Annotated in this window: 60 protein-coding genes and 1 tRNA gene (2 of these 61 cut by a window edge); 30 read left to right on the forward strand and 31 right to left on the reverse strand. The window is 59.6% G+C overall.

Annotation, left to right across the window (positions count from 1 at the left end; translation table 11 throughout):
- The 4 genes from fixL to AC1RNA_RS00290 form a co-directional block, all read left to right on the forward strand.
- Positions 1–880, forward strand: partial view of a sensor protein FixL gene (gene fixL, locus AC1RNA_RS00275; protein WP_492949836.1) — the 3' portion only. The gene continues 644 nt to the left of window position 1, outside the view; only the last 880 of its 1524 coding nucleotides appear in the window; the start codon falls outside the window, past its left edge; the stop codon is at positions 878–880.
- Positions 870–1487: a response regulator FixJ gene (gene fixJ, locus AC1RNA_RS00280; RefSeq protein WP_009340016.1), complete on the forward strand. Its 618-nt coding sequence runs from the start codon at positions 870–872 to the stop codon at positions 1485–1487. The genes fixL and fixJ overlap by 11 nt, the downstream gene beginning before the upstream one ends.
- A 72-nt stretch (positions 1488–1559) precedes the next feature.
- Entirely contained in the window at positions 1560–1955 is a 396-nt protein-coding gene (locus AC1RNA_RS00285; RefSeq protein ID WP_492949837.1) for a response regulator transcription factor, read from the forward strand.
- 106 nt (positions 1956–2061) lie between these two features.
- A complete protein-coding gene (locus AC1RNA_RS00290; protein WP_492949838.1) occupies positions 2062–2760 on the forward strand; it encodes a helix-turn-helix domain-containing protein in 699 nt (232 codons plus the stop codon).
- Here AC1RNA_RS00290 and AC1RNA_RS00295 read toward each other — a convergent pair.
- Both AC1RNA_RS00295 and AC1RNA_RS00300 read right to left on the reverse strand, forming a co-directional pair.
- Entirely contained in the window at positions 2733–3953 is a 1221-nt protein-coding gene (locus tag AC1RNA_RS00295) for an NnrS family protein (RefSeq protein ID WP_492949839.1), read from the reverse strand. The genes AC1RNA_RS00290 and AC1RNA_RS00295 overlap by 28 nt on opposite strands.
- A gap of 18 nt (positions 3954–3971) precedes the next feature.
- Complete coding sequence (locus tag AC1RNA_RS00300) at positions 3972–4373, reverse strand: hypothetical protein (protein WP_492949840.1); 402 nt, start codon at positions 4371–4373, stop codon at positions 3972–3974.
- A 151-nt stretch (positions 4374–4524) separates the two neighbouring features.
- On the opposite strand from AC1RNA_RS00300, the gene ccoN reads away from it, so the two are divergent.
- The 9 genes from ccoN (at position 4525) to AC1RNA_RS00345 (ending at position 12624) form a co-directional block, all read left to right on the forward strand.
- Positions 4525–6177 (forward strand): cytochrome-c oxidase, cbb3-type subunit I, encoded by a 1653-nt coding sequence (gene ccoN / locus AC1RNA_RS00305; RefSeq protein ID WP_492951150.1) that lies wholly within the window; start codon positions 4525–4527, stop codon positions 6175–6177.
- A 10-nt stretch (positions 6178–6187) separates the two neighbouring features.
- Positions 6188–6925 carry a cytochrome-c oxidase, cbb3-type subunit II gene (ccoO, locus tag AC1RNA_RS00310; protein ID WP_492951151.1) on the forward strand — a complete coding sequence of 246 codons (738 nt, stop codon included), beginning with the start codon at positions 6188–6190 and terminating at the stop codon, positions 6923–6925.
- Positions 6922–7110, forward strand: a complete 189-nt coding sequence (locus tag AC1RNA_RS00315; RefSeq protein ID WP_009340010.1) for a cbb3-type cytochrome c oxidase subunit 3 — start codon at positions 6922–6924, stop codon at positions 7108–7110. Before ccoO ends, AC1RNA_RS00315 begins: the two co-directional genes overlap by 4 nt.
- A gap of 6 nt (positions 7111–7116) precedes the next feature.
- Positions 7117–7998: a cytochrome-c oxidase, cbb3-type subunit III gene (gene ccoP / locus AC1RNA_RS00320; RefSeq protein WP_009340009.1), complete on the forward strand. Its 882-nt coding sequence runs from the start codon at positions 7117–7119 to the stop codon at positions 7996–7998.
- 74 nt (positions 7999–8072) lie between these two features.
- Positions 8073–8243: a hypothetical protein gene (locus tag AC1RNA_RS00325; RefSeq protein ID WP_245258176.1), complete on the forward strand. Its 171-nt coding sequence runs from the start codon at positions 8073–8075 to the stop codon at positions 8241–8243.
- A gap of 12 nt (positions 8244–8255) precedes the next feature.
- Positions 8256–9065: a DUF2189 domain-containing protein gene (locus AC1RNA_RS00330; RefSeq protein ID WP_009340007.1), complete on the forward strand. Its 810-nt coding sequence runs from the start codon at positions 8256–8258 to the stop codon at positions 9063–9065.
- 83 nt (positions 9066–9148) lie between these two features.
- Complete coding sequence (locus tag AC1RNA_RS00335) at positions 9149–11401, forward strand: heavy metal translocating P-type ATPase (protein ID WP_492949841.1); 2253 nt, start codon at positions 9149–9151, stop codon at positions 11399–11401.
- A complete protein-coding gene (ccoS, locus tag AC1RNA_RS00340; protein WP_009340005.1) occupies positions 11401–11553 on the forward strand; it encodes a cbb3-type cytochrome oxidase assembly protein CcoS in 153 nt (50 codons plus the stop codon). The genes AC1RNA_RS00335 and ccoS overlap by 1 nt, the downstream gene beginning before the upstream one ends.
- A 219-nt stretch (positions 11554–11772) precedes the next feature.
- Positions 11773–12624, forward strand: a complete 852-nt coding sequence (locus AC1RNA_RS00345) for a DUF3800 domain-containing protein (protein WP_492949842.1) — start codon at positions 11773–11775, stop codon at positions 12622–12624.
- A gap of 39 nt (positions 12625–12663) precedes the next feature.
- On the opposite strand, the gene AC1RNA_RS00350 is transcribed toward AC1RNA_RS00345, so the two are convergent.
- Genes AC1RNA_RS00350 through AC1RNA_RS00360 form a run of 3 tightly spaced genes read right to left on the reverse strand, consistent with a single transcriptional unit; the run spans position 12664 to position 15943 of the window.
- Positions 12664–13461: a hypothetical protein gene (locus AC1RNA_RS00350; RefSeq protein ID WP_492949843.1), complete on the reverse strand. Its 798-nt coding sequence runs from the start codon at positions 13459–13461 to the stop codon at positions 12664–12666.
- A 29-nt stretch (positions 13462–13490) separates the two neighbouring features.
- A complete protein-coding gene (locus AC1RNA_RS00355; RefSeq protein WP_492949844.1) occupies positions 13491–14537 on the reverse strand; it encodes an O-methyltransferase in 1047 nt (348 codons plus the stop codon).
- Positions 14534–15943: an ATP-binding protein gene (locus tag AC1RNA_RS00360; RefSeq protein ID WP_492949845.1), complete on the reverse strand. Its 1410-nt coding sequence runs from the start codon at positions 15941–15943 to the stop codon at positions 14534–14536. The genes AC1RNA_RS00355 and AC1RNA_RS00360 overlap by 4 nt, the downstream gene beginning before the upstream one ends.
- Before the next feature lie 158 nt (positions 15944–16101).
- Here AC1RNA_RS00360 and AC1RNA_RS00365 point away from each other — a divergent pair, with 158 nt between their 5' ends.
- A complete protein-coding gene (locus AC1RNA_RS00365) occupies positions 16102–17019 on the forward strand; it encodes a hypothetical protein (RefSeq protein WP_492949846.1) in 918 nt (305 codons plus the stop codon).
- On the opposite strand, the gene AC1RNA_RS00370 is transcribed toward AC1RNA_RS00365, so the two are convergent.
- Both AC1RNA_RS00370 and AC1RNA_RS00375 read right to left on the reverse strand, forming a co-directional pair.
- Entirely contained in the window at positions 16995–18323 is a 1329-nt protein-coding gene (locus tag AC1RNA_RS00370; protein ID WP_492949847.1) for a DNA cytosine methyltransferase, read from the reverse strand. The two genes, AC1RNA_RS00365 and AC1RNA_RS00370, sit on opposite strands and share 25 nt — an antisense overlap.
- A 63-nt stretch (positions 18324–18386) precedes the next feature.
- Entirely contained in the window at positions 18387–18890 is a 504-nt protein-coding gene (locus AC1RNA_RS00375; protein WP_492949848.1) for a very short patch repair endonuclease, read from the reverse strand.
- 383 nt (positions 18891–19273) lie between these two features.
- Between AC1RNA_RS00375 and AC1RNA_RS00380 the strand changes: the two genes are divergently transcribed.
- The 4 genes from AC1RNA_RS00380 (at position 19274) to AC1RNA_RS00395 (ending at position 22733) form a co-directional block, all read left to right on the forward strand.
- A complete protein-coding gene (locus tag AC1RNA_RS00380; RefSeq protein WP_492949849.1) occupies positions 19274–19918 on the forward strand; it encodes a recombinase family protein in 645 nt (214 codons plus the stop codon).
- Between the two features lie 153 nt (positions 19919–20071).
- Positions 20072–20593, forward strand: coding sequence for a hypothetical protein (locus AC1RNA_RS00385; RefSeq protein ID WP_492949850.1), 522 nt, complete (start codon positions 20072–20074; stop codon positions 20591–20593).
- The gene (locus AC1RNA_RS00390) at positions 20583–21347 is read left to right on the forward strand and encodes a hypothetical protein (RefSeq protein ID WP_492949851.1); all 765 of its coding nucleotides are present in this window, start codon (positions 20583–20585) and stop codon (positions 21345–21347) included. Before AC1RNA_RS00385 ends, AC1RNA_RS00390 begins: the two co-directional genes overlap by 11 nt.
- A gap of 102 nt (positions 21348–21449) precedes the next feature.
- Positions 21450–22733: a hypothetical protein gene (locus tag AC1RNA_RS00395; protein ID WP_492949852.1), complete on the forward strand. Its 1284-nt coding sequence runs from the start codon at positions 21450–21452 to the stop codon at positions 22731–22733.
- Between the two features lie 478 nt (positions 22734–23211).
- Here AC1RNA_RS00395 and AC1RNA_RS00400 read toward each other — a convergent pair whose 3' ends face one another.
- Entirely contained in the window at positions 23212–23439 is a 228-nt protein-coding gene (locus AC1RNA_RS00400; protein ID WP_492949853.1) for a helix-turn-helix domain-containing protein, read from the reverse strand.
- An 87-nt stretch (positions 23440–23526) separates the two neighbouring features.
- On the opposite strand from AC1RNA_RS00400, the gene AC1RNA_RS00405 reads away from it, so the two are divergent.
- The gene (locus tag AC1RNA_RS00405) at positions 23527–24384 is read left to right on the forward strand and encodes a hypothetical protein (RefSeq protein WP_492949854.1); all 858 of its coding nucleotides are present in this window, start codon (positions 23527–23529) and stop codon (positions 24382–24384) included.
- Between the two features lie 16 nt (positions 24385–24400).
- Here the strand turns inward: AC1RNA_RS00405 and AC1RNA_RS00410 are convergent, their stop codons facing one another.
- The 3 genes from AC1RNA_RS00410 to AC1RNA_RS00420 all read right to left on the reverse strand — a co-directional run bounded on the left by AC1RNA_RS00410 (position 24401) and on the right by AC1RNA_RS00420 (position 26792).
- Positions 24401–26221, reverse strand: a complete 1821-nt coding sequence (locus tag AC1RNA_RS00410; protein ID WP_492949855.1) for a DUF6538 domain-containing protein — start codon at positions 26219–26221, stop codon at positions 24401–24403.
- 98 nt (positions 26222–26319) lie between these two features.
- Positions 26320–26394, reverse strand: a tRNA-Glu gene (locus AC1RNA_RS00415).
- Positions 26395–26456: 62 nt separating this feature from the next.
- On the reverse strand, positions 26457–26792 hold the full coding sequence (locus tag AC1RNA_RS00420; RefSeq protein ID WP_492949856.1) for a hypothetical protein: 336 nt from the start codon (positions 26790–26792) through the stop codon (positions 26457–26459).
- On the opposite strand from AC1RNA_RS00420, the gene AC1RNA_RS00425 reads away from it, so the two are divergent.
- Positions 26791–27834, forward strand: a complete 1044-nt coding sequence (locus AC1RNA_RS00425) for an RluA family pseudouridine synthase (protein ID WP_492949857.1) — start codon at positions 26791–26793, stop codon at positions 27832–27834. The two genes, AC1RNA_RS00420 and AC1RNA_RS00425, sit on opposite strands and share 2 nt — an antisense overlap.
- A 221-nt stretch (positions 27835–28055) precedes the next feature.
- On the forward strand, positions 28056–28955 hold the full coding sequence (gene rpoH, locus AC1RNA_RS00430) for an RNA polymerase sigma factor RpoH (protein ID WP_009339983.1): 900 nt from the start codon (positions 28056–28058) through the stop codon (positions 28953–28955).
- Between the two features lie 57 nt (positions 28956–29012).
- Here rpoH and AC1RNA_RS00435 read toward each other — a convergent pair whose 3' ends face one another.
- A complete protein-coding gene (locus AC1RNA_RS00435) occupies positions 29013–29468 on the reverse strand; it encodes a hypothetical protein (protein ID WP_492949858.1) in 456 nt (151 codons plus the stop codon).
- Here AC1RNA_RS00435 and AC1RNA_RS00440 point away from each other — a divergent pair.
- Together AC1RNA_RS00440 and AC1RNA_RS00445 are read left to right on the forward strand one after the other, a co-directional pair.
- Positions 29467–29691 (forward strand): hypothetical protein, encoded by a 225-nt coding sequence (locus AC1RNA_RS00440; protein WP_492949859.1) that lies wholly within the window; start codon positions 29467–29469, stop codon positions 29689–29691. The two genes, AC1RNA_RS00435 and AC1RNA_RS00440, sit on opposite strands and share 2 nt — an antisense overlap.
- Before the next feature lie 114 nt (positions 29692–29805).
- Positions 29806–30024 carry a hypothetical protein gene (locus tag AC1RNA_RS00445; protein WP_009339981.1) on the forward strand — a complete coding sequence of 73 codons (219 nt, stop codon included), beginning with the start codon at positions 29806–29808 and terminating at the stop codon, positions 30022–30024.
- A gap of 64 nt (positions 30025–30088) precedes the next feature.
- Here AC1RNA_RS00445 and AC1RNA_RS00450 read toward each other — a convergent pair whose 3' ends face one another.
- The 3 genes from AC1RNA_RS00450 to AC1RNA_RS00460 form a co-directional block, all read right to left on the reverse strand.
- Entirely contained in the window at positions 30089–30691 is a 603-nt protein-coding gene (locus AC1RNA_RS00450) for a formyltransferase family protein (protein WP_492951152.1), read from the reverse strand.
- 2 nt (positions 30692–30693) lie between these two features.
- Positions 30694–32235, reverse strand: a complete 1542-nt coding sequence (locus AC1RNA_RS00455) for a hypothetical protein (RefSeq protein ID WP_009339979.1) — start codon at positions 32233–32235, stop codon at positions 30694–30696.
- A gap of 62 nt (positions 32236–32297) precedes the next feature.
- Positions 32298–33590 carry an adenylosuccinate synthase gene (locus tag AC1RNA_RS00460; protein ID WP_009339978.1) on the reverse strand — a complete coding sequence of 431 codons (1293 nt, stop codon included), beginning with the start codon at positions 33588–33590 and terminating at the stop codon, positions 32298–32300.
- A 235-nt stretch (positions 33591–33825) separates the two neighbouring features.
- Between AC1RNA_RS00460 and AC1RNA_RS00465 the strand changes: the two genes are divergently transcribed.
- Complete coding sequence (locus AC1RNA_RS00465) at positions 33826–34746, forward strand: DMT family transporter (protein WP_009339977.1); 921 nt, start codon at positions 33826–33828, stop codon at positions 34744–34746.
- Positions 34747–34851: 105 nt separating this feature from the next.
- Here the strand turns inward: AC1RNA_RS00465 and AC1RNA_RS00470 are convergent, their stop codons facing one another.
- The 3 genes from AC1RNA_RS00470 to AC1RNA_RS00480 all read right to left on the reverse strand — a co-directional run bounded on the left by AC1RNA_RS00470 (position 34852) and on the right by AC1RNA_RS00480 (position 38788).
- Positions 34852–35733, reverse strand: coding sequence for a hypothetical protein (locus AC1RNA_RS00470; protein ID WP_492949860.1), 882 nt, complete (start codon positions 35731–35733; stop codon positions 34852–34854).
- A gap of 157 nt (positions 35734–35890) precedes the next feature.
- On the reverse strand, positions 35891–37480 hold the full coding sequence (gene serA / locus AC1RNA_RS00475; protein WP_492949861.1) for a phosphoglycerate dehydrogenase: 1590 nt from the start codon (positions 37478–37480) through the stop codon (positions 35891–35893).
- Between the two features lie 135 nt (positions 37481–37615).
- The gene (locus AC1RNA_RS00480) at positions 37616–38788 is read right to left on the reverse strand and encodes a phosphoserine transaminase (RefSeq protein WP_492949862.1); all 1173 of its coding nucleotides are present in this window, start codon (positions 38786–38788) and stop codon (positions 37616–37618) included.
- Positions 38789–38970: 182 nt separating this feature from the next.
- On the opposite strand from AC1RNA_RS00480, the gene AC1RNA_RS00485 reads away from it, so the two are divergent.
- The gene (locus AC1RNA_RS00485; protein WP_492949863.1) at positions 38971–39801 is read left to right on the forward strand and encodes an EamA family transporter; all 831 of its coding nucleotides are present in this window, start codon (positions 38971–38973) and stop codon (positions 39799–39801) included.
- A gap of 12 nt (positions 39802–39813) precedes the next feature.
- Here AC1RNA_RS00485 and AC1RNA_RS00490 read toward each other — a convergent pair whose 3' ends face one another.
- From AC1RNA_RS00490 to AC1RNA_RS00540, 11 genes are all read right to left on the reverse strand, one after another.
- A complete protein-coding gene (locus AC1RNA_RS00490) occupies positions 39814–40641 on the reverse strand; it encodes an outer membrane protein (protein WP_492949864.1) in 828 nt (275 codons plus the stop codon).
- Positions 40642–40782: 141 nt separating this feature from the next.
- Positions 40783–41595 (reverse strand): outer membrane protein, encoded by an 813-nt coding sequence (locus AC1RNA_RS00495; RefSeq protein ID WP_009339971.1) that lies wholly within the window; start codon positions 41593–41595, stop codon positions 40783–40785.
- Positions 41596–41946: 351 nt separating this feature from the next.
- On the reverse strand, positions 41947–43191 hold the full coding sequence (locus tag AC1RNA_RS00500; protein WP_492949865.1) for an MFS transporter: 1245 nt from the start codon (positions 43189–43191) through the stop codon (positions 41947–41949).
- 125 nt (positions 43192–43316) lie between these two features.
- Complete coding sequence (glmM, locus tag AC1RNA_RS00505) at positions 43317–44663, reverse strand: phosphoglucosamine mutase (protein ID WP_009339969.1); 1347 nt, start codon at positions 44661–44663, stop codon at positions 43317–43319.
- 204 nt (positions 44664–44867) lie between these two features.
- A complete protein-coding gene (locus tag AC1RNA_RS00510; RefSeq protein ID WP_492949866.1) occupies positions 44868–45059 on the reverse strand; it encodes a hypothetical protein in 192 nt (63 codons plus the stop codon).
- Between the two features lie 154 nt (positions 45060–45213).
- A complete protein-coding gene (locus tag AC1RNA_RS00515; RefSeq protein ID WP_492949867.1) occupies positions 45214–45726 on the reverse strand; it encodes a hypothetical protein in 513 nt (170 codons plus the stop codon).
- A 166-nt stretch (positions 45727–45892) separates the two neighbouring features.
- Complete coding sequence (locus tag AC1RNA_RS00520) at positions 45893–46756, reverse strand: shikimate dehydrogenase (RefSeq protein WP_492949868.1); 864 nt, start codon at positions 46754–46756, stop codon at positions 45893–45895.
- Between the two features lie 57 nt (positions 46757–46813).
- Positions 46814–48577 (reverse strand): SulP family inorganic anion transporter, encoded by a 1764-nt coding sequence (locus tag AC1RNA_RS00525; RefSeq protein WP_492949869.1) that lies wholly within the window; start codon positions 48575–48577, stop codon positions 46814–46816.
- Entirely contained in the window at positions 48574–49062 is a 489-nt protein-coding gene (locus AC1RNA_RS00530; protein ID WP_009339964.1) for a DUF992 domain-containing protein, read from the reverse strand. Before AC1RNA_RS00530 ends, AC1RNA_RS00525 begins: the two co-directional genes overlap by 4 nt.
- 164 nt (positions 49063–49226) lie before the next feature.
- A complete protein-coding gene (locus AC1RNA_RS00535; RefSeq protein WP_048757325.1) occupies positions 49227–49745 on the reverse strand; it encodes a DUF992 domain-containing protein in 519 nt (172 codons plus the stop codon).
- Positions 49746–49870: 125 nt separating this feature from the next.
- Complete coding sequence (locus AC1RNA_RS00540; RefSeq protein WP_009339959.1) at positions 49871–51073, reverse strand: pyridoxal phosphate-dependent aminotransferase; 1203 nt, start codon at positions 51071–51073, stop codon at positions 49871–49873.
- Between the two features lie 282 nt (positions 51074–51355).
- On the opposite strand from AC1RNA_RS00540, the gene AC1RNA_RS00545 reads away from it, so the two are divergent.
- From AC1RNA_RS00545 to AC1RNA_RS00560, 4 genes are all read left to right on the forward strand, one after another.
- Positions 51356–52420 (forward strand): phosphatase PAP2 family protein, encoded by a 1065-nt coding sequence (locus AC1RNA_RS00545; protein WP_492949870.1) that lies wholly within the window; start codon positions 51356–51358, stop codon positions 52418–52420.
- A gap of 152 nt (positions 52421–52572) precedes the next feature.
- Positions 52573–53211, forward strand: coding sequence for a glutathione S-transferase family protein (locus AC1RNA_RS00550; protein ID WP_492949871.1), 639 nt, complete (start codon positions 52573–52575; stop codon positions 53209–53211).
- A 143-nt stretch (positions 53212–53354) separates the two neighbouring features.
- Complete coding sequence (locus AC1RNA_RS00555; RefSeq protein ID WP_009339953.1) at positions 53355–53516, forward strand: hypothetical protein; 162 nt, start codon at positions 53355–53357, stop codon at positions 53514–53516.
- 32 nt (positions 53517–53548) lie between these two features.
- The gene (locus tag AC1RNA_RS00560) at positions 53549–53755 is read left to right on the forward strand and encodes a hypothetical protein (RefSeq protein WP_009339951.1); all 207 of its coding nucleotides are present in this window, start codon (positions 53549–53551) and stop codon (positions 53753–53755) included.
- Here the strand turns inward: AC1RNA_RS00560 and AC1RNA_RS00565 are convergent.
- Positions 53695–54045, reverse strand: coding sequence for a DMT family protein (locus tag AC1RNA_RS00565; protein ID WP_009339950.1), 351 nt, complete (start codon positions 54043–54045; stop codon positions 53695–53697). The genes AC1RNA_RS00560 and AC1RNA_RS00565 overlap by 61 nt on opposite strands.
- Before the next feature lie 274 nt (positions 54046–54319).
- Here AC1RNA_RS00565 and olsA point away from each other — a divergent pair, with 274 nt between their 5' ends.
- Positions 54320–55099: a lyso-ornithine lipid O-acyltransferase gene (olsA, locus tag AC1RNA_RS00570; protein WP_492949872.1), complete on the forward strand. Its 780-nt coding sequence runs from the start codon at positions 54320–54322 to the stop codon at positions 55097–55099.
- A gap of 3 nt (positions 55100–55102) precedes the next feature.
- Here the strand turns inward: olsA and AC1RNA_RS00575 are convergent, their stop codons facing one another.
- Positions 55103–55213, reverse strand: partial view of a DUF1501 domain-containing protein gene (locus AC1RNA_RS00575; RefSeq protein WP_492949873.1) — the final stretch only. Its footprint extends 1125 nt past the window's final position; the window shows 111 of its 1236 coding nt (coding positions 1126–1236); its start codon lies beyond the right edge, outside the window; the stop codon is at positions 55103–55105.

Below are 55213 nucleotides of genomic sequence, written 5' to 3' on the forward strand. Positions count from 1 at the left end.
CCGCATCGTGTCCGGCAAGCGCAAGGATGGCACGATTTTTCCGATGCATCTGTCGATCGGCGAGATGCAGACCGAGGGCGAACCCTATTTCACCGGCTTCGTGCGTGACCTCACCGAGTATCAACAGACGCAAGCTCGGATGCAGGAACTGCAATCCGAACTCGTGCATGTCTCGCGCCTTACCGCAATGGGCGAAATGGCGTCGGCGCTGGCGCACGAACTGAACCAGCCGCTCGCCGCCATCAGCAATTACATGAAAGGCTCGCGGCGCCTGCTGGCCTCCGACACCGAGGACAACCGGCAAAAGATCGAATCCGCGCTGGATCGCGCCGCCGAACAGGCCATTCGTGCCGGTCAGATCATTCGCCGCCTGCGTGATTTCGTCTCGCGCGGGGAATCCGAAAAACGCGTGGAAAAGGCCTCGAAACTGATCGAGGAAGCCGGCGCGCTCGGCCTCACGGGTGCGCGCGAACAGGGCGTGTCGCTCCATTTCAATCTCGAGCCGGATCACGACTTCGTTCTGGTGGATCGGGTCCAGATCCAGCAGGTTCTCGTCAACCTGTTCCGCAATGCGCTCGACGCCATGACCGAATCCACGCAGCGCACGATGATCGTCACCAGTTCCCGCGTCGCCAACGACATGATCGAGATAACTGTGTCCGACACCGGCCATGGCATCGCGAAGGAACATCAGGCAAGAATGTTCCAGACCTTCTTCACCACCAAGATAACCGGCATGGGGGTCGGCCTTTCCATCAGCCGGACGATCATCGAGGCTCACGGCGGGCGGATGTGGACCGAAGACAATCCGGCAGGCGGCGCGACTTTCCGCTTCACCCTGCCGGCCGCACCAAGCGAAGGATTGACCGATGCCGGTTGAAGGACTTGTGTATGTCATCGACGACGATCCGGCGATGCGGGATTCGCTCGATTTCCTGCTCGGCGCCGCCGGTCTGAAAGCGCGCCTGTTCGAATCCGCGGTGAGCTTTCTCGAAGCTTTGCCCACGCTGGAGCACGGCTGCATAGTCTCCGATGTGCGGATGCCGAATCTCGACGGCCTCGAATTGCTGAGGCGCCTACGCGAAAGCAACAAATCGTTGCCCATCATCATCATGACCGGCCATGGCGACATTCCGCTCGCGGTCGAAGCGATGAAACTCGGCGCCATCGATTTCATCGAAAAGCCGTTCGAAGATGACCGGCTGATCGGAACCATCACGACAGCCCTCAGCGGCGCCGCGCAACGTCACAAGGGCGACGCGGTAGCCGCCGATATCGCATCCCGAATCGCAAGCCTGAGCCCGCGCGAGCGGCAGGTGCTGGAGGGCCTCATCGCGGGATTGTCGAACAAGCTGATCGCACGAGATTATGACATCAGCCCCCGCACCATCGAAGTCTATCGTGCCAACGTCATGACCAAGATGCAGGCTTCCAGCGTCTCCGAACTGGTGCGCTTCGCCATCCGCGGCGGCCTCCTGAAGGATTGAGACAAATCAATGCGGTGAGGGCTCCCAGCAGCCAGTCTTGAAAGACGCGCTACTGCGTCGACCGGTTGAAGCATGTCCTCCCTGCGCAAAAGCACCGTCTATGTCATCGACGACGACCCGGATGTTCTGGGCTCGCTGCGCTTTCTGCTGGAAGCCGAAGGATTTGAAACCCTGACGTTCCGCACGGCTTCCGCGGCACTGGCGACAGACGTGCCGCGCCATGCCGACTGCTTCATCATCGACTACAAGATGCCCGGCATGAACGGCCTCGATCTCGTCTCCCGCCTCCACAGCCAGAACGTGCGGGTACCGATGATCCTTATTACCGGCGACCCTGACGAGGCCATCTCCGCGAAGGCGCTGGCGGCCGGAGTCCATTATGTGCTGCGCAAGCCCCATCTGGAGGAAAGCCTGATCGCCCATATCCGGCAGGCGATGCAGGACAGCGCCCCGGCCCGCCCTTCCTGAAGGAAAATCCGCCTGTCACCTCCGGTGAATCCCTTAAGGGACCGAGCGAAATACCGCTGCATCCGCGTTTCGGAGACAAAAGGCCATCGCCTCACAGGAGATGACCATGCTCGCCGAGATGCCCGCCACCCCTACTGCTTGTACCTTCAGGCGAATCTCCGCCACCACCGTGGCGCCACGCCTCGACCGCTTCGACACGATTCTCGGCAGCGCCGGTGTCGTGGGAGCCTCCCTCTCCTACCACAAGGACGAGGAAATCTACGGCGAAGGCGAGCCTGCCGACCACATCTACAAGGTGATTTCCGGCGCAGTCCGCACCTACAAGCTCCTGCCCGACGGCCGTCGCCAGATCGATGCCTTTCACCTCGCCGGCGACGTATTCGGCCTGGATTCTGGTGATGAGTACCGGCTGACCGCCGAAGCCATCGTCGACAGCCAGGTCCGCGCGGTCAATCGCCATCACCTCGAGGTCGCAGCCGAGATCGAAGTTCAGGTCGCACACGGCCTCTGGACGCTCACGGTCGACCACCTGCGTCATGCCGAAGATCACATGCTGCTGCTCGGCCGCAAGACCGCGACCGAGCGCGTGGCGACCTTTCTTCTGGAAATGGACCGTCGCCTTGCGGTCACCGGCCTGATGGCGCTGCCGATGTCCCGTCGCGACATCGCCGACTATCTCGGGCTGACGCTTGAAACCGTCTCACGCACCTTCTCGCAATTGCAAAGCCAGGGCGTGCTAGGCCTGTCCGGCGCGCGGCGGGTGGCGTTGCGTGATCGTCAGTGCCTGCTCGGCATGGACGCCTGAGGCGGCCCCCGTTCATCGAGACGGATGGCGAGAAACGCCGGCGCATAGCTCAGGCCGAATCCGAGAAACGACAGGATCCAGCAGGCAGCGGCCGCATAAATCAGGCCGCTGCTCCATGCCGGGACAAGGGCCGCCGCGATCCGCGCGAACGCGGCCGCAATCACGAGGGCATAGACCACCTGCGTTGCCGTGGACGCCACCAGCGGGCGGCCGGTATGACCGAGGCTCGCCCGCGACATCACCGCGAGCGTCATGATGCCCGCACCGCCCACCATCCACGCATGGATGGCGGCGCTCACGCTGACAAACCCCCATGCCGATATCGCGGCCAACAGAAAACCAAGCGGCACGAAGGCGTAGCCGATATGCAGGATGACCAGAATCCTGTTGGCCCAGGTGCGATAGCCCGCCCAGCGCACAAGCCGTGCGACATGAAAAAGTCCCGCGATCAGGCAGAGGCCGCCGGTCGGCATCCCTTCGGGACGGATCACCCAGGCGACCAGGGCAAGCGCGCCCAGCAGCACGGCGATGCCGTCAAATCGGGAAAACGGCACCGGCATCGCGCCCTGTGGCCGCCGCATCAGCCATATCCGCGTGAAGGCCGGGACAATGCGGCCGGCGATCACCGAAACCAGAAGGACGATAGCCGCAACACCGGCGCGCACGCTGTAGCCGGCGGCGCCCTGAACATGCGCCTCGACATGAAAGGCGACATTGCAGGCGAACAGCAGCAAAACCAGCGCCACGACCCGCATGTTGCGGAAATTGCGGGCTGCCAGCACCTCGCGGGCCGCGACCGCTCCGGCAAGAAGAAGGAACGACACATCGACCAGCATCGCCGCACGCCAGCCGACCTCTCCGGAGCATGCCACCGCGACGCGCCCGAGGACCCATACGACAACCATGAGCAGAAGCAGGTTGCCACGCACCGGCGGACGGCCGGTCCAGTTCGGTATCGCGGTCAGCAGGAATCCGGCAATCACCGCCGGCAGAAAACCGAACAGCATTTCATGAATGTGCCAGTCGAGCGGGGCGAAAGCCGTATGGAGCGTCACTTCGCCGAAATAAACCGGTATCCAGATCGCAACCGCCAACCCTGAATAAATCGCCCCGGCGAGAAAGAACGGCCTGAAGCCGTAGGACAGAAACGCAAAACCCTGCGCGTTCCGCAGCAATGACATCTCGATTTTCATAGCTTGTTCCCGGCCGGACTAAGACATCTCGCAGGGATGCAGTCCGGTCCCGCGGTAAGCCGCGATTCTGCAAAAGTCAAAAACTTCTCCGCCGCGGCTTCTGAACCGCAGCACCCAGCCTTCGCGCCTCCCGCAGATCGTCCACTGCGCGAACGGCAACCAGCAAAGCCAGAACCAGAAATACGATATAGATCGACATGATTCACCACCACGGATGGTGGAAACCTGCCGCTTTTCCGCACCGCCGCATTGAGAAAAATCAAATATCATTTGAAAGACGTTTTGTTGTCCACAAACCGGATGCGAAACAAATAACGCAACGGGCACAGATAGCTCTATGCAAATGAAATGTGACGGGATTTCCTGATATTTTGCGTTACCGCAAAGTCCTTTTCGCAACGCCAGATAGATTGTCGTCACATTCCTTCATCATTCCGAATGACGGCATGATGAAACGCTCTAGAATATGTTGCGCAGGTCGCTCACGATTCCTCCTGGAAACGTCGCGACCCTTGAATCCTGTGCCTGCTGCAAGCAGGCATTCGCCGATGCGGGGCAGATAACGATGCGAATGATCGAACAACTCACCAAGGACGAGCGCGAGTCGGGCCTCGTCATTCTGCTCATCATGTTCGTCGTCGGCGCGGTGATGACCGTTGCGGGCCGGGCCGACCTGTTCAGCGTCCATGGCGCGCTGGTGATGGTCGCAGCCCTTGCCGGCATCTTCTGGGTCGGCTCCGGATACTACTCACCCGAGCCGTCTCCCGATCGCCTCAACCAGTATTACGACGACCCGAGCAAGGTCGGCATCATTCTGTCGATGGGCTGGGCCGTGATCGCGATGTTCGTCGGCGACTGGGTGGCGTGGCTTCTGGTCAATCCCAACCTGACTTTCGACGCGGGATGGGCGAGCTTCGGCCGCCTGCGCCCCGTGCACACCAGCGGCGTGATCTTCGGCTTCGGCGGCAACGCGCTGATCGCGACATCCTTCTATGTGATGCAGCGCACCTGCCGCGCACGCCTTCCCGGCCAGCTCAGCCCCTGGTTCGTGCTGCTCGGCTACAACCTGTTCTGCGTCATCGCTGCCACCGGCTACCTGATGGGCATCACCCAATCGAAGGAATATGCCGAGCCGGAATGGTATGCCGATATCTGGCTCGTCGTGGTGTGGGTGGTCTACTTCATCCTCTACATGCGCACGCTGGCGCGTCGCAAGGAGCCGCACATCTACGTCGCCAACTGGTATTACCTCGCCTTCATCCTGGTGGTGGCGATGCTGCATATCGTCAACAACCTGGCGGTGCCGGTGTCATGGGCGGGCGTGAAAAGCTACTCGCTGTTCTCCGGCGTGCAGGATGCGATGACGGAGTGGTGGTATGGCCATAACGCCGTCGCCTTCTTCCTCACCTCCGGCTTCCTCGGCATGCTGTATTACTACATGCCCAAGCGCGCGGAGCGGCCGATCTACTCCTACCGGATGTCGATCATCAGCTTCTGGGGCATCACCTTCTTCTACATGTGGGCGGGCTCGCACCACCTGCACTACACCGCCCTGCCGCAATGGGTGCAGTCGCTCGGCATGACTTTCTCGGTGATGCTGCTGATCCCATCATGGGTGTCCGCCGGCAACGCGCTGATGACGCTCAACGGCGCCTGGCACAAGGTTCGCGACGACGCCGTACTGCGCTTCATGATGGTCGCCGCCGTCTTCTACGGACTGACCACGTTTGAAGGCTCGTTCATGGCGATCCGCCCGGTCAACGCGCTGTCGCATTACACCGACTGGACCGTCGGCCACGTTCATGCCGGCGCGCTCGGCTGGGTCGCGATGATCACCTTCGGCGCGATCTACGCGTCCGTGCCGTGGCTGTGGAAGCGCCCGGCGATGTATTCGGCCCGCCTTGTCGAAGCTCACTTCTGGCTCGCGCTGGCAGGCACCGTCGTTTACGTGTTCGCGATGTGGAACTCCGGCATCATCCAGGGCCTGATGTGGCGGACCTATAACGAGAACGGCACGCTCGCCTACTCCTTCGTCGACTCGCTCGTCGCGATGCACCCCTATTACATCGCCCGCGCGATCGGCGGCCTCCTGTTCCTGATTGGCACCATCATTGGTTGCTACAACATCTGGATGACCATCCGCGCCGTGCCGCATGTCGCGGCCGAGCCCGCCACCGACCGTCCCGAACTCGCAGGCGCGCCTGCGTTGCAGGCGGGGGAGTAAACCGATGTCGATGTTTGGATTTCACTATCGTCTCGAACGCAAGTCGGTCGGCCTCGTGCTGATGATCGTCGGTGTCGCCTCGATCGGCGGCCTGTTCGAAATCGCGCCGCTGTTCACCATCCACCAGACGGTGGAGGATGCACCGAACATGCGCGTCTACACGCCGCTCGAACTCGCGGGCCGCAACATCTACATCCGCGAGGGCTGCTATGCCTGCCACTCGCAGATGATCCGTACCCTGCGGGACGAGGTCGAGCGCTACGGTCATTATTCGCTCGCGGTCGAATCCAAGTACGACCACCCGATGCTGTGGGGATCGAAGCGCACCGGCCCGGACCTTGCACGCATCGGCGGCAAGTATTCCGACGAATGGCAGGTCGCCCATCTCAACAACCCGCGCGACGTGGTGCCGGAATCCGTGATGCCGGCCTACGCCTGGCTGTCGCGCACCGAACTGCGGACCGATGATCTCAGCGCCCATTTGAAAGCGCAGCGCACCGTCGGCGTTCCCTATACCGACGACATGATCGCCAATGCCGCGGCCGACGCCTATGGGCAGGCCTCGCCGGATTCGAACGACGCCGAGGGCGTGACCAAGCGCTACGGCAAGGACACCAACGTCCGGGCTTTCGACGGCAAACCCAATCAACTGACCGAGATGGATGCGCTCGTTGCCTATCTGCAGATTCTCGGCCGCCTGACCGACGTCACCGAGAAGCCGGTCGCTGACGCGGGAGGAAGGCCATGAACCTCGATCACAGCTCCCTTGTCTGGTTCTCGAAATCCTACGGGCTGTTCTATCTGCTGGCGCTGTCGGCAGCCGTCCTCGTCTACGCTTACTGGCCATCGAACAAGAAAAAGTTCGAGCACGCGGGCCGCGCCATCCTCGAGGATGACGACGACCGCCCCGCCAAGACTTCGGAGAAGGGTTAAACGATCATGGGCGACCATTTCATCCGCGACCCTCATACCGGGCATCTCTCCACCGGCCATGAATGGAACGGCATCACCGAGCTGAACACGCCGGTGCCGCGCATCATCTATTTCTTCCTGATCGCGACCGCGCTTTTCTCTCTCGGCTACTGGGTGCTGATGCCGACCTGGCCGGTCGGCACCACCTACACCAAGGGATTGCTCGGCGACGATGTCCGCGCCGATGTCGTCCAGTCGGTGAAGCAGGCCGCGCTCGATCGCTCCCATTGGACCAAGCAAATCGAGAGCAAGAGCTTTGCCGAAATCCAGAAGGATCCGCGCTTGATGGAAGTGGTGCGCGAATCCGGCCGGGCCCTGTTCGGCGACAATTGCGCCGCCTGTCACGGACGCGAAGCCAAGGGCAACAAAGGTTATCCCAACCTCACCACGCAATCCTGGCTGTGGGGCGGAAGCCCCGAGGAGATCGCCCAGACCATCCGCGTCGGCATCAATTCCGCTCATCCGGACAGCCGCAGTTCGCAGATGCCCGCGTTCGGGCGTGACGGCATCCTGAAACGCGCCGACATCGACAATGTCGTTGCGTTCGTCCGTAGCCTGTCCCATCCCGGCGACAAAACCATTCCCGCTGACAAGATCGCAGCCGGGAAGGAAGTTTTCGCCGCAAATTGTGTCGCCTGCCACGGCGAGAACGCCAAGGGCAGCCATGAGGCCGGCGCGCCCGACCTGACCGACGCGTTCTGGATTTACGGCGGCGACGCGCAAACGATTACCGATACCGTCTGGGCCGGCCGGCAGGGCCACATGCCGACATGGGAAGGCCGGCTCTCGGATGTCGACCGCAAGATTCTCGCGCTTTACATCACCGACCTGCGGAGTCCGAACCCATGAGCACCGGCATGTCACTTGGACAATCTCCTGGACGGTCTCCTGGACGGTCTCTTGGCCGCCGCGGCCGTCTGACGATGTGGGTCATCGCAGCCGCGATCATTCTCGTCTTCGCCGTCGCGAACTGGCATTTTGTGTATGTCGCCGTGACATCGCAACCGGATTGCGTATCCCATCTGAGACTTGGCAACGGTAACGCCGCGCAAGGTAACTTCAGCGCCGCGCAATCGTCCTGCACGCCGAAATAAACGAGGGCTGATATGGTCGTCATTCCGGTCGTTGTACCGCCACTGCCACACGAAAACCGCTGGGCTCGCAATCTGCCGCCTGCGACCGCACTGAAGTGGCTCGCGCAGGGCTGGCAGGATTTCTGCACCGTGCCCGGCCCGAGCATCGCTTACGGCATACTGATTTTTCTGTTGTCGTTCGCGATCATCGACGGCCTGTTCCTGTTCGGCCGGGACTACATCCTGTTTCCCGCGCTTGCGGGATTCATGGTGATTGGCCCGCTGCTCGCGATCGGGACTTACGCCAAGAGCCGGCAGATCGCGCGCGGCGAGCCCGTCAGCCTGATGCAGATGATTTTCGTCCGGCCCGCCGCGGGAGCGCAGCTCCTGTTCACCGGCGTGCTGCTGTGCCTTTTGATGCTGGTCTGGATGCGCGCCGCCGTCATCGTCTATGCGCTGTTCTTCGGGCTGCTGCCCTTCCCGGGCCTCGACCACGTCGCCGCGATGCTGTTCTCGACGCCGGTCGGATGGGCGATGCTGATCGTCGGCAGCGCGGTGGGCGCATTGTTCGCGTCCTTCTCCTTTGCCATCAGCGCGTTCTCGATTCCCATGCAACTCGAACAGCGCGTCGATGCGCTGACCGCGATGGGAACGAGCTTCGCACTCGTCGGCAAGAACCTGCCGGTGATGCTGACCTGGGGCGCGATCGTGCTGGGACTGTTCCTCTTGTCCCTCGCCACGGGCCTGCTCGGTTTGATCATTGTGTTTCCGGTGCTCGGGCACGGCACCTGGCACGCCTATGAGGCGATGAAAGCTGCCCCGGCTGCCGCGAAGGCAAGCTGACCTGAATTGCCCGGCGGCACTGTCGCCGGATCGTGAAAGCCCTTCGCGCTGAACCCGGCGCGGAGGGAATGCTGGAGAAGCCGATGACGTGTTGCACCTCCGCCGGAGGCATCGCGCTGACCGTCGCGAACGACATCAACAAGGACGGCGAAGTCCTGCTGGCGAGCCGGCTTGTCGGCGACGGCATCCGCCAGACCGATCTCTCCGTCCCTTCCATTCACTGCGGCGCCTGCATCCGTAACATCGAAACCGCATTGGTCGCCCTGCCCGGTGTCGAGACCGCGCGCGTCAATCTCTCGACCAAGCGCGCGACCATCCGCTGGCACGACGGCGCGCCGCCGCCTTTCATCGAGACACTGCGCCGCGCAGGCTACGAGGCGCATGTTTACGACGCGGGCGCGGAGGTGAAGGACACCGCCTTCAGCGAACTCATTCGCGCGCTGGCTGTTGCAGGCTTCGCCGCAAGCAACATCATGCTGCTGTCGGTGTCGGTCTGGTCCGGCGCCGATCCCGCAACGCGCGACCTGTTCCATGCGATCTCCGCCGCCATCGCGCTGCCCACGCTCGCCTATTCCGGCCGCGTGTTCTTCCGTTCGGCATGGCGCGCGCTGCGCCACGGCCGCACCAACATGGACGTACCGATCTCGATCGGCGTGCTGCTTGCCTTCGGCATGAGCATGTACGAGACCGCGACCCATGGCTCGCATGCCTATTTCGATGCGTCGGTCACGCTGCTGTTCTTCCTGCTGATCGGCCGCACGCTCGACCATCTGATGCGGGAAAAGGCCCGCACGGCGATCAAGGGCCTTGCCAACCTTGCATCGCGCGGCGCGCTGGTGCTGCAAGGCGATGGCAGCCGCGTCTACATGCCGGTCAACGAGATCGCCGTGGGCATGACGATCCTGCTTGCCGCTGGTGAGCGCGTCCCTGTCGATGCGCAAGTTCTTGCCGGGCATTCCGATATCGACAGCGCGCTGTTGAGCGGCGAAAGCGCGCCGCTTGCGGCCGCGCCGGGGACATCCTTGCAGGCTGGCGTGCTGAACCTCACCGGGCCGCTGACGCTCATCGCCACGGCTGCGGCGAAGGATTCGGCGCTCGCCGACATGATGCGCCTGATGGAGGCGGCGGAGACGGGCCGCTCGCACTATCGCCGGATCGCCGATCGCGCCTCGCAACTTTATGCGCCGGTCGTACACGCGACGGCATTCCTCACCTTCATCGGCTGGATGATCGCCACCGGCGACCTTCACCGCGCCGTCACCATTGCGATCGCGGTGCTGATCATCACCTGCCCCTGCGCGCTCGGCCTCGCGGTGCCGATGGTGCAGGTGATGGCGGCCCGCCGCCTGTTCGAGAACGGCATCCTGCTCAAGGACGGCGGCGCGCTGGAGCGGCTCGCGGAGATCGACGCCATCGTGTTCGACAAGACCGGCACGCTGACCTCCGGCATGCCGCGCCTCATCGATCCCGCCGCCATCGATGCCGAGGCATTGCAAATCGCCGCCGCCATCGCGGGCCACTCCCGTCACCCCTATTCGCGCGCCATTGAAGCTGCCTGCGCCTCCCCCATGCACACCATCGAGCCGGATGCCATCACCGAGCATCCGGGCTGCGGGCTGGAAGCGCGGATCGGCCCGCATCTTTATCGCCTCGGCCGCGCCAATTGGGCGCTGTCCGATTCCGCCACCGACGGCGCCGGACTTGTGCTCGCGAAAGACGGCACAGCGCTCGCGCGCTTCCAGTTCGAGGATCGCCTGCGCGCCGGCACGCACGACGCACTCGCCACCCTCAGGCGAAATTTCGATATCGAAATTCTGTCGGGAGACCATGACGCCGCCGTGGGCCGGATCGCGCGCGAACTCGATCTTCGGTATTCCGCCGGGATGCTGCCTGCCGGCAAGGTGGCCCGCATCCGCGACATCGAGACAAGCGGCCGCAAGGTCCTGATGGTCGGCGACGGATTGAACGACGCGCCCGCGCTCGCGGCCGCCCACGCGTCAATGGCGCCCGCGACCGCAGCCGATATCGGGCGCAACGCCGCCGACCTTGTATTCCTGCACGAAAATCTGGACGCCGTGCCGCAGGCCATCGGCATCGCGCGCGACGCCGCGAAGCTCGTCCGGCAGAACCTTGTCCTTGCGGTCGGCTACAATCTGATCGCGGTGCCGGTCGCGATCATGGGATATGTGACACCTCTGGTCGCGGCGATTGCGATGTCGTCATCCTCGATCATCGTCATTGCCAACGCGCTGCGACTTGGCGGCCGTCGCGGGCGAACCACACCCGAAACCACCGCAACGAAGCCCCTTCCCCTGAATATCGTGGAGCATGCGTGATGGACGATTTTCTGTTTCTCGTTCCTGTCGCGCTGCTGCTCGGCCTTGCAGGCCTCGGCGCCTTCATGTGGGCGCTTGGCAACGGGCAGTATGACGACCTCAACGGCGCGGCCGAGCGCATCCTGCTCGACGACAAGGACGTGCCGCTGTAGGCGCGGCAAACATCGTGATTTTTATGAAGAATGGCGCTCCCTAGGGGAAACACCAAGCAACATAGCAGACCATTGAAATTATTGCATTATTACGGCAGCCGATAAGCCATGTGTAGCATCATATGGCAGTAGGATCTAGGCCCCTTTAATTACAAACGTACGGACGTCAAAAATTACATTACCATTTGGCGTTTCATTTGCTTTGATTTCGGCGGTCACATGCACTTCTTTTATTTAGATGAAACGGGCTGCACCGGCGCAGATTTGACTAACGCTGAGCAACCAATTCTCGTCATCGGCGGCTTAAGTGTTACTGATGAAGGTTGGCGAAAGACCACCGATGCTGTGAACTCAGCATTCTCCAATTTTTTTCACGGCACCGTTCCGGAGGGGTTCGAGCTTCATGCTCACGAGCTGGCGTCCGCAAGTGGTCCGTTTACTGGCCGAACTCGAGAGGAGCGCAATAAATTCGCCCACGTTCTTCTCGATCTAGTTGCTGAGCGGAAACATGCAATTCACATAGTCGCTATAGACAAGCCTAAGTTACTGGCGTCCACATTGCAAAATGACCACGCTGCGATCAATTGCAAAATTCCCTATCTTCTGGGCTTCAACTATCTCATCACCTACATTGAAAAGTATGTACGTGGGCAGTTGGGGGTAACTGCTCGGGGAATGATTATCCTGGACCATAAAGAGATGTTTCAATCTGAGATTGATCGTCTAACTAATTATAGAAGATATCAGGTGCCGCAGGTTAGGCAGCTCAAGCGAATTGTTGAATTCAGCTATCCCGTTGATTCAACCAGGCACCCATTAATCCAAATATCTGATCTAATAATATTTCTAACCCGAAAGTTTTTAGAATGCGAAGCGGGTTATCGAGAACATTGGCCTATTGAGGCAAAGCAATTTTTTGCTGCTTGCTACGAAAAAATACACAAGCGGGTTTATCGAACAACGTTAGTCGAATCTCTCGGGGCCGAAGAAGAGAATGCTCACGCCATTCTGTCTGAGTGCCAAGCCAGTCACCGGGATCGATGGCGACAGCGATACGGCCTTAAAGAGTGATTGCGTCGGTAACATTCGACTAGTACATGATGCTCCCGCCTAGCTTCCGGTAGCCATCAATATTTTAAGAAGCCGACGAAACTCGCGATCACTATCGTCATTTTTCCATCTATTCAAAAACCTGCAAACAACTTGCAAATTCCCGATCGCATAGTGACCACTACTATCGATTCTATCTAAAGAACATCGGAGCTCATCGTCTGCTTCAGCTTCATCATAATGGAGAAACAAGCCAGATAAAGCACACCGGCCCTTTTGTCTGTCGATCAATTCATCGATGTGAGCTGAGAGCTTGTCGAAGTCCAGGCACAGGTCTTTTTTCTTTATAGTTCTTTCTATTGTTTGGCCGTTTGCCTGTTTAGTCGTTCGTTCCGCCATTTTAGCCATGCGTGAAACGGCTTCAGCACGACCACGCTGGACCACCCGAATCTCGGATCGTGTCCTACCCGCCGCGTCTAGGATCAATGCGTGCTCTTGCACTGTGATACGCCGCACACCGGGCTGAAAATAGCCGCGACGGCTCCCACCACTCTCCAAGTATACTCCCGTACCCGACTTAAACGGCACACCAATATCAAAACGAAAATATTGAAGAATTTCGCATTGAAATCTGCCTTGATGAGACTCGTCCTCTTTAACATCGCCGATAATTCCACATCCAAAATAAACAGGGACCTGGCGCCCTCGGCTTTTCTTTCGACCGCGGTAATAGATGAATTGTTCTCCCGGCTGAATAAGCTTTCTGTACTGTCGAGGAAACTGGTAGAGCATCCCAGTCTCATTGGCATATTTTATTCCCGATTCAGTGAATTCATTCTCTGCGAGAACCAGCGGCATTAGCTACCTCGACGCCCTGCGACAACGATCTAAGCTTGATAGCGACCAAAAGTTGGATATCTTTCATAGTGAACAGAATAGTTTCTCAAAATCTCGAGCGACTTTTCTCTGTTCTTATCCAACTTAAAAGGCAGATCACGGTGTATTTTAGCAAGCGGCGTTTTGCCGAGCCTTTGGTCGATCTCAATCTTCTCTCTGATTGAAAGGTCCGGAACCGAGATACTTCTGATATCCGTCCAACTGGAAGAGAAAAATGGCCAGCTCGACAACCGTGTTCGCTCGAAAAATTCATTTTCGCCCACTGTCGGTAGAATAATCGCCGTCACAGTAAGCATCTGATGACCGTCAGAATATTTATTGATCACAAGCGGAACGATGCGTGACCGTGGACGACCTGACATCCCATCAACCGCCGAATTCCTCACCGCCTCTAATAGAAGCCTAGGCAAGCCGTCTTGGTTCATATCCCCCACCCCAAAACCTGCCGGCATTCGCTGCCCCATTTGGTTAGAAAGTCTCTCGAAAGCTTCAGCTCTAATTTGTCCCAGCACGTCAGAATTCACTTCTTCCTCATCTTCCGACTCAGCGGGCTGTAATGGACGTCCCATCAAAGTTTTTATATCGGCGTTAAGTGTGATTTTGACGATATCGTAATCCGACATCTGCGTTATCAGTGACTGAAACTCAGTCAGCTGACTTCCACGCTTGTTTGCCTTAGCGTAATCGAGCCAAACAATAAAATTGGGATATCCGACGCTTGCACAAAGCTGACCAAAGTCAGTTATGAAGTCCTCGCTAGATTCAGGTAAACACTCAATCCAAGATAGAGGCTTATTAAATAACTGCCTTCCGTATGTTGTTTTATCTTTTTCAATACAGAAAAGGCGCCTTATGCCGAGCTTGTAATGCGCGAGTTTAAGGTCTTCGAGAAATCTTCCTCCCATTGAAGCATAGCAATACCGGGACATATTCTGGCCCGCTACTCCAGGCTTCAACATTCCTAGCAGCTCGAAAAACAATTCGCGCTCTATGAACTTGTTCAGGCGAAGATGATACGGAACGTTTTCGCCACTCATTTGCGCTTCCCAGCCTCTGCATGTACCCGATCAAAGCACATCGCACCAACATCAGATGCTGACACGTCGGGTGTTCCATAAAGATACCGAGAGACGGTTCTTACGCGAGAAATCGGACGCGCAAATACGATACGTTTGTTTGTTGACTCTGACTTAGGTAGCGGAAGATCTGGCCTCCACTCTCGGACGTCACCATACTCAGACATCCGAGGCACTCGCTCTAATTTTTCCGGAGGAACATCCGCGATCATGTCATGGATCGCCACAGGGCTCGTTGCATCGAAAAACTCGTTTGTTGCCGCCTCATTGCCTTTCCACTTATTCGTGAAAGTAGTGTACTTCTTCAACGCAACGGCGATTAGTTCCAGCACTGCAAGGTAGACATCTGATCCCGTATCAAGCCCGTGCTTGGTAGTTGTAAGAGGCAACTGAGCTGTATCTTTGCTCTTAAAAAATATGATTCCAGAAATGCAAATGAACTGATTGTGGAACGAAGGCACCCCACGCGTCCCCCAACCGACCAATCTGGATTTGTCTTTATACAAAACCACTCTGTCGTTGCAGGCGACCGAAATTCCCGCCTCGTCTCGCGAGCGCGGGCGTAAATTTTCCCCCTCGACTTCGTTTTCTTTGGCAAGGGGGCGATAGAATCCGATCATCGCCTCAACTTGAACATCTCCAATTTTTGCTTCCAGAACATATGGGCTTATTATTGGATTATCTTTTTTAGGAATCCTGTTTGGAAATAGGAGAGAAAAATCTGATGCCTCGACCCGTGAACCATTTACTGTAACTTCGAATCCCTTATCGAGAATGAAGGAAAAAAAGGAAGATATCCGCTTCTTCAGATCGTTAAGAAACGACGAGGCATCGGGATCAAACTCAGTTTGAACTGACTTCAATAGTTTCGAAATTCTGATAGCTGTACCCGGTTCCGATAGAGAGACCTCTGGCTCTGTAACGGGTAAGAGCCAGTCCGTATCGTTGGCCATCCATGCCGCATTGATTGGTACCGAAAAACTTGTTTCAGAATTCCGTGTTGTAATTACGCAGTCGCGCCCCATCTTGAAGATGGCCCGCTTCATACCAACTCCATAAACACCTATCGATTCAATATCTTCTTTAACTTCGTCCGATTCGCGCCCAATGCGAAAAGCATATGGTACTCGAGCTTCCGGTATCCCCCCGCAATTATCTCGGATTTCAAAAACATCTTTCGTTGCTGTAATAGAAGCGTAGAAGCCAGCGTACGGCTTTTGCTTACGGCTACCCTTAGTTGATCTGAGTATGCCGTCGATGCAGTTATCCAAGAGATCAAGAATTGCGTCTGCGAGCTCAATATCGCGAGTAAGCATCTCCACAAAAAACTTTTTCGTAGGGGATGCTGAAACTGGTTTGCGTGCCATTGGATTTTAGCCCCTTCTTAGCCCGCCATAAGCTAGACGAACTCTACTCGTCGTTGCAACGACCGGTAGAATCTGAGTATTTGAGAGAATGACTCAGAAAACTGGGTTCATTATCAGCTCGCGGTCAGATCCAGGCATGCTTTCTCACAAGGGCTTCGATGCCATCCGAAAAGACGCCAGTTATTGATTATCTTTGGGACCTCCTTCTGGAAGAAGGAGCAGGCAGGCGCGTTGTTGATAGAGACGACGTCGTTAAAGCCATCGTGCACTGCAACGCAAAATTCGGCCTAAAGTTATCAACCGGTAATCCAGCTAACTTTATGAAGGACGTGGTTCGAGGTGATAAAGCCAGCGATCACTGGCCGCCACGTCTGACTACAATGAAAATCGGCGCTCGTCAGCGTCCGAGCGGACGACGTGTTTTCGAGTTTGTCGATTTTTTAGAAGGACAATTCGAGGCATTCCCTAACAAGTACATGCCGAGCACTCACTTAGTGCCCGTGCCTGTGGAGGCAGTAAGTCTTTCACTCGCGAAGCGAAGCCTCGGTCGGCAGGATGAATCCTGGTTAGTTCAGGTCGCTGTGGAGCTTCGGTTGATTCAGATGCACTTGGCGATAAATTCCGCGCAAAAGGTTGTCGAGGTGGGGCACCTGCAAACGGGCGTTAAATTAGGCTCATCGGAAATCGATAGCTTATTCTTGGCACACCTTCGAGATGAAGATGGCAATGCCACTAAGGCGCTCATAACTTGCGAAGCGAAACAAGAAGGCCAACGCATTCTTGATCATCAGATCGTCGAACAGATAGTCGCAGCCAGTCGATCCGTTCGACTTGCCGGGCTTGATATTGATCTCATTATTCCCTTAGCAATAAAAGCCATGGAGCAAAGTCGCGTGTATATAGTCGAGTTTGCGCCTTGGACACTAGCGATGTCTGACCTTCCGGAAGATCAGCTACCTGAATTAAAGTTGGCTTCTGAGGCGCTTTACACGCTTATGCCGCCCGTACCGGGAATCGGTCATAAGAATAAGAAAACCTCACGTCGAGCACATCAAGCGCCGGCCGAAAAAAGCTGACTTTCAATCTCTGCTTGGCTCCGTTTCTTGACGCCGCTCTTTTTGTTGCGTTTCCCAATAGGTGATGACACTCCCCAATATCGAGCCGCTTCCGCCATATCGAGTCTCAACAATTCTGGATCACCAAGCGCAATTATAGATTTCGGACGGGTCGGCCGAATTCCTAGAGCACGGATGATCGACTTCGCTACGTACATGGCAAGCAATGGAGGGACGGCATTCCCGATCTGTCTAGCACCATGCCATTTAGTCTGGTGCAACCGAAACCAATCTGGGAAGCTATGGAGCCGCGCCATTTCCCTTACCGTGATGCAACGCGCAAAGTCATAGTGCAAAGGTCGTGGGCTCGTAAACGCGCCTCTTGATGCATCGGTACCAGCCCGTAACGTATTCGACACTCCCCCACGATGAAGTTTGAAGAACCTTGAAATTGGTTCGACTTCGCCGCCGGGCGTCGCTCTGAACCTCCGTCGACTGATGTCGGTGTGCTCCGTTCTAAGGCTGGAGGTTAACAGTAAGGGGCGCCAGTCCCGCGCATATCCATAGTAGTAGCTATCGTTATCTAACCCGTGCAATTTTCTTGCGTAGGCGGAACGAACTTGGGGCCATCTACGAAGGGAAACCGAATCGCCGAACGAAAGTTCTTCAAAATCCTCTGCATTTGGCAAATCCGCTAATGCATCCTCGCATGTGGGACCTTCGGGCAGCCCAACAACTTTCTTGGAAAAGCCAGCGGCTCGGGTCAATTCGCTAGGATATTCGGGTAGCTTTTGGCCTCGCCGAGCCCCCATCAAAATTAGCCGCTCTCGATTCTGCGGAACTCCGAACGAAGAAGCGTTTAAAACCTTCCAGGGTAGCCGAATGGAATAACCAGCCTGCGTGAACGCACAGATAAGTTCATCGAGAAACTCCCGATGTCGCCCAATGGTGAGACCCTTCACGTTCTCAAATACAAAATATCGAGCCTTGAGCTCCGTAACGATGCGTACAAAGTCCCTCACCAAGGAGTTGCGAGGATCTTCAAGGGCTCTTTGCCCTATCAAGCTAAAACCTTGGCAGGGCGCTCCACCAAAAACTACGTCAACCGGCCGAGTACCAATCCCCGCTATTCGCCTAATATCGGCACCAGTCAATTCCGAAACGGATCGCGGAATGGTCGCACACTTTGGAAAATTGAATTCGTGGACCGAGGCATGTATGGGATCAATTTCGACAGCGGCAACTATATCAAAGCCTGCCTGCTCGAATCCAAGAGACATCCCTCCCGCACCAGCGAAGAGATCAATTCCCAACGGCCTTGCCATGCTATTTCCCCTTAAGTGAGAAGAGCATTAGCCGATTTGAAATGCCAAGTCGATCGAAATCACTCAATCATCCAAAAAAATCATTAGGCGTTCCGATAATTCCTCTAGATTTTTCAGTTCGCACTGCCAAACCACAAGTGCCCTCCAGCCTAGAGACTTCAGCTGGACGAGCCGTTCCGCATCCCGCTCTCGGTTCCTTGCCAATTTCATTTCCCAAAAGTCGACCCTTGATTTCGGTGGTCGTCCTTTGGAACACCCATGCCCATGCCAGAAGCACCCATGGATGAAGATTGCTTTCTTCCGAGATGGAAAGACCATGTCAGGTTTTCCAGGAAGCTCAGAAGGATGCAACCGATAGCGGTAACCGGCCCGATGAAGCAACCGGCGCACCACCAGCTCCGGACCAGTATTTTTGGCTCGGACCGCTTGCATGATTCTGCGTCGTTGTTCGGGGGTGCGAGTATCAGCCACCGCAGCTCTCGGTGAATGGAATACCTCATATAGATAGTTATTTGAGGCGACCAAAAAAGGCCTAGCGCCAGTCAGGGCGTGGCGAACATTTGGCACCAAACTTCGGTTCCAAACGCTAGTGACTCGAATCAAGCGTCATTATGCCCCGGACAAAGTTTAGAAGGTCTACATGTGATACCAGTTGGAGGCGGCGAGTTATCGGTGGGGTCATAAATGCGAGACGCCACATCGCGCATCGGTTTTCGGATTCTCCCCCCGTACCCCTCAGCGAACTTGGCCCTGCTGGCTTCTCATAGCGAACAGCATAACTGCTCAAGGCTAGCACCGGCGCATATGTTCCGAAATCCTCCTGAAATTTGCGCTCCAGAAGTATCTGATTTTGCTGGTTCGAACGCATCGTATCTGAGTGTTCCGTAATCATTGCTTTTCGGACTCGCGGGATTCAGAATCATCTTCGTTGCTCCTTCGAGGAAACGAAAATGCACTCGCGCTCCTTCCTGCAAAAACATGTCGCCCTCTACATCCGGGTTAGTACCGACGATCAGCACACCAGCAACCAACGGCGGGAGCTTGAGGCAGTCGCAGAGCGGCACGGCTGGCTCGTGGTGGCCATCTATGAGGATGCAGGCATATCGGGAGCCAAGGGGCGCGACCACCGGCCCGGCCTTGATGGACTCATGAAGGCCGTCGCCCGGCGTGAGGTGAACATGGTGGCAGCATGGTCGGTTGATCGCCTAGGCCGCTCCCTAACAGACCTGCTGGACGTGCTGAAGGACCTTCATGCCAAAGGCGTTGACCTGTTCTTGCATCAGCAGGGTCTCGACACGTCCACCCCATCAGGCCGCGCCATGTTTCAGATGCTTGGGGTGTTCGCTGAGTTCGAGCGCTCCATGATCCGCGAGAGGGTTATCGCCGGTCTTGCCAGAGCCAAGGCAGACGGCACCAAGCTCGGACGGCCCAGCATAGAGGCGACAGGTGCAGGCAAGGCAGACACCATCCGCACCTTGCTCAGTGAGGGGGTCGGGGTGCGCCGCATTGCTCGTGACCTTGAGGTAGGTGTGGGGACAGTGCTGCGGATCAGGGACGGCAAGGCATCTCGCCATGCTTGTCAGATGAACACCTAACGCCCGCGAAGACACTAAACTTCCACCACGAAAGCAGGGTTAAAACTCAAGACGGCATGCACTCGCTTTTCAACATCTGATATTGAAAAATGACCTTTTGAACTCCATATCGCAGGTAATTTTGCGATTAGGCATACCGTGGAGCAGGGACCATTGAGTGACAATTCGCCCGACAAAGTTCGAGTTTTTATTTCGATATTTAAAAAGTACAGCAGAACCAATTTCGGGATTCGTATCCATTGGTTTGGAGAAATTATTTTTGCGGCTGGTTGGTTTGGCAATCAAAAGGTGAATGCGCAGATGATTGCTCTGGATTGCGCACTTTCTGCAATCGAGTTGGCGGATGCCTCCGTTAGGGTCGAAGCAATATTCCGCACAGAATATATACGACAACGGCTGGATATGGCCCGCTCTCGAAGGTTGGCCCAACAAGCAGGCATCCCCAAAAAGCCGATGCAGGAGGATGAGGCTCGGTGGCAAAGCGTTGCGTTTCGTGTTGTCGAAGCCGATGTCGGAATTCGTATGGCACTCAACGAGGAGGAAAATCAGGAGCTTTCTCTGATTGATCGGAAGTTGGATGATCTGCTTTTTGATGATCGCGCATTTCGTTTCTCTACCACTCCGATTGAGCCAACAATTGTTTTACCCGAGTTAGATTCTCCGCATGGCATATAACTCAAAGCCGAAACGGCGATTGTCGGACCGCGTAAAGAATCTTGCCCTGTCAAAATTTGCCCAGGACCGATGCGCAATTCTCGGCTGCCGTAATCCCACCATGCGGGCGGCTGGCATCGGACTCGCGGCCTTCCATTGCCGTAAGCACGTCGAGCACAAGGCCCGGCACGGATCGCATTGGCATGGGACGTACAGTGCCGCCGAACTCAAGCCGTATATTTCCGCTGCCACCTCATACGTTGGACTCCGGGCGAAATCCGATCGGTTCATCAAACAGGCGCTCAACGACATTGCGTTGCTCCTTGAAGAAGCTGGCCCCACGGAGATTGCCACGCGATTGAAAGGCATGTCGGCCACGAGACGGGCGCGGATCGCCTTGGCGCGGCTTCGTGTCACGGGCGTCAAGCCGGAGCGGTTCGTCGCCATCGTGCTGGCCGTCACGGCGCTGATTGAGGAGGACCCCGGCTCACACCGGACCAAAGAGTTTCGCATGGTCCAAATCGCAAAGGCCCTGCATCGTTTAGCGAGCGGCTACCATCGCGTTTGGGAGCTTCAAGACCAGAAAAAAGGCCGTTCCCAAAAGATCGAACTCCATGCCTTTCCCCGCTCGTCTGGACCGGTTCTGAGATTGATCGGCAGGGCCGCCGAGCAGCCGTGCGAATGGGTGGTGGAAAAACACCTCTCCGCCGTTCTCGCCCTGAAGGTGAAACGATACGGACGCCATCCCGCACTGAGGACGGCAGGCCTCGGATAATTTAAAGCGGATGCCTCTCGCTCGTCATATCAGGTTGCCGCAATACGGTACGCACATGTTGGGGCATGAGCCCGGTCACTTCGAGCACGGATGCTTGGGACAATGACTCAAACCAAACAGCACATGCGGTTCGATCCACAGTTGCGGGCGAGGACACCGGAGCTAATGGAAGCGGTCAAACACTTCACACGGCATCTGCTCGCGAAGGAATCCAAACTCGGTCTCCGCTCCCGCGCCCGTAAGGATCACGACCGGCGCAAATTCGCTCTCGCCGTCGAGGCCGTGGTCTGCAATCTGCTCCTGCTTGGCCTCATTGACGCCGATGCTGCGCTCGCTGCTCCGCTCGGCAGTGACCTGATGTGGGGAACGAGCCGTTATCGCAGTCCAGTCTACGGCGAGCACTTCCGCAGTTTGCTTGCTCTGATGGAGCGCTTGAAGCTCCTTAAACGCATCCAGAAGGGCTACCACTACTCAAAGACAGCCAAAGCCCCGTCCCTTTTCAAAACAGCCACCGGGTTCGGGAAGTACTTTCCCATCGTGGCAACCGAGTCCTTCCGCCGTGAGCAGGAGCCGGAGGTCCTCATCCTAAAAAAGAGTAAGGACGACGACGATAAGGCGGCCTTGGTGAATTACCGCGACAGCCAGAAAACACGGCGGCTCCGCAATCAAGTCAAGCGGCTCAACGATTTCCTCCTCAAAGCCGACATTGAACTGGCAGGCGCTCGCTCCTCGGCCCGGCTCGGCGACGATGGCGAGATCATCGCAACCTATCGGCGGACGGTTCGCAGGACGTTTAACAACGAGAGTTGGCAACAGGGCGGCAGGCTCGCGGGCGGGTTTTGGATGACAATGCCGCGTAAAGATCGCTTCCGGCGGGTACGCATTGGCGGCAAGCCGGTGGCGGACGTGGACTACCAGCAACTCTTTCCCCGTCTCGCCTATGCCCGTGCTCAAGCACCGCAGCCGACCGGAGACCTTTACGATGTAACGGGAGACGGTACCGGACGCGATGGCTGGAAGCTGCTCCTCAATGCTCTACTATTCACACGAGGGACCTTGAAGCGTTGGCCGCGCGAGTGCAGCAAACTTTTTCCCGGCATGAAGCTCCGGCAGGCTGTGGCACTCCTAGAACAAAAGCACCAGCCGGTTGCCCCTCTGTTCGGAACCGGCGTGGGCTTCCAGTTGATGTTCATGGAAAGCGAGATGCTGATTACCGTGGTCACGCATCTTTTTGAAAAGGGCGTCGTGGCGTTGCCGCTCCATGATGCCGTGCTCGTGGCGAAACCGCACGCCAAAACCGCCAAGACCGCGATGGAGGATGTGTTTCGCCTTCACACCGGGCAGCCTCGCGCGTTTGTAAAGGTGGAATTTAGCCCCGTAAAATAGGCATTTCCGCCCTTAAGCCTCCTCTAGTGTACTAGGAGGAGAAACCAAATTGGGTTGCCTTAAAGAAGTAACCTTAGGCTCCACCTCTACGGTGATGATGGAGTAAGCAGCACCTATCACAGACCACCTCAAAGGCAGCCCATTCAAGGATGCAGGGATGGTGAGTAGGCCTAACATCATCGTCTCCTCTAAGGACCTCTCAGCCCTCCATCATGTGTCCTTCAAGGAGAGCCGGGAGAAGGTAGAGGCCGAACGGATCATCACCACCTCAGCGGCTATCCTCTACGGCCCCCTCTGAGGCCACACCAAGGCCCTCTAAGGAGCACCGTCAAGAAGGAGAGAGAACAAGCGGGATCGTCACCCCCGCAAAGGAAGCCTTCAAAGACTGGCATAGCGTGCGCCTCAACGGCGGCCTTATTTCATGCTCGAAGTGACCGGGCAGACATCGGGCGAAATTCGGCTACGAGCCTACATACTGTTAGCGGGACTTCTTGCCTTCATCGAATAAGGCCCGAATCGGCGCGTCCAGCGCCTGAGCCACATGCCAGAGGCTTACGATGGTCGCGTTCCGGCTTCCCTGTTCAAGCCCGCTTATATAGGCCCGGTCCACACCGACGAGATCGGCAAGCTCCGCCTGCGTGATTCCCGCCGCTACTCGCAGCCTCTTTACGTTGCTTCCCACCAATCGCCGCACGTCCTCAGACATGGGCTTAAAGCGACAACTTGTTGCAATCTAATGCGACGCATTATAGTGCACATCTATTGCAGCATTTGGATAGCCTTGGAGCAACTGATGCCTAAAATTATTCTCGATTGCCGAACCGTCAGCCTCTCATACGACCAGATGGTGAGCCTCCGAAAATCGGGTCATCTCAATCTTGGAATTGACAACAACTTGGCAGCACAAATCTCGGCCGCACGGGTTGGCTCCAAGAAAACAACTGCCTCAGCGGCACATACGTTCTGGCGCCTCGTTGCTCTCAGCGTTGCAGCTTATGGAAGCTACCTGTCATTCACTTCGCATTGGTGGTGGTTCATCGTTGGCATTATCGGTGCCATCGTCATCAGCAAGGCGAACCAACAAGGAAACACTGAGAACGTGCTGGATGCCGCGATGATTGATCCCGACTTTTACGAACGTGTCAGGAAGATCAGCGGATGGCAGTATCAGATTGATGAAGCAACTGCTGCTCCATACAGATTGAGCGCCAACCGAAATGACCAATCTGTTCGCGGCTCCCGAGATATTCCGCAATCGGAGGTGGACCGACTCAACAAAAACATGCCTCAAATATTGGACGCTTATACAAGTCTCATAAAAAAACATTCCGGGGAAATTATCGATTCATCTTGGCTTCCGGTAAACAAGAAGCAGATGATTGAAATATTCAAATATATGTGGGTTAGCGCAAAAACGGATGAGCACCGTGACGCTGTTGAGAGTCTGTGGTCGGCTCTTTCATTCTTTCAAGATGGCGTAGGACCAACTCCGATTACACCACCTCTTGAGAACGTTAAAAATACGCCGATTGAGGAAATGGGAGAAGCGCTCGGCAAATACTTACCTTGGTCGGACCTTGTTTCCTCCGATATGCAGGCTATTCGGCGCGAACGCGAGGCATTCAAAAATGAAACCGCACATCTGCATTGAGTAAGAAGCGGACCGCTCAGCGCGTTCGCCAAGTTAGCCTCGATAGGTCTATCGGGGCCTTTACGTCATCCATCGCCTTCGCCAGCGGCTTCAACGAGAAACCTCTACCATACGAACGGCCAACGCCACCGGCACCGCTGTGACCTGTAAGAGCGTCGTGCGTTTCCTCCTCGATGCCCGCGTCACGGGTCATCCGTTTGAAGGTATGCCGGAAGGAATGGAAGACCTTAGTAGTCTCCTCTACACTGCACGCCGAGCGCAGATACCGGCCAAACCACTTCGACCATGCCGATGAGCGCGTCCGCTCACCCTCTGCCTTAACCTCAGGCCATAGTGGGTCCTCCAAGCTGGCACCGCCCTTTAGGAGTGACTCCCTGTATTTCAACAGGCCGATCCGTTTAAGCTCACGATGGAGCGGTACATGCCGGATAGACGAACTGGTTTTCGTCGAACGTCCACCCGTGCGCCCGATGTCGAAGTACCATCGCCGTGTATCTTCATCCTGCCGAAGATCGCATATCCGCAACTGAGCGATTTCATCGAGGCGCATACCGGATAGCAAACCGATCAGCGGAAACCAGAAGGCCGCTTCGCCACTGCCACCGGCAGGCCTTTCATTCTTCGCGTAAACCGGCGACGTGAATATTGCCTTGAGGTCGGACTTCTCGAAATGCTTACGCTGCGTCTCGTGATTATCGATGGAAAACCGGATGGCTTTGCCAAACGGATTCACGAAGCTCGGTACTTTGTCGAGAAATCCCTCACGCTCTGCCCGCGAGGTGATCCCGCCAAGAACCTGCATAATCTTATTCACGGTGGCTGCTGACCGCGGCTTGAATCCCGTAAGGTCCCGCTTTAGCAACTCCCGCAAAGGCAATTTTCGAAGAGTGCGCGGTAATGACGCTGGCACCTTGGCAACAGCATCACGAAACTCTCGGGCTTTCTCGCGGGTAATTTCGCCAAGCCGCAAATCACCGTGGAGCTCCTGGAAATATCGGACGGCTTGCTCTGCCTCTGTCACGGTGTTGGCATTGGGCTTCTTGGCATTGTGGGCCAAACCACCGGCAGCCCACGACGACAGCGCCTCGGAGAGCTTAGGCCCCAACTCGTCGCTGGACCGCTCAGCCACTACCGGAGTCGGAATGATCTCGCCACGCTGGCGCTTACCCATCGCATCATAGGCCCGCACATGAGCTTCAAGGACCACCAGTGCAGCCTTTTGAAACTCCGGCGACGATTTACTAAGGTAGATGCCACGCCGTTTCAGCGCGATGTTGGTCTCAGGATAGACAATCTTCGGGTCTCGCCGGGCATATGCAGCGCGAAACTCGTCCTCAAACACCGGCAGCAATTCACCGTAGGCATAAGCATGATCGTCAGACATTCCCATCTGGAAACTTAGCGGCACGTCTACGAGGTGCGGCCATTGGGCTCGTTCCTCTGGCGTTTGAAGATGCCGCCTGTCATCACCTTCCGTCCGCTCGGCTTCATCGTCCGAGAGAAGGCCCGCAAAGACATCATCACCAAGTTGCTTGAGATCGAAGACTACCGGCTGCACCGCGACGGCGGGAGGAGCGAGCGCGTTCACGGCAGCGTCGAACAACTGGGTCGCCTTCAAAGCCTCCTGATGGTCACGCGTCTTTGCCTCCTTCAGGTCCTTCGTTGAGAGGGATCGAACAAGCTCGCGCTTAAAGCAATGCGTTTTCGGGTTGATGAGATCCGCAAATGTATCGCGCATATGAGCGGGTACGGGCTTCCCGGCCAGCGCCTCAGGCAGCCTCTTGCGAAACTCGTAGGTCCCTGACACCCGTCGCTGCATGTAACTCAAAGCCGCCATTGTGGACCACCTTTGTGGGCTACGGTTGTGTAGCAAGGCGGCCTCTCTAAGCTTATGATTGCTTAGAGTTTTCAGCTTTTCAATGGCTTAGAAATTTTTGGCGCTCCCTAGGGGAATCGAACCCCTGTTTCAGCCTTGAGAGGGCCGCGTCCTAACCGCTAGACGAAGGGAGCGTTGGGGCAAGGGATAGCCGCCACGGGCGCAAATCGCAAGGTGCGAAACCAGGCAATAAACCTTAAGGCTCGGTCGCGAACCGCGCCCGGCCCAGCAATTTGAAGGTTTTGGCATCATAAGTGCGGATTTCGGTGGCCCCGCCGATATCCAGCGTCACCGCGATCCGGTCCTCCAGCGCCGCCGTGGAGACGATCCGGCTGCCCCTGGGCACCATGATCGTGGCTTCGGTGGCCGCTTTAGTCGCACCTTCACCACGAAACAGCTTGTAGCCGATGGCGATGAATACCGCCCCGATCCCGAGAGCCGTGGTCAGGCCCGCGATCAGCATCAGGCGCTTGAGCCGCGCCATCATGGCGGCCTGTTCAGGCGTCAGTTCGGCAGCTACATGTTCAGTCATGCAAGGGTCTTCTTCAAATCACCAGGGTGCGGAAAGTACCGGCGAACGCCGCATTATCACAGCCGGGGCTGCGGGCAAATCGCCAGGCCAATCGCAGCGGCTCGACCGCGTGCTCGCCGAGCAGGTCGAGGACCTCTCGCGCACCCGGCTAAAGGCCCTGATCGTGGCCGGCCATGTCAGCATCGGCGGCGCCCCGGTTCAGGACCCCGCCTATCAGGTCAAGGCGGACGAGACGATCATCGTCGAGGTTCCACCTGCCGTCGCCCCCGAGCCGGAAGGCGAAAACATTCCGCTCAATATCGTCTACGAAGATGACGACCTCCTCGTGCTCAACAAGCCGAAGGGACTCGTGGTGCATCCAGCGGCAGGGCATGAGACCGGCACGCTGGTCAACGCTCTCATTGCCCATTGCGGCACAAGCCTTTCCGGCATCGGCGGCGTCAAACGCCCCGGCATCGTGCACCGGCTCGACAAGGACACCACCGGGCTGATGGTGGTGGCGAAGAACGATCGCGCGCACCAGTCGCTCACGGCGCAGTTCGCTGACCACGGCCGCACTGGAGCGCTGCGGCGCGGCTACATGGCATTCGTCTGGGGAGCACCCTCACGGTCGCACGGGACCATCGACCAACCGATCGACCGCCATCCCTTCGCACGGGAGAAAATGGCGGTCCGGCAAGGCGGCCGGCACGCCGTCACTCATTGGGAGATGCTTGAGAGCTTCGAGGGGCGGGACGGCAAGCCGCTCGCCGCCCTGCTCGCCTGCCAGCTCGAGACCGGGCGGACCCATCAGATCCGGGTCCATCTCGGCCATGCGGGCCACCCCTTGATCGGCGACGACGTCTATGGTTCGGGCTTCCGCACCAAAGCCAACCAGTTAGGCACTCCGGCAAAAACGGCGGTGGCGGCTCTGGGCAGACAGGCCCTCCATGCCTATCTCCTCCAGATCGAACACCCGGCCACAGGAGAAATAATGGACTGGCAGTCGGGGTTGCCGGAGGATTTGGTTCTCTTGCAGAGCGCCCTGCGCGCGGCGCCTTGACGCAGATCGATTGAAAAAGCTCCAAGGTTACATACATTTAACAGGCGTCACGGCTTCGTGACCCCGTTTTGTTCTTCCCCTTTTCGCTCCCCTCGGGTATGCTGCACCTGCGTGACGGAGATGTCCCGTCGCGGAACATTGCAGCTCCGCTGGCTTTGACAAAGCAGCAGCCTGCCTGGCCCGCCGATGTCGGGGGCCTGAACAACGGAGGGCGCACCCACATGGCCCGGACAGCCACTCTGCCGGTTCTCAACGGAGAATCCGGTCTTTCCCACTACCTCGCCGAAATCCGCAAATTCCCGATGCTTGAACCGCAGGAGGAATACATGCTCGCCAAGCGTTGGCGCGAGCATGACGACCGGGATGCGGCGCATAGACTCGTGACCAGCCATCTGCGGCTCGTGGCGAAAATTGCCATGGGCTATCGCGGCTACGGCCTGCCGATCTCCGAGGTCGTCTCGGAAGGCAATGTCGGCCTGATGCAGGCGGTGAAGCGCTTCGAGCCTGAAAAGGGATTCCGCCTCGCCACCTACGCGATGTGGTGGATCAAGGCGTCGATCCAGGAATACATCCTGCGTTCGTGGTCGCTCGTGAAGATGGGCACCACCGCGAACCAGAAGAAGCTGTTCTTCAACCTGCGCAAGGCCAAGAGCAAGATCTCGGCGCTGGAAGAAGGCGACATGCGTGAGGATCAGGTCAAGCTGATCGCCAAGCGTCTCGGCGTGACCGAGCGCGACGTGATCGACATGAACCGCCGCCTCGGCGGCGATGCCTCGCTCAACGCGCCGATCCGCGACGACGGCGAGCCCGGCGAATGGCAGGACTGGCTGGTCGATACCTCGCCCAACCAGGAAGCCATCATGGCGGAAAGCGAGGAATATGATCACCGCCGCAACGCGCTGACCGGCGCGATGGGCGTACTCAACCCGCGCGAGCGCCGCATTTTCGAAGCGCGACGTCTGGCCGAAGAGCCGATGACGCTCGAGGATCTTGCCGCGGAGTTCGGCGTCTCGCGCGAGCGCGTGCGCCAGATCGAGGTCCGCGCCTTCGAGAAGGTGCAGGCTGCGGTCAAGAGCACCGTGGCGCGCCAGGAGCAGGCAGCCCTTGAGGCCGCCTACTGAGGCACTCGCTTCGCTATCGAATAGAGATGAAAGCCGGCGGAAACGCCGGCTTTTTCGTCAGTAATAATCCTGCAAAAATTCCGAGAGCGAATCCGGATCGTAAATGTCATTGCCGCCCAGCGGGGCGTTCAGCATCGTCAACGCATTGGTCTTGTAATCGGCCTCGACATTGTTAGGCGCGGCGCCCAGCGGCTGCGACAGGATCGAGCGATACGACAGATAATTGTCCTTGTTGCCGACGAAGATGCAGACGCATCGCTTGGGATCGGCAAACAGATAGCGCGCCACGCCATTGACGGTGTGAATGACGAAACGATGCGGCGGCAAGGCGTGCAATGCCTTCTCTCCCTTGGGTCCGTTCGCCAGTTGCACCTTGAACCCGGCGGACGAGAGATAAAAATCATTCTTGTCCAGAAAGGAAAGGCTGAGTTCCTCATCGGCCAGCAGCGGGCTGCCCGACAGCAGCGAGATCAGACCTATTCCAAACGACAGGCGTCGCGTTGTGAAATTCATGAACAATCCTCCAGCCGGAACCGAGGATGGTCCGGGGCCATCGATCGATCAAGGGAAAATGAGGGGCCGGCGCAAACGCGGCCCCTTTGAACTCATATCGATTCCAAAGCGACCAATCGCCACCGCCACCCGCGCCGCACAACAAGATGTAGTGCGGCCACAACGCGTCATCGACAAACGATCTTACAAACACGTCACGATGCAAAGCATGAAGAAAATATGAATTGAAGAATTCTGAATCCGCGCACGCCGATTTGTTTTCTTCCACGCTCGCTCGACTCACAACCGCCTCAATGCACCTCGATGGTGCGCCAGCCATTCAAGCAAGGAGACGCGCATGATCAATCGTCCGCCAGAAACTTTCAGCGCAGAAACCGTGGCTGCCTTACGCGAAGTGCTCAACATCGCCGTCGCCCAGATCGCCGAGCAGAACAGAACGCCCGCAACCAAGGCCAAGATGGCCGAGACCATCGTGCGGCGCGCCGCCGAAGGCGTCACCGACGCCGTCGATCTCGTCACGTTTGCAGTCCGCGAGGGCGAAACGCCTGCGGCCTGACGCACAAAGACGGAAGGAAGAGAGATGCAATGCCCGGTCTATGCCGGGCATTTTCATTTTAGGCTTACGCTTCGACGGGAGCCTTGATGCGCGGCGCCTGCGTCGCGAACTGCTCGTCCTGCGGCTTGGACGGCAGCGATCCGAATGCCTTGGCATGATCGATCACGCGCGCCATCAGCTTGAGGCCGAGCGGCGCCAGCGCCCGCTCCCAGAGTTCACGCGCGGTTTCGCCTTTCTTGACGAAACACCATTCCTGCGCGGCGATCGCGCCGCCATCCATCTTCTCGGCGAGATGATAGATCGTGCCGCCCGTCACCGGGTCGCCTTCGTTGATCGTCCACTCAACCGCGGCGATGCCGCGATGGCGCGGCAACAGCGAGGGGTGATAGCCGATACCGCCGAGTCGCGAGGCCGCGAGCGCCTCTTCCGTCACCTTGGCATGGCTGTGCGCGGTGATGATGAGGTCGGTGCCCGGCGGAATCTCCGAGGCTTCGATCACCTTGGGGTGGGCCTGCACATGAACATGAAGCCCTGCGGCGCGGCCCGCAGCGGCCAGACGATCCTCGCCATCGGCCACGATCACGCCCGCGATCTCCACGCCATGGGCGAGAAGCATCTCGAGCGTTTTCACTCCGAAATGACGAGAGCCGGCGAGCGTAATCCGCAAGGTCATTGTCCCCAGGCTGAGAAGGCTTCGTTGAAGGTGCGCTCGCCCGGCGAGCCCTTCTCGATCGACAGGATGGCGCGCTTGCCGTTGCCATAGACAATCGGAATGTCGAGCGAGGAACGCTCCTTCAGCACCTGAATGTTGCGGGCGCGATCGACATCGACATTGGAAAGACCGATCAGGAAATAGCCGTCCTGCACCTTGACCGACGTTGCCGCGAGCGGCGTGCCGCGCGGCTGATCCGGCGATTTGGCGTAGACACCCGGCACATTGGCGATCGTGGTACCGAAATCGGGGCCGACCGTGAACACGATCTCCATCGTATGGCTGGTCGCCGGCATCGACGGATCGGTGTTGCGCATGATCGTCAGCGCCACCTTCATCTTGCGGTCGGGCAATTCGACGTCGGCCTTGATCGCGGTGTCCGGTTTCTGCTTCGGCGACGCCGCGACCTGATCGAGACGCCACACCACAGTGCCGACAGTCTGCTTGCCCTGCGGATCGGACGAATCCTCTTCATAGAGGATCGCGCGCTGCGCGACCTGCGCGACCTGCTGGTTGGAATCCGATTGCCCGACCCGGTCGGTAATCTTCGGACGGACGCCGGTGTCGCTGCCTGCCCCGTTCTGTATCGCAGTCCGCGGCGACGACTTGAACATCGACTTCATCGACGCGCCGTACTTCTGATAGCCGAGAATGCCGCCGCCGATCAGAATGAGCGCCAGACCCGCGAACAGCACGCCCTTGAGCGGAAAGCCGCTGCGCATTTTCTCGGGACCGCTGTCATAGCCGCGCCGCACTTTCGCGGGCGCAGGCTCGTGGCCGGTCAACTCCTCATAGGATTCGTCATCGGGATAGCCGGAATACGCACCGCGTTGTTCCATGTCCGGCTCGGAACGATCGAACTCCGGCGTCGGCGAGGAGACGTTGGCGAACGTCTTGCGTGCCGAGCGGTTGGCCTGCGAAGCGGCGCGGCCGAGTTCATCGGTATCGGCGACGACATCGCGGAATCCGCGCGTCCCCACGCCACCCTGCGGATGTGGCGGACGACCCTGCCCCTGACCTGCCGGTGCATGCGGCTGCCCGGAAAATGAATCCGGCTCCGGCCCGCGCGGACGGCCGGGCACGCGAGAGCGATCCTCGAAAGGCGGTGGTGCATCGTTACGCGATACAGTCGGGCGAGCCATCGGAGCGCCGGGCTGCGCGGCACGCGCACCGGTCGCGGCACGCGCGCTGTCCCGCAGAATGTCGCCACGGCGCGGACCTTCGCGGGGTGGGGCTTCCGGCCTGCCGCGCGGCGGCTCGGAACGATGCGATTCTCCCCGCATGCGATGAGCGGCTTCCGCCTCGACCTTGCGGACGGCTTCTTCCAGCGCAAGGCGCTCGCGGGTGATTTCAGCTTCGGTGAGAGGCGGCTGCACGCCGCGCAACTGGGCGATCAGCGCCGTACGGGCGCGCTCATACAAGGCACGCCGGCTTTCCCCTGAAGCGTTGGGATCGAGGCCGGCGACGGCACGCGCGATGAGGGGATAATAATCAGCCATTCTTGTTCAGCCGGCGAACCCTTTACACAACCCGATTGCCGAGGCGCATGTTTGTCACGACATCATGCCTCGAATGGATTTTGCACCAGAATAGTATCTTCGCGTTCGGGGCTCGTGGAAAGCAGGGCAACCGAACATCCCACCAGTTCTTCCACACGCCTGACATATTTGATCGCCTGTGCCGGAAGATCCGCCCACGAACGCGCGTTCGCGGTCGGCTCCTGCCAGCCTTCGATGGTCTCATAGATCGGCTTGACCCGCGCCTGAGCACCCTCGCCTGCCGGCAAATGGTCGATCTCTTTACCATCGAGCTCGTAGCCGACACAAACCTTGATCTCCTCGAAGCCGTCGAGAATGTCGAGTTTGGTCAGAGCGAGGCCGTGAATGCCGCAGGTGCGAACGGTCTGACGGACCAGCATCGCATCGAACCAGCCACAGCGGCGCTTGCGGCCGGTGTTAACGCCGAATTCGCGGCCGCGCTGGCCGATCAGTTCGCCGGTCGCGTCGGTCAGTTCCGTCGGGAAAGGACCCATGCCGACGCGCGTGGTGTAGGCCTTACAGATGCCGAGCACGTAGCCGAGCGAACTCGGGCCCATGCCCGAGCCGGTCGCTGCCGAAGCCGCTACCGTGTTCGATGAAGTGACGTAGGGATAGGTGCCGTGATCGACATCGAGCAACGCGCCCTGCGCACCCTCGAACAGGATGCGCTTGCCCTCGCGGCGCTTGTGGTCGAGCAGATTCCAGACCGAATCCGCATAAGGCAGCACCTGCGGCGCGACTTCCGCGAGTTCTTTCAACACCAGACCCGGATCGATCTCCGGGAGCGAAAGACCCCGGCGCAACGCATTGTGGTGCGCCAGCAACCGCTCGATCTTGTGCGGCAAGGTCTGCGGATCGGCGAGATCCATCAGGCGGATGGCACGGCGGCCAACCTTGTCTTCATAGGCGGGGCCGATGCCGCGCTGGGTGGTACCGATCGCGGTCGCCTTGCTGGCGTTCTCGCGCACCGCATCGAGCTCGCGATGCAGCGGTAAAATCAGTGTCACGTTTTCAGCGACGCGCAGATTGTCGGGAGACACCGCGACGCCCTGCTCCTTCAGCCGCGCCACTTCCGTGACAAACGCCTGCGGATCGAACACCACGCCGTTGCCGATGACCGACAGCTTCGAGGGCCGCACCACGCCGGATGGCAGCAATGCGAGCTTGTAGGTCTTGCCGTTGATGACAAGTGTATGGCCGGCATTGTGCCCGCCCTGGAAACGAACGACGATGTCAGCCTGCTCTGACAGCCAGTCGACGATCTTGCCCTTCCCTTCGTCGCCCCACTGAGCGCCGACGACCACAACATTAGCCATTGGGGTAAGCCATTTTCGGAAGCATCCTTACGTTCATCTCAAGCAACCGGACACGGCTGCGCCTACCGGCAGGAACGCTCGCATGCCAGGCCCCCACCCGATAAAGGATGATGGGATGTGACGCAAGCAAAACAGCCCTCTGACGGAGGCATGACCATGTCCGCAAACTATTGATATCCCCAGTTAAATCGTAACATTGCCGGAATTCCGCCGACTCACTGGTACCACTGCCGACATGACCCCGCCCAAGCCGCTTTTTCCGTCCCTGCGCCTGATGGACAGGCCCTATCTGTTGCTCTGCCTCACCATGCTGTTCTGGGCGGGAAACATCGTCATCGGCCGCTATGCCGCCGGGCAGATTCCCCCGATGGCATTGTCATACCTGCGCTGGCAACTGGCTTTCCTGTCCCTGCTGCCGTTCGCATGGTCCGGCCTCGTCGCTGACTGGCCAACCATTCGCCGAAACCTCGGCATGATGATTCTGCTCGCCTTCACCGGCGTCGCGACCTTCAACACGCTCGGCTACTGGAGCCTGCAATACACCACGGCGCTCAACGCGCTGCTGCTGCAATCCTCCGGCCCGCTCTACGTGGCCCTGTTCGCGCTGGTGCTGTTCAACGTGCGCCTGACATGGATGCAGGCGTTCGGCATCGTGATTTCGCTGACGGGCGTGCTAACCATCATCCTGCAAGGTCAGTTGTCGACCCTGCTGCAAATTCACTTCAACAAAGGCGACATCGGCTACACCGTGGCGCTGTTCGTCTTCGGGCTTTATTCCGCGCTCGCCTCACGGCGGCTGGCGCTGAAGCAGCTCTCCTTCCTCGCATTCAACTGCGGGGTCGGGTCGCTGTTCATCCTGCCGCTGTTTTTATGGGAAATGGCATCAGGTCGCGTCACGCCGCTGAATGCCCACACCATTCCGATTCTCGCCTATGTCGCGATCTTCCCCTCGACGCTCGCCTATCTGTTCTACAATCGCGGCATCGAACTGATCGGCGCCAACCGGAGCGCGCCGTTCCTGCATCTGATTCCGGTGTTCGGATCGGCGATGGCGATCGGGCTGCTCGGCGAGGAGCCGCATCTGTATCATATCGTCGGCTACGCACTGGTGTTCGCCGGTGTGGTGATCGCCGCGCGCAAGCCGAAGCAGTCCTGAGTAAAAACACCGCGGGGCCGCCGCGAGAAAGGCTTCACCCATGGCGGCGCTTCGGCCATGCAGAAGACACCGCCGCCCTTCGGAAACCTCCGGTCATGGATACGCTCAGAACGATGATCCGTTAGGCCTAAAGCCTGTATTCTGCTCGCGGAACGGATTTCTCAGCGTGGTCGCTGCGGTGTCCGGCTTGCTTCCCGGCACCGGGAAGGCGTAACCGATGATCGTCTTGATCACGATACGATCCGAAGCGGGCGTGAGGCCATATCCCACGCCGAAGTTCACATCGAAATCACCGGCCTGGAAGTCCGTTACCGCGAACAGCGTGTGCTGCTGATCGCGGGCCGCCGCGAAGCGGCCGATCTCGCCGAAATCTGCATAGTATTCGAGGCCAACCTGCACATCCGGCGCAACCTTCTTCGCTGCCCGGAACGCCGGAGCGAAATCCGCTTCACCCAACCGGCCAAGCCCGATGTCCACGATCGGATTCACGATGAACTCGTAGTCGCCTTTTCGCATGCCGATGATCGGGCGAATTTCGAGTCCCCACCGGGTCTGGGAAAATTTCGGCGTCTCGTAGCCCAGCTCGAAATTGACGCCGTAGAAGAACTCACGCTGGCCGGCGTTGGGCGACACAAAGAGGGTTCGCAGCTTGAAGCCGTCGGACAGGAATTGCCGATCCTGCACGGCGAACGGCAGATAAAAGCCGAGCTCCCACCAATCCGTCAGGCCGTAGGCGAATTCCGGCGTGCCATTGAGGCTGCCATCGGAGCGAAAGCCTCCTGGAAACGGCGGCAAGGACTGACCGCGCGCGACATAATTGAGGTGCTGCTGAATGGTCCATTGGCCCACCGCCGCAATCGACGCGTCGTAGACCTGGATCTCATCTGTCGCATGGGCGGCGGTGCCAGAGAGGCCAAAGGCCGCTGCGGCACCGATCAGAATATGCCTGATGACACAACGGAATCGCGCTGCGACCGGACAATCCACCTTATTCGCCCCCGTCGCTGTCTTTGCAGCCTGCTATAATTAGAATGATTCTAAATTAATTATCGTCAGTCATCCTGTCAAACGCGAAAGGCGGCTGCACCCATCCGGTTGCAGCCGCCTTTCAAAGTTCAGGAGAAGCCCTTCAGGGCTGACGCGTTCAGAACGTCAGCGCCTTTGCCTGCTTCACATGCGGCAGCTTCGCGACCTTGGCGAGAATCTCGGCAGGCACCGGTCCATCGACCTCGACCAGCGCGATGGCGTCGCCGCCCTGCTGGTTGCGGCCGAGATGGAAGGTCGCGATGTTGACCTTGGCATCGCCAAGCAGCGAGGCGAACTGGCCTATGAAGCCCGGCTTGTCCTCGTTGGTGATGTAGATCATCGACTTGCCGAATTCGGCATCGACGCGGATGCCCTTGATGTTGACGAGGCGCGGCGCACCGTCCGCATACACCGTGCCGGACACCGAGCGCTCCATGTTCTCCGTGGTCACGGTGACGGTGATGACGCTCTCGTAATCGCTTTCCGCCGCGCGCAGCACTTCGTCCACCACCATGCCGCGCTCCTTGGCGACGACCGGCGCGGACACCACGTTGACGTCGCCCAGCATCGGACGCAGCAGGCCGGACAACGCCGCCGCCGTCAGCGCCTTCACCTTCATCTCGGCAACGGCACCTTCGTAAGTGATCTGCACCTTGGCGATGTTGCTCTCGGTGAGTTGACCCGCGAACGAGCCGAGCTTTTCCGCCAGCTCGATGAACGGCTTCAGCTTCGGCGCTTCTTCCGCCGTGATCGACGGGAAATTGATCGCGTTTGAGATCGCGCCGGTCAGCAGGTAATCCGACATCTGCTCGGCGACCTGCAACGCGACGTTCTCCTGTGCTTCCGAGGTGGAAGCGCCGAGATGCGGCGTGCAGATCACGTTGGGGTGGCCGAACAGCACGTTGGCCTTGGCCGGCTCCTCGACGAACACGTCGAACGCCGCGCCCGCGACATGGCCGCTGTCGAGCGCGGCCCGCAACGCCGTCTCGTCCACAAGACCGCCGCGCGCGCAGTTGATGATGCGCACGCCCTTCTTGGTCTTGCTGATCGCGGTGGCGTCGAGAATGTTGCGGGTCTTGTCGGTGAGCGGAGTGTGCAGCGTGATGAAGTCGGCGCGCTTGAGCAGATCGTCGAGTTCAACCTTCTCCACGCCGATGTCCTTGGCGCGCTCCGGCGACAGGAACGGATCGAACGCGATCACCTTCATCTTCAGGCCAAGCGCGCGGTCAGCAACGATCGCACCGATATTGCCGCAGCCGATCACGCCGAGCGTCTTGCCGGTGATTTCGACGCCCATGAAGCGGTTCTTCTCCCACTTGCCCGCCTGCGTCGAGGCATCGGCCTGCGGAATCTCGCGCGCCAGCGCCAGCATCAGCGTGATCGCATGTTCAGCGGTGGTGATCGAATTGCCGAACGGCGTGTTCATCACGATGATGCCGCGCGCGGTGGCGGCGGGAATTTCCACGTTGTCGACGCCGATGCCCGCGCGGCCGATCACCTTGAGGTTCTTGGCGTTGGCGAGAATCTTCGCCGTCGCCTTGGTGGCGGAGCGGATGGCGAGGCCATCATAGTTGCCGATGATCTCGGCAAGCTTGTCCTTGTCCTTGCCGAGCGCGGGCTGGAAATCGACGTCGACGCCGCGATCCTTGAAGATCTGCACGGCGGCAGGAGACAAAGCGTCTGAAATGAGAACCTTGGGTTTGGTCATGGGAGTGATCCTGTGTTCGTCATTCCGGGCGCGAACAGCGTGAGCGAACCCGGAATCTCGACATGAAAGGGAAAAGCATCAGAGGATTCCGGGTTCGCGCCTTTGGCGCGCCCCGGAATGACATCGCGTAATGCGTTACGCCGCTTTCGCCAGCGCAGCCTTGGTCTCGGCAAAGGCCCAGTCGAGCCAGTGCGTCAGCGCCGCGACGTCGGCGGTCTCGACCGTCGCGCCGCACCAGATGCGAAGACCGGGCGGTGCGTCGCGATAAGCGCCGAGATCGTAACCCGCGCCTTCCTTCTCCACCAAGGCGACGAGCTTCTTGGCGAAGTCCGCCTGGGCATCGGCGGGCAACGCGGTGATCGCCGGATCGACGACCTTGAGACAGACCGAGGTATTGGAGCGGATCGACTTGTCGGCCGCGAGGAAATCCACCCACGGCGTTTTCGCCTGCCAGTCGGTCAGCACCTTGGTGTTGGCGTCGGCGCGCGCCATCAGCGCCTTGAGGCCGCCGAGCGACTTCGCCCAGGTCAGCGCGTCGAGGTAATCCTCCAGCGCAAGCATCGAGGGCGTGTTGATGGTTTCGCCGACGAAGATGCCCTCAATGAGCTTGCCGCCCTTGGTCATGCGGAAGATCTTGGGCAATGGCCATGCCGGCGTGTAGCTCTCGAGCCGTGCCACCGCGCGCGGTGACAGGATCAGCATGCCGTGGCCGCCTTCGCTGCCCAGCGCCTTCTGCCAGGAGAAGGTCGTGACATCGAGCTTGGCCCAATCGAGCTTCTGCGCGAACGCCGCCGAGGTGGCGTCGCAGATCGTCAGGCCTTCACGGTCCGCCGCGATCCAGTCGGCGTTCGGCACGCGCACGCCCGAGGTCGTGCCGTTCCAGGTGAAGACGATGTCGGAATTCTTATCGGCCTTGGCGAGGTCGGGAATGTCGCCATAACCGGCGGTCAGCTTGGTCACGTCCTTGAGCTTGAGCTGCTTCACCACATCGGTGACCCAGCCTTCGCCGAACGATTCCCATGCGATCATGGTGACTGGGCGCGCGCCCAGCAGCGACCACAGCGCCATTTCCACGGCGCCGGTATCGGACGCAGGCACGATGCCGATGCGGTAGTCGGCGGGAACTTCAAGCACCTCGCGCGTCAGATCGATCGCGAGCTTGAGCTTGGCCTTGCCGATCTTCGCGCGATGCGAGCGGCCGAGGGCAGCGTTCTTGAGATTTTCGGGGGTCCATCCGGGGCGCTTGGCGCAGGGGCCGGAGGAAAAATGCGGCACGTTCGGCTTTGAGCCGGGCTTCGCTACAGTCATGATCTATCCTTCCAGATAGTAAGCCTCCCGTTGGGGGGAGGTGTCCCATTGGTGGGGATACGCGAAGCAGCCCAGCCCGGTCAAGCGATTTCGCGGGAGCAGCAATACCCGGCCGTCGATTGTGACAGTTTAGTGAATGTGACAGGGATAGCGGTCAATCACGCCGACACGGAAACCCGCCGATGCCGACCCATGTGCTCCTGCTCGTCCTGTTCGCCGCGATGATGCATGCGAGCTGGAACGCCATCGTCAAATCCGGCGAGAACAAGCTCGAGGAAGCCGGCCTTGTCGCGGGTGCGGCTGCCGTGATGGCGGCCTGCGCGCTGCCCTTTGCCGGAATGCCCGCAACCGCAAGCTGGCCGTGGGTCATTGCTTCGGCCGCCATCCACCAGATTTACTTCATCCTGGTCGCGGCGGCCTATCGCTCCGGAGACATGGGCCACACCTACCCGCTGATGCGCGGTACCGCGCCGCTGATTGTCGCGCTGGCCAGCGCGCAGGTGCTCGGCGAAACGCTGACGCCGGCGAGCTGGGCAGGCATCGGCCTGATCTGCGGCGGCATCCTGCTGCTGGCGATCCATCGCCATGCCAGCCATCGCGCGACGATGATCGCGGTCACCAACGCGATGGTGATCGCGCTCTACACGATCGTGGATGGCACCGGCGTGCGGCTCTCCGGCAATTCGGTGTCCTATGTGCTGTGGCTCAACCTCCTGAGCGGTGTGCCTCTTTTCATGCTGGTGTGGCTGCGCGACAGGAAAAAGGTGGAGGGCATGCTGCGCACGAGCGGCCTGACGGCTACGATCGGCGGCGGCTGCAAGCTCGGCGCCTATGGTCTTGCGCTGTGGGCGATGACGCAGGCACCCGTCGCCGCGATCGCCGCGCTGCGCGAGACATCCGTGCTGTTCGGCGTTGCGATCTCGACGCTGATCCTGCGCGAGCGCAGCGGCCTGCGCCGCCTCGTCACTGCCGCGCTCATCGCCGCAGGCGCCGCGGCGCTGAAGCTGGCGTGAGTTTTCAGAACGTCAGAACTTGTAGCCGAGGCCGCCGCGCACGGTGTTGATGTTCACATCCGCACCGGCGTTGACGAAGCGAATATACTCCCACTCCGCGCGCGCGAAGACATTGCCGAACAACATCACTTCGGTGCCCAGGCCAGCGGTGTAGCCATAAAGCATCTTGCCGCTTATCCCGTCGCTCGCCGACAGTGTGACGGGAGTAGCGGCTTGCGCCGCGGCCGAATCCGCTCCTTTCTGATCCGAAACGGAAACGGCACTGTAGATATTGCCACGCCCTAACGCGGCACCGCCAAAAACGTAGGGCATGAAATTGCCCCAAACGTATCCGGCACGAGCTCTAATCGTTCCCATATCGCTAATGGATATCGACTTGGACGAATTCACCGTGACGATGTGATAAAGAGAATCACTCGTCAGCAACATGCCACGGCTGACGGGCGCAGAGACGGACGCCCCGCTAAATGTCCCATGCATGTAGTTGGCTTCAACGCCAAGCACGACGTCGTCCCATTGGCTGTTGTAGCCGACGAATCCACCAACCTGACTTTGGTGGGTGTTCGTCTTGCCACCAAGCAGCGGCCACGAGGAAACATTCATCTCGTTTTCGATATTTGTATTGGCAAGCAACTGCGCGATCATCGCGCTATTGGAACTCGAAAAGTTCATATCGGCCGAGCCATAGCCCGCCTGCCCGCCAGCATAGAAGCCCTGCCAGTTGACCACACCGCGGCTGATGCCGACCGGCCCGCGCAAGGCTGAAAAATCCGGAAGATCCGCGGCCTGCGCGGCCTGTGCCGCTCCCGCAACCATTATCGCCACCACCAGCCGACGCATCGCAACGCTCCTCGATACCAACGCTTAACCCTGTCCAATCATGGCCTGTTAACCTTAACCAATCGTGTGCAGACCTCTCCTCGCGCAAAAGAAAACGGCGCGGAAATCCGCGCCGTTCTCAAATTATATCGTGTAGCGATATTAGCCCTTGGTGATGAGCGGCGGCGCATACACCGGCGCCGGATCGATCGCCCAGCGCACGCCGAGTTTCACGTCATGCGATGTGATGTGGTTGAAGTGCATCGCCTGATTGATCGTCGTTCCGTTGGTATTGTACAGGATGCCCGTCGCGCCATTGCCCATGTCGACGTAACGATAGGCCAGTTCCATCGTCCAGTTCGGCGAGATCTTGTAGGCAAGGCCTGCGTGCAAGGCCCACGCGAAATTCCACTTCGAAGCATCGCTCGCTATGCCGGTGAGCGTGCCATCGTCGAGATGATCGTTGAAGCCGCCCAACGTGACACGCGCCGCGCCGATGCCCGCGCCGACGAACGGCGTGATGCACCACCATGTCCCAAGATCAGCATAAGCGTTGGTCAGGAAAAGCCATTCCGACTTGTAGCCGTTATAGTTGTCGGCACCGGGGGTCCCGGGACTCGGATTGGCCAAGAAAGTATCCCGCCCGGTATAATTCGATCTGGCGCGATACTCACCCGTCACATCCATGCGGAACCACGAATTGAACTGATAGCCTGCGCCGACCCCGAAGATGCCCGCCTGGCCGAAATGCGTGTTCTGCTGCAGCGAACCCGGGACCAGATCGGTATCGTACCGGGAGTAATGCCGGTCCTTGATGCTCTGATTGCTGAGACCGATATCGCCACGCAAATACCAGCCACCGAACTCCACCGGCGGCGGCACGTAAGGCGGAGGCATCGGCAGGTCGGCGGCGAGCGCCGCGCCCGACAACAATGAAGCCGCACCAGCAGCAACAATGGATTTCACGTAACGCATCGGATGGTCCTTTCGTCCAGTGAGGCAGGACGACGCAAAGGCCTCACTCAAAAATCCTCAGCCGGACGATGGCACCAAATGTTTAAGCCGCACTTAACCCTAATTCTTAACCGCGATTTTTAATGCAGGTGAAGAGATGCGATTAACGCTTCGCTAACGCGCGCGCCACAGTGGTTAATGATACGTTGATCGATGAGTCAGCCGCACTGACATAATGGCAAGCGAGCATCCGTCATTGCGGGCCAACGGGTCGGCGCATGCGCCGCCCGAGGACAGGCTCCGCGAAGCAATCCATTCTCGAGCAAGGCTGGATTGCTTCGTCGCACGGCTCGCAATGACGAAAGGAAAATGTCAGGCGCGCTGACGCTTGAGTTGCGGCAGGACCACCGCGAGCAACCCGATCGCGGGCAGGAACGCACACACTTGATAGACGTAGTCGATGCTGGTGCGGTCGGCGATATAGCCGAGCACGGCCGCGCCGATGCCGCCGATGCCGAACACGAATCCGAAGAACAGGCCGGAGATCATGCCAAAGCGATGCGGCATCAGCTCCTGCGCATAGACGATGATCGCGGGCATCGCCGAGGAGATGATGAAGCCGATCAGAATGCTGAGCATGAGGTTTCCGGTCAGGCTGGCATAGGGCAGCATCAGCGTGAACGGCAGCGCGCCGACGATCGAAAACCAGATGACGTATTTGCGGCCAAAGCGATCTCCGAGCGGGCCGCCGAAGAACACCCCGCAGGCGCTCGCGGCGAGAAACACGAACAGATAGATCTGCGCGGTTTGCGTCGAGACGCCGAACTTATGGATCAGGAAGAAGGTGTAGTAGCTGTTGATGCCGGCAAGATAGAACGCCTTCGAAAAACACAGCACCACCAGCACGACCAACGCGAATTTCACGCGCCCCGAAGACAGGCCCACGGATTGACGCTCCGCGTGCGCCTGCTTCCGTGTCCTCATGCGCGGCTTGTACCAGGCTCCCAGCCGCCACAGGATCACGATGGCCACCGCCGCCACACCGGAGAAACCCACGATGCTGCCCTGCCCGAACGGCACGACGATCAGCGCCGCCGCCATCGGGCCAAGCGCCTGCCCGAAATTGCCGCCGACCTGAAACACCGATTGCGCGAGGCCGTAACGTCCGCCCGACGCTGCGCGGGCGATACGCGCCGATTCCGGATGGAAGACGGCCGAGCCGGTACCGACCAGCGCGGCCGCGATCAGGATCACATAGTAGTGATGAGCGACACTGAGCAGAATCATGCCGACAAAGGTGAAGCCCATCCCGAGCGCCAGCGATTGCGGCTTCGGGTGACGATCGGTGTAGATGCCGATCAACGGCTGCAGCAGCGACGACGTCACCATGAACGCCAGCGTGATGAGGCCGATCTGGCTGAAGTCGAGGGAATAATTCTCCTTCAGGATCGGATAGATCGAAGGCAGTAACGATTGCAGCAGGTCATTCAGGAGATGCGACAGGCTTACCGCGCCCAGCACGGCGAACGCCGCCGTCGACGTCTGCGCGGGCGGCGGATCATCGGTCACGATGGGAGCCGCCGTGACATCTTCCGAAAGAATGACTGGCTTGTTCAAATGCGCACCGGAGCCGGGTTGAAAATAGCGTTCCAACCTATGGGCAGATTCTTCGGCCCGCTAGGCGGCTTTCGTCATATCCGAAATGCAACAGGCCCGGCCGAGGGTCCCGCCGGCGGCGGTATTCAGGCCGCCGCGCCGAAGCTCAAGGCCGATACGATCATATCGACCGCTTCCTCGACCCGATCGCGGTCATCGCCCTCGCCCATCACGCGAATGACCGGTTCGGTCCCCGATGAGCGCACCAGGAGGCGGCCATTGCCGTTCAGCTTCTTCTCGGCATCGGCGATCGCCGACTTCACCTGCGGATTCTCCAGCGGCTTGCCGGTGCGATAGCGCACGTTCTTCAGGATCTGCGGCAGCGCCTCGAAACGGTGGCACACTTCCGAAACCGGACGGCCGAGCTTCTGCACCACGGCGAGCACCTGCAACGCCGCGACGAAGCCATCGCCCGTGGTGGTGAAGTCCGACATGATGATATGGCCGGAGGGCTCGCCGCCGAGATTGTAACCCTGCGCCAGCATCTGCTCGAGCACGTAGCGGTCGCCGACCGGCGTGCGCACCATCGACAAACCCTCACCCGCCAGGAAGCGTTCAAGGCCGAGATTCGACATCACGGTGGCGACGATGCCCGGCTTCGCCAGCCGGCCGTCTTCCTTCCAGCTCTGCGCGATCACGGCGAGCAACTGGTCGCCATCGACCAGATGGCCCCGCTCGTCGATCACCAGCACGCGATCCGCGTCGCCGTCGAGCGCGATGCCGACATCGGCGCGCATCTCGCGCACCTTGCGGCTCAGCGCCTCGGGAGAGGTCGACCCGCATTCCTTGTTGATGTTGAAGCCATCGGGCTCGGCGCCGATGGTGATGACATCCGCGCCCAATTCCCACAGCGCTTCCGGCACCACCTTGTAGGCGGCGCCGTTGGCGCAATCGACCACCACGCGCAGGCCTTCAAGGCTGAGATCGCGCGGCAGCGTGCGCTTGGCGAATTCGATGTAACGGTCATGGACACCATCGATGCGCCGGGCACGGCCGAGATGCGCGCTCTGCGCCAGCCGCTTGTCGATGTTCTCGTCCATCAGTTCTTCGATCTGCAACTCAACCTCGTCGGACAATTTGAATCCGGAGGGGCCGAACAGCTTGATGCCGTTGTCGTCGAACAGATTGTGCGAAGCCGAGATCATGACGCCGAGATCGGCGCGCATCGATTTGGTCAGCATCGCCACCGCCGGCGTCGGAATGGGGCCAAGCAGCAGCACGTCCATGCCGACGGAGGTGAAGCCCGCGACCATCGCGGTCTCGATCATGTAGCCGGACAGCCGCGTATCCTTGCCGATCACGACACGATGCCGGTATTCGCCGCGCTGGAACACGAGTCCCGCGGCCTGCCCCACCTTCAACGCCAGCTCTGGCGTAATCAGGCCATTGGCGCGGCCACGAATACCGTCGGTGCCAAAATACTTGCGAACCATGCTGTCCCCTGATCCTGAACCCCGCCGCGAACGCTGCCAAAACTGCGCGCTTCGCCAGGAAAGCTCCCTTATAAAGAGCAGGCGGTTGAAGCCGCTTCAAAAAATATGATGAATCATTACGGCCGCCAAGCTGCCCAAATGCGGTAATCCCGATCCTGCTTAACGTCGGACTTCCACCTTAAGGCATTGAATTCATTGAATCCGTCAAGGGCTGCTGGGCCGCTTCCTGCCCCTGCGCGCCGGGTGCGGCTGGGTCACGCTGACCGGATCGGACGCGGGGAAGGAATCCTCCAGCCCCTCCTCGAGCTGTTCTTCCATATCTTTTTGATAGTCCGGCTCTTTCGGATTGTCCTTAGCCCTTTTGTCGGCTGCCGCAGTATGGTTCCGATCGGCCATGATCGCCTCCATAAACAAATACCTCAGACTGAAACATGGCCGTCGCCACGCGACATCATCAGCCGCCTCAGTCCCAGATAACCCGACGATAGCCCCAAACGGGGGTGAGGCATATCACTGTCTTGCAGGCGCGGCCCGCATCGACGCGGCAACATCACATCGGCGGCGTCAGGCCGTCGAGGCCGACGCTGACGCGTGACGTCTCCAGCACACCATCGGCGGTGCGCGCCGTTGCGGCGACGATCCTTGCGCCCTCTTGAAGGTCGGAGCGTTTACCGGGCACGAGTTTCACCACCGCTGTCTCGGGCGTGACGACGACCTGCTTTTCGCCGCCGCGGTATTTCACCGTCAGCATGCGGCCGTCATTGCCCTCCACCATCTTGTCGAGTCCGCCATTGGTCATGCTGCTGTTGGGCGCCGTGTCCCATGGCCGCGTGCCTTCGCCCGCGCCGCGCAGCGAGTCCGGAAACAAGTGAACCTCGGTGGCCGTCTGGTTGCCCTGCGCATCGGCGACCGACGTGACGCCGATATAGGCGCCGGGCGCGATGTCCGACATCGCTATTTTCTCGACGCCGGTGATAGCGGCGTTCGGCGTCATCTTCATCGTGACGTTGTGGCCATCGGTTTTCTTCACGATCAGCAGATCGCCGTTGATGGATTCGATCATGCCGCGCACCCGCGATACTGGCGGTTGCCGCACATCGGCAAAACCGGATGTCAAAGTCAACAACGAAGCGGCGAGGCAGATTGCGAGAAGGCGTAACGATGGCATTGCGATTCCCCTGTGATTCGGCTTTCACGTTACGCGGCAAATCTGTCGAACGTTTCGATGCTCACGCAGAGGTGAGGTCGGCCTCCACCAGCGCGCGCAATTCCGGCGTGACTTGCGGCCGCTTCCCAAACCACAACTCAAACCCACGCACCGCCTGATGCAGCAGCATGCCGAGACCGTCGGCGGTCCGCAGACCGCGCGCCTTCGCCGCCTTCAGCAATGCGGTTTCGAGCGGCACGTAGACGAGATCGGCGACCGCCGCATCCGCGCGCAAGGCAGATACGTCGAACGACAAAGGCGGCTGCCCCTTCATGCCGAGCGAGGTGGTGTTCACCACAAGTCCCGCCTTCGGCAGAATCGAAGCCACGTCCTCCCAGGCGACAACGCGAACCCGGTCGCCGTAAGGCTGCGCCAGCGCCTGCGCACGATCGCGGCTGCGATTGACGAGATGGATGAGCGGAACACCGCGCTCAAGAAGCCCGAATACGACCGCACGCGCCGAGCCACCCGCGCCGAGCACCACGGCCTCGCCATCCGCATTCCAGTCCGGCGCGGACGCATCGAGATTGCCGATGAACCCCTCGACATCGGTATTGGTCGAATGCAGGCTGCCGTTTGCGAAATACAGCGTATTGGCCGCACCCACCGCGCGCGCGCGCGCGTCCGGTGTCGAGAGCGCGAGCGCCCGCTCCTTGTGCGGAATCGTGACGTTCGCTCCGCGATAGCCGCGCGCGGCAAGCGAGCCGATGAAATCCGCGAAGGCCGCAGGCTCCACGGCCTCAATGCGATAGTCGCCCGCGATGCCGAACTGCTTCAGCCAGTATTTGTGAATGATCGGCGAACGCGAATGCGCAGCCGGCCACCCGATCAGGCACGCGGCAGGATCTGCGCTTAAATGATCTGCGCTCACAGGGCTTGAGCTCATCGACGATGCTCCGTTGGATTCGACCACCCCGCCACGTCGCACGGATCAGCGGTCAAATCACGCGGCGGCGGAGGCTGTCAATGCAGCCTGGCGCTTGATCTCATCCACCGCACCCGCAATATCGCGACGGTAGCGCACCACGGGCGGCCGCGCGCCATGGATCAGCAATTCGCGCCGCACCTGATGCGATGTGCCGGTCAGAATCACGCGAATGCCCCGTTGGCGGGCCTTCGCGGCGACACGCGCAATGACATTGGCGGCGGACGAATCGAGCAGCGGCACGGCCGCGAAGTCGATCACCAGCCCTTTGTGGCCGCTTGGAATCTCGTCGAGCACCGCGCCGATGGTGGAGGTCGTGCCGAAGAAGAAGGCGCCCGAAATCCGGTAAACGATGACATCCGGATCGGTCGCCAGCGCCGGATCGTACGGAATACGCTCGCTGCTGGCGCCGTCCGCCTTGTCGTCTTCCGCCAACGGCGCAAGGCTTTCGATCGCGGTTGTCGAGGCCATGCGATGAATGAACAGCATCGCACCAAGTGCAAAGCCGACCACGATGCCTTCGGTGAGATCGCGAAACACGGTGAGCAGGAAGGTCGAAAGCAATACTGCGGCGTCGCCCCACGATGAACGGACCAGCGTCGCGAATTCCTGCTTTTCCGCCATGGTCCAGGCGACCACGACCAGCACGGCCGCCAGCGTACACAGCGGAACGTAGCTCGCGAGCGGCGCGGCAATCAGGATGAACAGCAGCACGGAGACCGAGTGCATGATTCCGGAAACCGGGCTGCGCGCACCGGCGCGGATGTTGGTGGCGGTGCGTGCGATCAGGCCAGTCACGCAGATGCCGCCGAACAACGCCGACGCCATGTTGGCGACGCCCTGCCCCACCAGTTCGCAGTTCGAACGATGCCGTCGTCCCGTCATGCCGTCGGCGACCACGGCCGACAGCAGCGATTCAATCGAACCCAGCAGCGCGAAGGCAATGGCGTCGGGCAGCACCGCCTGCATCTTTTGCAGCGAGAATACCGGCAGGCTCGGCGCCGGAATCGATTCAGGAATACCGCCGAAGCGCGAGCCGATGGTGTCCACCGACAATCCCAGTAGCGATGCAGCCAGTGTAGCGATCACCACGCCGATCAGAATTCCCGGCCAGCTCGGGCGCAGGGTCCGCAACACGACCATCACGACGATGGTCCCACCCGCCAGCACCACCGCCGATGGATTGATAGTCCCGATCACGCCACTGAGCGCGGCGAGCTTGGGCAGAAACGCAGCCGGCTCATGACCTGACAATGTCAGGCCGAGCAGATCCTTGATCTGGCTGGCGAAGATGATGACCGCGATACCCGCCGTGAAACCCACCGTCACCGGATAGGGAATGAATTTGACGTAGGTCCCGAGCCGCAGGAATCCGGCCGCGATCAGGAACACACCGGCCATCATCGTCGCGAGGATCACGCCGTCGAGACCGTGATTCTGCACCGTCTGGGCAACAAGGACGATAAAGGCGCCGGCCGGGCCGCCGACCTGGAAGCGGCTGCCGCCGAGCAGCGACACGAAAAGACCGCCGACGATGGCGGTGTAGAGGCCGCGATCCGGCGTGACGCCCGAGGCGATGGCGATCGCCATCGACAAAGGCAGAGCGACGATCGCAACCGTCAGGCCTGCCACGACGTCGGCACGGAAGCTCGCGAGGCCATAACCCTCGCGCAGCACCGTGACGATTTTTGGCGTGTAGAGTTCGACGAAGGTGGGCGCAGCCGCCTTGCCCGGCAATATGGGCAAGGCCTCGGTTGGCCGGTGTGCCGCCTGCTTGTTCATCGTCCCGGACGAAGCTGGAGACTTTGCACGCCCGCCGCGACGCTAAGCCCCGTTTGTCCCTGCACGCTTAATGGTTGCAGGGCGAAGGAATTGGCCGAGCCACCGACGAGCGCATTGGCGCCGAGACCGACACCAACCGCGGCGCTGGCATCGACACCGGCGTAGTTGCCGGACAGATCGCCAGGCCCAAGCTGGACAGTTGGCGCGAACACCACCCACGATACGGCGGTCTGGTCCGTGATGCCGAGGTCGAGGCCAACCTTGGTGACGGTCGCGATGTAAAGATCGTCTGGCCGGCCGTTGGCGCGAAAGACGCAGCCGAGATTATTCATCGATCCGACCACCAGACCGACATGGGGCCCACCACGGCATTCGATCACTCCTGCCTGTACCCGGCCCTGCTGGGCATCGGCGGGAGCTGAGAGCGCAAAAAGAGCGGCGGCGGTAAAAGACGCAAAGGACAGGATTGCGAAGGCGCGGCGCATGGAATCCCCCAATCAAGGCCGGTGCGCGGAGGCGGCGGCCTCGCCCTTGTTGTAATCCCTGCCGCCGGGGGAGTTCAACCGGATCGCATCCGGGAGCAACCAAAAGCCCATAAAAAAACAGGCCCGCTTGCGCGGGCCTGTCCGATATATTCCATTCGCCAGAATTAGTGGCGGTGGTGACGGTGCCGCTTGGCATGACCGCGGTGCACGTAGCCAACCGGGCGCAGCTCGAGGCTGACGATGCCGCCCGAGACGTTGAGGCCGGTCTGGCCCTGCAGGCTGAGGGGCTGCAGCGCGAACGAATTGGCCGAACCGCCGACAAGGAAGTTGCTGCCGCCGCCGACGCCGATCGCGGCATTGCCGCCGACGCCCGCATAGCTGCCGGAGAGATCGCCCGGGCCAACCTGGACGGTCGGAGCATGCACGCGCCAGCCGAAATCGGTCTGGCTGGTCGCGCCGAGGTCAACGCCGAAACGGCGGACGGTGGCGACATAACCTTCGGGACGACGGCCACGGCCCTCGAACACACAGTCGAGATTGGTCGTGGAGGTCAGGATCTGGCCGACATTCGGACCACCGTGGCAGCGAAGAACGCCAACCTGGACGCCCTGCTGCGCATTCGCAGTCGCGAACGACGCAAGAAGAAGGGCAGATGCTGCGCCGACAAGGTAAGAAAGTCGCATGGGAAGTCTCCGGCTACACGAATCGATATCGATGCGTTGGGAAAGGAAGGAAGATAGAGAGAGGAAAGCGCATAACACGCTGCCCCCCCGCTGCAAGTCACAATGCCGAGAATAGTTACAAATATCTACCGCAAATTAGCACAGAACCGCTGGATGCGATTGCACGCTTCTTCGAGGTCGCTGTTCTTGGTGGCGTAGGAAATACGGAATGCCGGGCCGAGGCCAAAAGCCGATCCTTGCACGACCGCAACGCCCTCGCTCTCCAGAAGCTCGGTGACGAAATCCTCGTCGTTTTCCAGCTTCTTGCCGGAAGGGGTCGTCTTGCCCATCGTCCCGGCACAGGACGGATAGACATAAAACGCACCTTCCGGGCGCGGACATTGAATGCCCTTGGCCTGGTTGAGCATCGACACCACCAGATCGCGCCGTCCCTTGAACAGCTCCGCATTGGTCGCGATGAAATCCTGCGGGCCGTTCAGGGCTTCCAGCGCTGCCCACTGCGAGATCGACGATGGATTCGAGGTCGATTGCGACTGGATCGTCGCCATCGCCTTGATGAGCTGGGTCGGGCCACCCGCGTAACCGATGCGCCAGCCGGTCATGGAGTAGGCCTTCGAGACGCCGTTCACCGTCAGCGTGCGGTCGAACAGCTTCGGCTCGACCTGCGCGGGCGTGACGAACTTGAAGTTGTCATAAACGAGGTGCTCGTACATGTCGTCCGTCATCACCCAGACATGCGGGTGCTTCACCAGTACGTCGGTGAGCGCCTTCATCTCGGCATGGGTGTAGGCCGCACCGGTCGGGTTCGATGGCGAGTTCAGGATGATCCACTTGGTCTTCGGCGTGATCGCCTTTTCCAGATCGGCGGCCTGCAGCTTGAAGCCGTGTTCGGCGGTGCAGATCACCGGCACGGACTCGCCGCCAGCCAGCGCCACCATTTCCGGGTAGCTGACCCAATACGGCGCCGGGATGATGACCTCGTCGCCCGGATTGATGGTCGCCATCAGCGCGTTGTAGAGCACCTGCTTGCCGCCGGTGCCAACCGTGATCTGATTGGGCACGTAGGTCAGACCGTTCTCACGCTTGAACTTGGCGACGATCGCGTCCTTCAACTCGGGAATCCCGTCCACCGCGGTATACTTGGTCTTGCCGGCCTCGATGGCCTTGATCGCCGCCAGTTTGATGTTGGCCGGGGTATCGAAATCCGGCTCGCCCGCACCGAGGCCGATGACGTTGCGGCCAGCCGCTTTCAACTGCCGCGCTTTATCCGTGACCGCGATGGTCGCGGACGGCTTCACGCGGTCGAGGGCAGCGGACAGGAACGGCATCATTGTCTCCATTTGGGCAAGCGAAGGCCGGGACGCACCGGGATTCGCGGATTTTGGCTAAAAGTGCGCCGCACACTAGGACCGGCGGCGGTGCATCGCAAGACGCTTCGCTGCAAAGCTGCGAAATTTCGAGATTTTGAACGAAAAAGCTCCCTGAATCGGGCTTGAACACAGCATCCGCCGCCCTGCCTCGGAGACAGGCATTCCCTCGATTTTAACGGGACGCGAACCCGGCCCTGATAAGCCCGGACATCGGTTACCCCTCGCGTTTCAGGCCCCGGAATGGATGTTTCCCAACCCTCTTTGCAGCGGCTCAATCGCACGATCTGGATCGTGGTCGCAGCAATGGGCGCGAGCGTCATCATCGCATCGCTGATCGGGCCGTTTCACATCGAATGGGCATCGTTCTCGAAAGCGACGGGCGCCTGTATTCTCTTATGCGCCGCAAGCTGGTTTTACACTTCGGTCCGCCGGGACCCGAGCATCGGCAGTGCGCTGATGAGCACCGCGCAGATCGTTGCGTTCACCGCTGTCGGCGCGCCGATATCCTATGTCGCCGCAAGCGCCGGGTTTCCCTTGCAGGACGCCCTTCTCGCCAGTTGGGATCGCCACCTCGGCATCGACTGGCTTGGATACGTTTCGTTGATCACCAGCCATTCATGGCTCTACCAGATTTTTGCGTTCGCCTATGCGAGCTTCACGCTGCAAGTCATCGCGACAGTGCTGATACTTGGATTCGCGGGACACACCCTGCGCCTGAGCGCCTTCGTTCAGGCGTTCATGCTGACGACTCTCGTCACGATCGGCATATCGGCCGTCATCCCTGCCACGGGGCCATGGCTTTTCTACCATGCGCAACCCGCTAGCGCGCACGGGGCCATCCCCGTGTCGTCGACAAGCTGGCCGGTCTTCCTTGGTCTTCGGGACGGCACATTCCATGCGATGTCGGGATTGAATTCTGAGGGCATCATCACTTTCCCGAGTCTGCACGCCGCTCTCAGCGTGCTTTTCGTGCTTGCCCTTTGGCGTGTGTGCGGATTGCGATGGATAGCGCTCGCCATCAACATCATGATGATCCTGGCAACACCTTTTGCGGGTAGCCATTATGTCGTCGATGTCATCGCCGGAATTGCAATCGCATGTCCCTGCTGGCTGATAGCGCACCGGACCGTTCGCAGCGATCGGGCAAATGACATGATGCCACTTCCCTCCGTGGCGGATTCTCCCTCGATCGTGCCTCCTATCGAGAGCACTGGAACGGACACAATCGTGACGGCCGGTCTCGCCCCGGCGCAAGTCTCGCCCGAGACCGCAAGCGTCAGGCGTCCGGATATCGCGAAGACGTGATCCTGTCGCGGCGCGGCAAAATCCTGCTGCAATGGCCGCTCGAAAGAGAGCTTTCAACTATTCCAGCCTACCGGCCTTGCGGGGACGCTGCCCGCACCTCATTGTCTGGGCCAACGATGTTGCGGTCCGCCGCCCAGTGAGACGAACGACGGATGTACAAGCTCTATTCGATGCAGCGCTCCGGCAACAGCTACAAGGTCCGGCTGGCGCTCGCCCTCCTCGACGTTCCCTTTGAAGTGGTCGAGATCGACATTCTTCGTGGCGAAAGCCGCACGCCGGATTTCCTCGCGATGAATCCGCGCGGACAGGTGCCGCTGCTCGAAGTCGCCGAAAAGCATTACCTCGCTGAGTCGAACGCAATCCTGTGGTATCTCGCCATCAACACGCCGCTCGCACCGGAGAGCGCCATTGAGCGAGCCGAGGCTTTGCAGTGGATGTTCTTCGAACAGCACGCGCTGGAGCCGAGCGTCGGCGCGGCCTATTTCTGGCTGGCGCTAGTACGCGGCGGCCGCGATCTGCAAATGCACGCGCTGGAGGACTGGATGGAGCGCGGCTACGGCGCGTTGGGCATGATCGAAGCCCACCTCAGGGTGCACGACTATTTTGTATCGGGTCACCTGACTGTCGCGGACATCGCGATGTACGGCTACACCCATGTCGCCGAGCAATGCGATTTCAGCCTGCGCGAATTTCCCGCAATTCGCGCCTGGCTCAAGCGCGTCGAAAGTCATCCGCGCTTCGTGCGCATGGACTGGATTCGCGAGCCTTCCCTCAACACGGAAAAGGCCTGACGATACGATAGAAACGAGCGGGTCCAATTAGGGAACCCGCCGCGTTTCCGCCATATTTCGGACCATTAGCGCCAAATTTCAAACGGTAAAATTTGCCACATCTGGATGCGTGGTGATTCGCACCACGCTCAGGATGCCGTGCCATGATGCGTTCGAAGATCGTTGACCGGGGTTTCGGATATTCCTTCACCCAGCAGGGTGCCCGCGACCTGACCGCTGCAGCCGTCGCTGCGGCGTGCCTGTCCGTGTGCCTCGTCGTCTCGCTTGCGATACTTTCGATCCGGTTCGTGGGCACCATCGCTTGAATTCCCGCCCGCCCTTTCTTTCGGGGTTATCGATGAAGATACCTGTCATCTTCGTCGCGGTGTCGCTGGCGGCCGCCATTCTCGTTTTGGCTTCGCTTCTGATCCTGACGCGGGCGGACAGCAGCGACACGAAAGTTCTCGGCAGCACGGCACTCGTCGCGCCCAAACTTCGTCCCTCTCAACCCTTGTGGAAGATGAAGAACGCGCCGACCGCGATAAAGGCAAAGCCGACCGCCTGATTCCAGCCGAGCGGCTCCTTGAGATAGAACGCCGAAAATCCCGCGAACACGATCAGCGTGATCACTTCCTGAATGGTCTTGAGCTGCGCCGGCGTATAGACCGCGCTGCCCCAGCGATTGGCCGGCACCGCCAGCCAGTACTCGAACAACGCGATGCCCCAACTGACCATGATGACCAGGACCAGCGGGCTCTCCTTGAACCGCAGATGTCCATACCAGGCGAAGGTCATGAAACAGTTCGAGGCAAACAGCATCAGGATCGGCAAGATCGCGGGCGAAATGGTCGGCATCGGTTTTCCTGGGTAAAAAATGAAGGAAGGATCGTTTCAACGTCTCCGGCCCCGAATAGATCGCTGTGCCGGAGAAAAATCTGTCGCGCGGATGTAACAAATTCCGGCTAGCTTTTGAAAGCGGGCACCTTTGCCCATCGTTCGCCTTTGCGGCCTTCGGTCAGCCCCCCTGCAGCTCCCCCTGCAATCATGACTGGCGGTCGCATTTTTTTTGCGATCTGCCCCGCGGTAGCAGGATATAAACGGCTCGCCCAATGTCTTATTCCGGCCTCTGATGATCCGTGCCGCCTTTGCCATTCTCGCGCTGAGCCTAACCTTTCTGGTGCTGGCGCCCTTTCATCTTCTCGGCCTCGCCTTGCAGAACGACCTGCAGCGCAAGGTGCCGGTGCTGTTTCACCGCATCGTCTGCCACATCCTCGGCGTGCGCATCCACGAGATCGGCCAGCGCGCCTCCGCCGAACATATCCTGATCCTGTCGAACCACGCCTCCTGGCTCGACATCTCTATCCTCAGTTCGCTGGCCCCCGTCGTGTTCGTGGCGAAATCCGAGGTCGCGGGCTGGCCCATCTTCGGCATGCTGGCGAAGCTGCAGCGCACCGTCTTCATCGAGCGTGAGCGGCGCCACAAGACCGGCGAGGCGACCGCCGAAATGGCAAACCGTCTGCACAATGGCGACAGCGTCGTGCTGTTTCCGGAAGGCACCTCGAGCGACGGCATTCGTATCCTGCCGTTCCGTTCGGCGCTGGTCGGCGCGGTGCATCACGCCATGGGTGACGGCAGGAAGAACATCGTGGTGCAGCCGGTGTCCCTCGCCTACGTGAAATTTGGCGGCGTGCCGGTCGGCCGCGCGCTGCGCGACAAGGTCGCATGGTATGGCGAAACCGACCTCGTGCCGCATCTGTTGGGCGTGCTCGCGGCAGGCGCGGTCGATGTCACGGTGACATGGGGCGAGGCCATCGTCTGCGATCTCGACGCCAGCCGCAAGCAGATCACGCGCGACGCGGAAACCGCCGTGCGCCGCATGACAGCGACTGCCCTGCGCGGCATTTCATAACGTCTAGACAACAAGGCCCTGCATTGGCCTGACCCCGACACTATCCGGGAAGACGCTTTCGGCCAGCACACGCTCGCCGAGACCGAGATGGTCATGCAGAAGGCCTTTCAACAC

The sequence above is a fragment of the Afipia sp. GW821-FHT14H12 genome (assembly GCF_058803465.1).

Excerpts from the sequence above, each read along its gene's own strand:
- AC1RNA_RS00380 (WP_492949849.1), top strand. The coding sequence starts at position 19,274 with ATGCACTCGCGCTCCTTCCTGCAAAAACATGTCGCCCTCTACATCCGG.
- AC1RNA_RS00355 (WP_492949844.1), bottom strand. The coding sequence starts at position 14,537 with ATGAGTGGCGAAAACGTTCCGTATCATCTTCGCCTGAACAAGTTCATA.
- AC1RNA_RS00565 (WP_009339950.1), bottom strand. The coding sequence starts at position 54,045 with ATGCCGACCATTTCGCCCGCGATCTTGCCGATCCTGATGCTGTTTGCC.
- AC1RNA_RS00330 (WP_009340007.1), top strand. The coding sequence starts at position 8,256 with ATGGTCGTCATTCCGGTCGTTGTACCGCCACTGCCACACGAAAACCGC.
- AC1RNA_RS00535 (WP_048757325.1), bottom strand. The coding sequence starts at position 49,745 with ATGCGACTTTCTTACCTTGTCGGCGCAGCATCTGCCCTTCTTCTTGCG.
- ccoN (WP_492951150.1), top strand. The coding sequence starts at position 4,525 with ATGATCGAACAACTCACCAAGGACGAGCGCGAGTCGGGCCTCGTCATT.
- AC1RNA_RS00495 (WP_009339971.1), bottom strand. The coding sequence starts at position 41,595 with ATGCGTTACGTGAAATCCATTGTTGCTGCTGGTGCGGCTTCATTGTTG.
- AC1RNA_RS00465 (WP_009339977.1), top strand. The coding sequence starts at position 33,826 with ATGACCCCGCCCAAGCCGCTTTTTCCGTCCCTGCGCCTGATGGACAGG.
- AC1RNA_RS00335 (WP_492949841.1), top strand. The coding sequence starts at position 9,149 with ATGACGTGTTGCACCTCCGCCGGAGGCATCGCGCTGACCGTCGCGAAC.
- ccoP (WP_009340009.1), top strand. The coding sequence starts at position 7,117 with ATGGGCGACCATTTCATCCGCGACCCTCATACCGGGCATCTCTCCACC.
- AC1RNA_RS00420 (WP_492949856.1), bottom strand. The coding sequence starts at position 26,792 with ATGACTGAACATGTAGCTGCCGAACTGACGCCTGAACAGGCCGCCATG.
- AC1RNA_RS00315 (WP_009340010.1), top strand. The coding sequence starts at position 6,922 with ATGAACCTCGATCACAGCTCCCTTGTCTGGTTCTCGAAATCCTACGGG.
- AC1RNA_RS00410 (WP_492949855.1), bottom strand. The coding sequence starts at position 26,221 with ATGGCGGCTTTGAGTTACATGCAGCGACGGGTGTCAGGGACCTACGAG.
- AC1RNA_RS00360 (WP_492949845.1), bottom strand. The coding sequence starts at position 15,943 with ATGGCACGCAAACCAGTTTCAGCATCCCCTACGAAAAAGTTTTTTGTG.
- AC1RNA_RS00540 (WP_009339959.1), bottom strand. The coding sequence starts at position 51,073 with ATGCCGTTCCTGTCCGCTGCCCTCGACCGCGTGAAGCCGTCCGCGACC.
- AC1RNA_RS00370 (WP_492949847.1), bottom strand. The coding sequence starts at position 18,323 with ATGGCAAGGCCGTTGGGAATTGATCTCTTCGCTGGTGCGGGAGGGATG.
- AC1RNA_RS00350 (WP_492949843.1), bottom strand. The coding sequence starts at position 13,461 with ATGCCGCTGGTTCTCGCAGAGAATGAATTCACTGAATCGGGAATAAAA.
- AC1RNA_RS00525 (WP_492949869.1), bottom strand. The coding sequence starts at position 48,577 with ATGAACAAGCAGGCGGCACACCGGCCAACCGAGGCCTTGCCCATATTG.
- AC1RNA_RS00325 (WP_245258176.1), top strand. The coding sequence starts at position 8,073 with ATGTGGGTCATCGCAGCCGCGATCATTCTCGTCTTCGCCGTCGCGAAC.
- ccoO (WP_492951151.1), top strand. The coding sequence starts at position 6,188 with ATGTTTGGATTTCACTATCGTCTCGAACGCAAGTCGGTCGGCCTCGTG.
- AC1RNA_RS00480 (WP_492949862.1), bottom strand. The coding sequence starts at position 38,788 with ATGACTGTAGCGAAGCCCGGCTCAAAGCCGAACGTGCCGCATTTTTCC.
- AC1RNA_RS00550 (WP_492949871.1), top strand. The coding sequence starts at position 52,573 with ATGTACAAGCTCTATTCGATGCAGCGCTCCGGCAACAGCTACAAGGTC.
- olsA (WP_492949872.1), top strand. The coding sequence starts at position 54,320 with ATGATCCGTGCCGCCTTTGCCATTCTCGCGCTGAGCCTAACCTTTCTG.
- AC1RNA_RS00440 (WP_492949859.1), top strand. The coding sequence starts at position 29,467 with ATGAACAATCCTCCAGCCGGAACCGAGGATGGTCCGGGGCCATCGATC.
- AC1RNA_RS00485 (WP_492949863.1), top strand. The coding sequence starts at position 38,971 with ATGCCGACCCATGTGCTCCTGCTCGTCCTGTTCGCCGCGATGATGCAT.
- AC1RNA_RS00390 (WP_492949851.1), top strand. The coding sequence starts at position 20,583 with ATGGCATATAACTCAAAGCCGAAACGGCGATTGTCGGACCGCGTAAAG.
- AC1RNA_RS00365 (WP_492949846.1), top strand. The coding sequence starts at position 16,102 with ATGCCATCCGAAAAGACGCCAGTTATTGATTATCTTTGGGACCTCCTT.
- glmM (WP_009339969.1), bottom strand. The coding sequence starts at position 44,663 with ATGGTTCGCAAGTATTTTGGCACCGACGGTATTCGTGGCCGCGCCAAT.
- AC1RNA_RS00515 (WP_492949867.1), bottom strand. The coding sequence starts at position 45,726 with ATGATCGAATCCATCAACGGCGATCTGCTGATCGTGAAGAAAACCGAT.
- AC1RNA_RS00345 (WP_492949842.1), top strand. The coding sequence starts at position 11,773 with ATGCACTTCTTTTATTTAGATGAAACGGGCTGCACCGGCGCAGATTTG.
- AC1RNA_RS00460 (WP_009339978.1), bottom strand. The coding sequence starts at position 33,590 with ATGGCTAATGTTGTGGTCGTCGGCGCTCAGTGGGGCGACGAAGGGAAG.
- AC1RNA_RS00395 (WP_492949852.1), top strand. The coding sequence starts at position 21,450 with ATGACTCAAACCAAACAGCACATGCGGTTCGATCCACAGTTGCGGGCG.
- AC1RNA_RS00400 (WP_492949853.1), bottom strand. The coding sequence starts at position 23,439 with ATGTCTGAGGACGTGCGGCGATTGGTGGGAAGCAACGTAAAGAGGCTG.
- AC1RNA_RS00520 (WP_492949868.1), bottom strand. The coding sequence starts at position 46,756 with ATGAGCTCAAGCCCTGTGAGCGCAGATCATTTAAGCGCAGATCCTGCC.
- AC1RNA_RS00545 (WP_492949870.1), top strand. The coding sequence starts at position 51,356 with ATGGATGTTTCCCAACCCTCTTTGCAGCGGCTCAATCGCACGATCTGG.
- serA (WP_492949861.1), bottom strand. The coding sequence starts at position 37,480 with ATGACCAAACCCAAGGTTCTCATTTCAGACGCTTTGTCTCCTGCCGCC.
- AC1RNA_RS00560 (WP_009339951.1), top strand. The coding sequence starts at position 53,549 with ATGAAGATACCTGTCATCTTCGTCGCGGTGTCGCTGGCGGCCGCCATT.
- rpoH (WP_009339983.1), top strand. The coding sequence starts at position 28,056 with ATGGCCCGGACAGCCACTCTGCCGGTTCTCAACGGAGAATCCGGTCTT.
- AC1RNA_RS00510 (WP_492949866.1), bottom strand. The coding sequence starts at position 45,059 with ATGGCCGATCGGAACCATACTGCGGCAGCCGACAAAAGGGCTAAGGAC.
- AC1RNA_RS00435 (WP_492949858.1), bottom strand. The coding sequence starts at position 29,468 with ATGAATTTCACAACGCGACGCCTGTCGTTTGGAATAGGTCTGATCTCG.
- AC1RNA_RS00295 (WP_492949839.1), bottom strand. The coding sequence starts at position 3,953 with ATGAAAATCGAGATGTCATTGCTGCGGAACGCGCAGGGTTTTGCGTTT.
- AC1RNA_RS00455 (WP_009339979.1), bottom strand. The coding sequence starts at position 32,235 with ATGGCTGATTATTATCCCCTCATCGCGCGTGCCGTCGCCGGCCTCGAT.
- AC1RNA_RS00290 (WP_492949838.1), top strand. The coding sequence starts at position 2,062 with ATGCTCGCCGAGATGCCCGCCACCCCTACTGCTTGTACCTTCAGGCGA.
- AC1RNA_RS00285 (WP_492949837.1), top strand. The coding sequence starts at position 1,560 with ATGTCCTCCCTGCGCAAAAGCACCGTCTATGTCATCGACGACGACCCG.
- AC1RNA_RS00490 (WP_492949864.1), bottom strand. The coding sequence starts at position 40,641 with ATGCGTCGGCTGGTGGTGGCGATAATGGTTGCGGGAGCGGCACAGGCC.
- AC1RNA_RS00405 (WP_492949854.1), top strand. The coding sequence starts at position 23,527 with ATGCCTAAAATTATTCTCGATTGCCGAACCGTCAGCCTCTCATACGAC.
- AC1RNA_RS00555 (WP_009339953.1), top strand. The coding sequence starts at position 53,355 with ATGATGCGTTCGAAGATCGTTGACCGGGGTTTCGGATATTCCTTCACC.
- AC1RNA_RS00530 (WP_009339964.1), bottom strand. The coding sequence starts at position 49,062 with ATGCGCCGCGCCTTCGCAATCCTGTCCTTTGCGTCTTTTACCGCCGCC.
- AC1RNA_RS00445 (WP_009339981.1), top strand. The coding sequence starts at position 29,806 with ATGATCAATCGTCCGCCAGAAACTTTCAGCGCAGAAACCGTGGCTGCC.
- ccoS (WP_009340005.1), top strand. The coding sequence starts at position 11,401 with ATGGACGATTTTCTGTTTCTCGTTCCTGTCGCGCTGCTGCTCGGCCTT.
- AC1RNA_RS00425 (WP_492949857.1), top strand. The coding sequence starts at position 26,791 with ATGCAAGGGTCTTCTTCAAATCACCAGGGTGCGGAAAGTACCGGCGAA.
- fixJ (WP_009340016.1), top strand. The coding sequence starts at position 870 with ATGCCGGTTGAAGGACTTGTGTATGTCATCGACGACGATCCGGCGATG.